This window comes from Dyella sp. 01N448 (genome assembly GCF_056399225.1).
In genome coordinates this window covers 1-56,212 of the sequence record NZ_JBFTQX010000015.1, presented here as the reverse complement: position 1 = coordinate 56,212, position 56,212 = coordinate 1, and the positions used below count along the sequence as shown (strand labels likewise).

53 protein-coding genes (1 of these 53 cut by a window edge) are annotated in these 56,212 nt (G+C 65.4%); 20 read left to right on the top strand and 33 right to left on the bottom strand.

All coding sequences use genetic code 11. The features are described from left to right. From AC1DKY_RS18525 to AC1DKY_RS18515, 3 genes are all read right to left on the bottom strand, one after another. Positions 1-1,866 carry the 5' portion of a fimbria/pilus outer membrane usher protein gene (locus tag AC1DKY_RS18525; protein WP_441605537.1) on the bottom strand. It extends 909 nt beyond the left edge of the window, so 1,866 of the gene's 2,775 nt are visible here — the first part of the coding sequence; the start codon lies at positions 1,864-1,866; the stop codon falls past the left edge of the window. Further along, positions 1,863-2,606, bottom strand: a complete 744-nt coding sequence (locus AC1DKY_RS18520; RefSeq protein WP_441605536.1) for a fimbrial biogenesis chaperone — start codon at positions 2,604-2,606, stop codon at positions 1,863-1,865. Before AC1DKY_RS18520 ends, AC1DKY_RS18525 begins: the two co-directional genes overlap by 4 nt. An 85-nt stretch (positions 2,607-2,691) precedes the next feature. Next, positions 2,692-3,225, bottom strand: a complete 534-nt coding sequence (locus AC1DKY_RS18515; RefSeq protein ID WP_441605535.1) for a fimbrial protein — start codon at positions 3,223-3,225, stop codon at positions 2,692-2,694. A 441-nt stretch (positions 3,226-3,666) separates the two neighbouring features. Between AC1DKY_RS18515 and AC1DKY_RS18510 the strand changes: the two genes are divergently transcribed. From AC1DKY_RS18510 to AC1DKY_RS18480, 7 genes are all read left to right on the top strand, one after another. Beyond that, the gene (locus tag AC1DKY_RS18510; RefSeq protein ID WP_441605534.1) at positions 3,667-4,272 is read left to right on the top strand and encodes a hypothetical protein; all 606 of its coding nucleotides are present in this window, start codon (positions 3,667-3,669) and stop codon (positions 4,270-4,272) included. 30 nt (positions 4,273-4,302) lie between these two features. Next, on the top strand, positions 4,303-4,536 hold the full coding sequence (locus tag AC1DKY_RS18505; protein WP_441605533.1) for a helix-turn-helix transcriptional regulator: 234 nt from the start codon (positions 4,303-4,305) through the stop codon (positions 4,534-4,536). 13 nt (positions 4,537-4,549) lie between these two features. After that, positions 4,550-6,127, top strand: a complete 1,578-nt coding sequence (locus AC1DKY_RS18500; protein ID WP_441605532.1) for an alpha/beta hydrolase — start codon at positions 4,550-4,552, stop codon at positions 6,125-6,127. Continuing rightward, complete coding sequence (locus AC1DKY_RS18495) at positions 6,124-6,858, top strand: ABC transporter ATP-binding protein (protein WP_441605531.1); 735 nt, start codon at positions 6,124-6,126, stop codon at positions 6,856-6,858. The genes AC1DKY_RS18500 and AC1DKY_RS18495 overlap by 4 nt, the downstream gene beginning before the upstream one ends. 2 nt (positions 6,859-6,860) lie before the next feature. Then, the gene (locus AC1DKY_RS18490; RefSeq protein ID WP_441605556.1) at positions 6,861-8,063 is read left to right on the top strand and encodes an ABC transporter permease; all 1,203 of its coding nucleotides are present in this window, start codon (positions 6,861-6,863) and stop codon (positions 8,061-8,063) included. Positions 8,064-8,181: 118 nt separating this feature from the next. Next, on the top strand, positions 8,182-9,885 hold the full coding sequence (locus AC1DKY_RS18485; protein WP_477180028.1) for a dipeptidyl-peptidase 3 family protein: 1,704 nt from the start codon (positions 8,182-8,184) through the stop codon (positions 9,883-9,885). Between the two features lie 151 nt (positions 9,886-10,036). Next, the gene (locus AC1DKY_RS18480) at positions 10,037-10,492 is read left to right on the top strand and encodes an REP-associated tyrosine transposase (protein WP_441605529.1); all 456 of its coding nucleotides are present in this window, start codon (positions 10,037-10,039) and stop codon (positions 10,490-10,492) included. A 109-nt stretch (positions 10,493-10,601) separates the two neighbouring features. Here the strand turns inward: AC1DKY_RS18480 and AC1DKY_RS18475 are convergent, their stop codons facing one another. The 4 genes from AC1DKY_RS18475 to hemH all read right to left on the bottom strand — a co-directional run bounded on the left by AC1DKY_RS18475 (position 10,602) and on the right by hemH (position 15,310). Continuing rightward, positions 10,602-12,476: an aspartyl protease family protein gene (locus tag AC1DKY_RS18475; RefSeq protein WP_441605528.1), complete on the bottom strand. Its 1,875-nt coding sequence runs from the start codon at positions 12,474-12,476 to the stop codon at positions 10,602-10,604. 73 nt (positions 12,477-12,549) lie between these two features. Then, positions 12,550-13,347, bottom strand: a complete 798-nt coding sequence (locus tag AC1DKY_RS18470) for an AraC family transcriptional regulator (RefSeq protein WP_441605527.1) — start codon at positions 13,345-13,347, stop codon at positions 12,550-12,552. Positions 13,348-13,391: 44 nt separating this feature from the next. Continuing rightward, on the bottom strand, positions 13,392-14,249 hold the full coding sequence (locus AC1DKY_RS18465; RefSeq protein ID WP_441605526.1) for an alpha/beta fold hydrolase: 858 nt from the start codon (positions 14,247-14,249) through the stop codon (positions 13,392-13,394). After that, entirely contained in the window at positions 14,246-15,310 is a 1,065-nt protein-coding gene (gene hemH / locus AC1DKY_RS18460; protein ID WP_441605525.1) for a ferrochelatase, read from the bottom strand. Before hemH ends, AC1DKY_RS18465 begins: the two co-directional genes overlap by 4 nt. A 109-nt stretch (positions 15,311-15,419) precedes the next feature. Between hemH and AC1DKY_RS18455 the strand changes: the two genes are divergently transcribed. The 6 genes from AC1DKY_RS18455 (at position 15,420) to AC1DKY_RS18430 (ending at position 18,586) form a co-directional block, all read left to right on the top strand. Further along, positions 15,420-16,109 carry a lipid-binding SYLF domain-containing protein gene (locus tag AC1DKY_RS18455; RefSeq protein WP_441605524.1) on the top strand — a complete coding sequence of 230 codons (690 nt, stop codon included), beginning with the start codon at positions 15,420-15,422 and terminating at the stop codon, positions 16,107-16,109. A gap of 66 nt (positions 16,110-16,175) precedes the next feature. After that, positions 16,176-16,412, top strand: coding sequence for a twin-arginine translocase TatA/TatE family subunit (tatA, locus tag AC1DKY_RS18450; protein ID WP_441605523.1), 237 nt, complete (start codon positions 16,176-16,178; stop codon positions 16,410-16,412). 15 nt (positions 16,413-16,427) lie between these two features. Then, complete coding sequence (tatB, locus tag AC1DKY_RS18445; RefSeq protein WP_441605522.1) at positions 16,428-16,793, top strand: Sec-independent protein translocase protein TatB; 366 nt, start codon at positions 16,428-16,430, stop codon at positions 16,791-16,793. After that, entirely contained in the window at positions 16,780-17,544 is a 765-nt protein-coding gene (gene tatC, locus AC1DKY_RS18440) for a twin-arginine translocase subunit TatC (protein ID WP_441605521.1), read from the top strand. The genes tatB and tatC overlap by 14 nt, the downstream gene beginning before the upstream one ends. Next, positions 17,541-18,023, top strand: coding sequence for a cupin domain-containing protein (locus tag AC1DKY_RS18435; protein ID WP_441605520.1), 483 nt, complete (start codon positions 17,541-17,543; stop codon positions 18,021-18,023). Before tatC ends, AC1DKY_RS18435 begins: the two co-directional genes overlap by 4 nt. 167 nt (positions 18,024-18,190) lie before the next feature. Then, the gene (locus tag AC1DKY_RS18430; RefSeq protein ID WP_441605519.1) at positions 18,191-18,586 is read left to right on the top strand and encodes a hypothetical protein; all 396 of its coding nucleotides are present in this window, start codon (positions 18,191-18,193) and stop codon (positions 18,584-18,586) included. A 671-nt stretch (positions 18,587-19,257) separates the two neighbouring features. Here the strand turns inward: AC1DKY_RS18430 and AC1DKY_RS18425 are convergent. Further along, on the bottom strand, positions 19,258-20,637 hold the full coding sequence (locus AC1DKY_RS18425) for a S41 family peptidase (RefSeq protein WP_441605518.1): 1,380 nt from the start codon (positions 20,635-20,637) through the stop codon (positions 19,258-19,260). A 159-nt stretch (positions 20,638-20,796) separates the two neighbouring features. Further along, entirely contained in the window at positions 20,797-21,996 is a 1,200-nt protein-coding gene (locus AC1DKY_RS18420; RefSeq protein WP_441605517.1) for a murein hydrolase activator EnvC family protein, read from the bottom strand. Between the two features lie 387 nt (positions 21,997-22,383). On the opposite strand from AC1DKY_RS18420, the gene gltB reads away from it, so the two are divergent. From gltB to AC1DKY_RS18400, 4 genes are all read left to right on the top strand, one after another. Then, complete coding sequence (gene gltB / locus AC1DKY_RS18415; RefSeq protein WP_441605516.1) at positions 22,384-26,829, top strand: glutamate synthase large subunit; 4,446 nt, start codon at positions 22,384-22,386, stop codon at positions 26,827-26,829. Further along, positions 26,826-28,271 (top strand): FAD-dependent oxidoreductase, encoded by a 1,446-nt coding sequence (locus AC1DKY_RS18410; protein ID WP_441605515.1) that lies wholly within the window; start codon positions 26,826-26,828, stop codon positions 28,269-28,271. Before gltB ends, AC1DKY_RS18410 begins: the two co-directional genes overlap by 4 nt. Positions 28,272-28,457: 186 nt before the next feature. Beyond that, positions 28,458-29,327, top strand: coding sequence for a methylglyoxal synthase (locus AC1DKY_RS18405; protein WP_441605514.1), 870 nt, complete (start codon positions 28,458-28,460; stop codon positions 29,325-29,327). Positions 29,328-29,386: 59 nt separating this feature from the next. Further along, positions 29,387-30,142, top strand: coding sequence for an NRDE family protein (locus AC1DKY_RS18400; RefSeq protein ID WP_441605513.1), 756 nt, complete (start codon positions 29,387-29,389; stop codon positions 30,140-30,142). Positions 30,143-30,249: 107 nt separating this feature from the next. On the opposite strand, the gene AC1DKY_RS18395 is transcribed toward AC1DKY_RS18400, so the two are convergent. From AC1DKY_RS18395 to folE, 16 genes are all read right to left on the bottom strand, one after another. Further along, on the bottom strand, positions 30,250-30,672 hold the full coding sequence (locus AC1DKY_RS18395; RefSeq protein WP_441605512.1) for a YchJ family protein: 423 nt from the start codon (positions 30,670-30,672) through the stop codon (positions 30,250-30,252). Between the two features lie 90 nt (positions 30,673-30,762). Continuing rightward, positions 30,763-31,356, bottom strand: a complete 594-nt coding sequence (locus tag AC1DKY_RS18390) for a DUF938 domain-containing protein (RefSeq protein WP_441605511.1) — start codon at positions 31,354-31,356, stop codon at positions 30,763-30,765. Next, on the bottom strand, positions 31,357-31,554 hold the full coding sequence (locus AC1DKY_RS18385; RefSeq protein ID WP_441605510.1) for a hypothetical protein: 198 nt from the start codon (positions 31,552-31,554) through the stop codon (positions 31,357-31,359). Positions 31,555-31,623: 69 nt separating this feature from the next. Then, entirely contained in the window at positions 31,624-32,202 is a 579-nt protein-coding gene (locus AC1DKY_RS18380) for an NnrU family protein (protein ID WP_441605509.1), read from the bottom strand. A 78-nt stretch (positions 32,203-32,280) separates the two neighbouring features. Then, on the bottom strand, positions 32,281-32,841 hold the full coding sequence (locus AC1DKY_RS18375; protein ID WP_441605508.1) for a HutD/Ves family protein: 561 nt from the start codon (positions 32,839-32,841) through the stop codon (positions 32,281-32,283). Further along, entirely contained in the window at positions 32,838-34,940 is a 2,103-nt protein-coding gene (dinG, locus tag AC1DKY_RS18370; protein ID WP_441605555.1) for an ATP-dependent DNA helicase DinG, read from the bottom strand. The genes AC1DKY_RS18375 and dinG overlap by 4 nt, the downstream gene beginning before the upstream one ends. Before the next feature lie 72 nt (positions 34,941-35,012). Further along, positions 35,013-35,165: a hypothetical protein gene (locus AC1DKY_RS18365; protein ID WP_441605507.1), complete on the bottom strand. Its 153-nt coding sequence runs from the start codon at positions 35,163-35,165 to the stop codon at positions 35,013-35,015. A gap of 82 nt (positions 35,166-35,247) precedes the next feature. Then, positions 35,248-36,885 carry an NAD(P)/FAD-dependent oxidoreductase gene (locus tag AC1DKY_RS18360; RefSeq protein WP_441605506.1) on the bottom strand — a complete coding sequence of 546 codons (1,638 nt, stop codon included), beginning with the start codon at positions 36,883-36,885 and terminating at the stop codon, positions 35,248-35,250. 156 nt (positions 36,886-37,041) lie between these two features. Continuing rightward, positions 37,042-37,695 (bottom strand): DsbA family oxidoreductase, encoded by a 654-nt coding sequence (locus AC1DKY_RS18355; protein WP_441605505.1) that lies wholly within the window; start codon positions 37,693-37,695, stop codon positions 37,042-37,044. Positions 37,696-37,869: 174 nt separating this feature from the next. Next, positions 37,870-38,376 (bottom strand): DUF1993 domain-containing protein, encoded by a 507-nt coding sequence (locus tag AC1DKY_RS18350; protein WP_441605504.1) that lies wholly within the window; start codon positions 38,374-38,376, stop codon positions 37,870-37,872. Next, the gene (locus AC1DKY_RS18345) at positions 38,373-39,749 is read right to left on the bottom strand and encodes a TCR/Tet family MFS transporter (RefSeq protein WP_441605503.1); all 1,377 of its coding nucleotides are present in this window, start codon (positions 39,747-39,749) and stop codon (positions 38,373-38,375) included. Before AC1DKY_RS18345 ends, AC1DKY_RS18350 begins: the two co-directional genes overlap by 4 nt. A gap of 162 nt (positions 39,750-39,911) precedes the next feature. Beyond that, complete coding sequence (locus AC1DKY_RS18340) at positions 39,912-40,253, bottom strand: EF-hand domain-containing protein (RefSeq protein ID WP_441605554.1); 342 nt, start codon at positions 40,251-40,253, stop codon at positions 39,912-39,914. Next, positions 40,253-43,045 (bottom strand): AAA family ATPase, encoded by a 2,793-nt coding sequence (locus AC1DKY_RS18335; protein WP_441605502.1) that lies wholly within the window; start codon positions 43,043-43,045, stop codon positions 40,253-40,255. The genes AC1DKY_RS18340 and AC1DKY_RS18335 overlap by 1 nt, the downstream gene beginning before the upstream one ends. Then, the gene (locus AC1DKY_RS18330) at positions 43,038-43,769 is read right to left on the bottom strand and encodes a hypothetical protein (protein ID WP_441605501.1); all 732 of its coding nucleotides are present in this window, start codon (positions 43,767-43,769) and stop codon (positions 43,038-43,040) included. Before AC1DKY_RS18330 ends, AC1DKY_RS18335 begins: the two co-directional genes overlap by 8 nt. Then, positions 43,762-45,060: a hypothetical protein gene (locus tag AC1DKY_RS18325; RefSeq protein ID WP_441605500.1), complete on the bottom strand. Its 1,299-nt coding sequence runs from the start codon at positions 45,058-45,060 to the stop codon at positions 43,762-43,764. The genes AC1DKY_RS18330 and AC1DKY_RS18325 overlap by 8 nt, the downstream gene beginning before the upstream one ends. 13 nt (positions 45,061-45,073) lie before the next feature. Then, entirely contained in the window at positions 45,074-45,676 is a 603-nt protein-coding gene (gene folE / locus AC1DKY_RS18320) for a GTP cyclohydrolase I FolE (RefSeq protein ID WP_121883715.1), read from the bottom strand. A gap of 196 nt (positions 45,677-45,872) precedes the next feature. On the opposite strand from folE, the gene AC1DKY_RS18315 reads away from it, so the two are divergent. Then, on the top strand, positions 45,873-46,733 hold the full coding sequence (locus tag AC1DKY_RS18315) for an energy transducer TonB (RefSeq protein ID WP_441605499.1): 861 nt from the start codon (positions 45,873-45,875) through the stop codon (positions 46,731-46,733). 4 nt (positions 46,734-46,737) lie between these two features. On the opposite strand, the gene AC1DKY_RS18310 is transcribed toward AC1DKY_RS18315, so the two are convergent. Next, a complete protein-coding gene (locus AC1DKY_RS18310) occupies positions 46,738-47,598 on the bottom strand; it encodes a hypothetical protein (protein ID WP_441605498.1) in 861 nt (286 codons plus the stop codon). 86 nt (positions 47,599-47,684) lie between these two features. Further along, a complete protein-coding gene (locus tag AC1DKY_RS18305) occupies positions 47,685-48,488 on the bottom strand; it encodes a hypothetical protein (protein WP_441605497.1) in 804 nt (267 codons plus the stop codon). 148 nt (positions 48,489-48,636) lie between these two features. Here AC1DKY_RS18305 and AC1DKY_RS18300 point away from each other — a divergent pair, with 148 nt between their 5' ends. After that, on the top strand, positions 48,637-49,107 hold the full coding sequence (locus AC1DKY_RS18300) for a hypothetical protein (protein WP_441605496.1): 471 nt from the start codon (positions 48,637-48,639) through the stop codon (positions 49,105-49,107). A 15-nt stretch (positions 49,108-49,122) separates the two neighbouring features. Here the strand turns inward: AC1DKY_RS18300 and AC1DKY_RS18295 are convergent, their stop codons facing one another. From AC1DKY_RS18295 to AC1DKY_RS18275, 5 genes are all read right to left on the bottom strand, one after another. Next, positions 49,123-50,559, bottom strand: a complete 1,437-nt coding sequence (locus AC1DKY_RS18295; RefSeq protein ID WP_441605495.1) for a DNA recombination protein RmuC — start codon at positions 50,557-50,559, stop codon at positions 49,123-49,125. Between the two features lie 62 nt (positions 50,560-50,621). Next, positions 50,622-51,794, bottom strand: coding sequence for a class I SAM-dependent rRNA methyltransferase (locus AC1DKY_RS18290; RefSeq protein ID WP_441605494.1), 1,173 nt, complete (start codon positions 51,792-51,794; stop codon positions 50,622-50,624). Positions 51,795-51,935: 141 nt separating this feature from the next. Continuing rightward, positions 51,936-52,370 carry a hypothetical protein gene (locus tag AC1DKY_RS18285; RefSeq protein WP_441605493.1) on the bottom strand — a complete coding sequence of 145 codons (435 nt, stop codon included), beginning with the start codon at positions 52,368-52,370 and terminating at the stop codon, positions 51,936-51,938. Between the two features lie 221 nt (positions 52,371-52,591). Further along, a complete protein-coding gene (locus AC1DKY_RS18280) occupies positions 52,592-53,539 on the bottom strand; it encodes a serine/threonine protein kinase (RefSeq protein WP_441605492.1) in 948 nt (315 codons plus the stop codon). Continuing rightward, complete coding sequence (locus AC1DKY_RS18275; RefSeq protein ID WP_441605491.1) at positions 53,536-53,973, bottom strand: hotdog fold thioesterase; 438 nt, start codon at positions 53,971-53,973, stop codon at positions 53,536-53,538. The genes AC1DKY_RS18280 and AC1DKY_RS18275 overlap by 4 nt, the downstream gene beginning before the upstream one ends. Positions 53,974-54,055: 82 nt before the next feature. Between AC1DKY_RS18275 and AC1DKY_RS18270 the strand changes: the two genes are divergently transcribed. Continuing rightward, positions 54,056-55,114: a 2Fe-2S iron-sulfur cluster-binding protein gene (locus AC1DKY_RS18270; RefSeq protein WP_441605490.1), complete on the top strand. Its 1,059-nt coding sequence runs from the start codon at positions 54,056-54,058 to the stop codon at positions 55,112-55,114. 38 nt (positions 55,115-55,152) lie between these two features. On the opposite strand, the gene AC1DKY_RS18265 is transcribed toward AC1DKY_RS18270, so the two are convergent. Next, a complete protein-coding gene (locus tag AC1DKY_RS18265) occupies positions 55,153-55,605 on the bottom strand; it encodes a rhodanese-like domain-containing protein (protein WP_441605489.1) in 453 nt (150 codons plus the stop codon). Positions 55,606-56,212 lie beyond the last annotated feature (607 nt).

Below are 56,212 nucleotides of genomic sequence, written 5' to 3'. Positions count from 1 at the left end.
CGCATCGCGGGTACGCGTGGCGGAGATCGTGTAGCTCAGGCGGCGGAACGTATTGTTGTAGCCGGCCTGGAACTGCACATCCGTGCCGTTGCGGTTCCAGTAGTCAATGGCCGAGCCGGTGACATAGATCGTGCCGCCGTGGTCGCCCAGGCGCTGGTTCAAGCTGATGTCGAAACGGCTGCGCTGGCGATCGAGCTGGCTGGTGTAGGTGCTGAAGTTGCCCTGGTTGCCCTGCAGCGCGCGGATCTGGTCCGGCGTGAGCAGGTTGGTCGTGGTGACACCGTCGATCGTGGTCTGCGTGGACGGGTCGACGTAGCGATAACCGTTGGCGATGTCGCGCATGGTCATCGCGTCGCGCAGGCCAAGGTATCCGCTGGTGGAGTAGCGGTAGGTGGCAACCGTCAGCGAGGTGTTCGTGTCCGGCAGCATCTTGCTGTAGCTCAGGCGCACGCTCTGGCCGTTCTGCGTGGACTGGCCCGGGATCTCCGTGCGTGCGTCGGTCAGGTCGAGCGCCAGTGCACCGTACTTGGTATTGAGTGCGGTGCCGATCTGCACCGCGCCGTAGCCATTCGTGCCGACCACGCCCGCGTAGCCGGTGAGCATGTTGGTGATGCCGCGCTGCAGGGTGGCCTCTACCAGCGCCGGATGTGCGTGAATCGAAGCGTCGTGCAGTTCGCCCGCGGCGACGGAGAAGCGCATCACGCCCGGACGCAGCAACTGCGGCACCGAGGCGTATGGCACGGCGAACGAACGCACACGCCCATCCGCTTCGGTCACGGTCACGGCCAGGTCGCCGCCGTAACCGGTGGCGTACAGGTCGCTGATGGTGAACGGGCCCGGTGCCACCGTGGTTTCGTACAGCACGATGCCGTTCTGGCGAACGGTTACCTTGGCATTGGTTTCGGCCACGCCGCGCACCGTCGGTGCGTAGCCACGCAGAGAATCGGGCAGCATGCGGTCGTCGGTGGTCAGCTGGACACCGCGGATACTCACCGCGTCGAACAGATCGCCACTCGTGTAGGAATCGCCGATGGTCAGCTGCGAGCGCATGGAAGGAATGTCACGGCGCACGTAGGTATCAATGTTCTGCCAGTGCGTGGTCGAGGGCGTGCCCGCGGCACCGCCCGACTGCATCACCACCGTGGAATCGTTGCGCAACTGCCAGCCAGCCAGATTCAGACCCGCATTGAGGCCCAGGAACGACGAGGTCTGCGTGACGCCGTTGCTGTGATTGCGGTAGCTGTTGAAGTTGTAGTTGAGCAGGGCGGCGTTGACGCCACGGTCCCAGTTCTCGGGGCTGACGTAGCCGCGCGCGCGGGTACCCAGCCAGGCTTGCGGGATGCTCACGTCCAGTCGCAGGTTCGGCTGATCGAAATTCATCGTGGCGGCGGGAATCAGGTCGCCGATTGCCACGCAGCTGCCCGCGTCGTTGGCCAGCTTCGCCTGCTGTTCGGCGCTGAGCTTCTGCATCGGCAGACCGAACTGCTCGAACATGGCCTTGGTCAGGCATGCGATGGCCGGCGCATCCGCCGAGGGCGAAGCGAAGCGCACGTCGGCGCGGCCCATCCAGGCGTTGTTGACGAAGATATCCGTGCGATACACGCCAGGCATCACCACGTTGCCGCGCTCGAAGCGCGAGAGGTCGTTCGTGTTGCTGCCGGCGCCGGAGAGCAGGCTGCGATCGAAGTTCGCATCGATCGCTGCCGATGCATCGGCACCGGAGGCGGCTGCGGCGGCAGCCGCATGGGAAGAAGCACTCAGGCCAAATAGCACGCCGGCGATAGCCACGCTCAGCACCACGCGGGCGCCGACGGCGAGGCCGTTGGTGCTCGTGCGGTGGCTATGGCAGGCGCGCAGATGAATCACGGCGACACCGTGCTCTTGTAGCTGTCGGCTGCGCCGTAATCATTGATGGCCGAGAACGACACGACACTACCGGCCGCCGGCTTCTGACTGTTGCCATGCAGCGGCAGGCGCAGGTCCGACAGCGGAGCGACCATGCCGATTTCGGCACCGACGTTGTTACCGCCACTGGCGACGGACAGTTCGGAGATCGTTACGTGGTAGGGCGTGGGGTTGTGCGCTTCAAGCGCAAAGCCCTTGCCGTCGGCCACGATCTTCCAGGTAAGCGCGCCCGGTGCCTTGAGCGGGTCGCCCTGCAGGCCGGTCGGACGGTAGAAAAGCTTCAGACGCGAACGCAGCGCCAGCTGCAGAAGATTCTGGCCTTCCGCTTGCGGGCCGGTGGGCTTGGGCGGCACTTCGAGCACGTTGAGCCAGAACAGCGATTCCCGGTCAGCCGGCAGCTGCTCATGGGTGAAGACAACGCGCAGGCTCTGTTCCTTCTTCGGCTCCATGCGGAACAGAGGAGGGGTGATCAGGAACGGCACATCGACTGACTCGGGCGTGGAATGCACGTCGCCGCGGTCGATCCAGGATTCCACCAGCACGGGGTGGTCGTTGTCGTTGGTCAGACGGACGGTGACTTCGCCGTCCTTCGCGGGGAACACCACGCGGGTGCCGCCGATCAACACATTGGCCTGGGCCTGGGGAGCGCTGAGACACAGGGCCATCAGGCCCGCGCCGATTGCGCAGACTAACTTCCTCATCGGGAATTACCTCAGTGGGATCAGGGCCGCTGATGTTGTCAGCGGGAGTGCGCCGGAGCCAGGTGGCTCCGGCGCGTGTTGCGACTTACTGGTAAAGCATCGTGAACTGGACGCTGGTGGCGACCGTACCGGCACCCGCAGCGGCGGTGGCGTAGTACTGGGCGTAGTAGTTCAGCGTGCCGGCGCCGCCGGTCAGCGTGGCCTGGGTCGAGTTCTGTGCGCCCGAAGCGCTGTTCAGCGCGATGGCCGAGAAATCAGCGCCATTGAGCAGCTGCACTTCAACGCCGGTGGCGGTGCCGGTGGCGTTCTTCAGGTTGCCGTCGCCCATCACGGTCGGACCCGGCTCGAAGAAGGTGGTGGCCTTCGTCAGCGAACCGCAGCCGGTCAGGGCGATGGAGAACGGGGTGCGGCCGGCAACAGCGGCTGCGGCATTCAGCGAGGTGGTCGACACGGTCGGCAGGGTCACGGCGATCGCGGCCGGGCTGTTGGCGCCGTTGATCTTGCAGGTCGAGGCGTTGATGTTGCCGCTGATGGTGATGGTGCCGTCGACGGCCGAGGCCGAGAAGGCAGCGGTGCCGAGGATGGCGGCCAGAGCGGCGGAAACCAGAATCTTCTTCATACGATGTCCTTTGATTGACGTAAGTTTTTGAGCAAGCAACGAGTCATGCGCTTTCGGACCAAATGGGACATCGCCCCCCGCAGCGCCTTTTAGGCTTCTGGCCCCCACCCCTCGGGTCGGTCTTCCAGTTCGCTTACCGCCCTCAAAGCAACCCCCGTGCCAACGACAGCGAGACGCTAAAAACCCCGCAATCTGCCGAAAGTGAGATGTAGTTGTTAAATGCAAGTGACGAATTTTGTGAGTCGAGCTGGGTCACATCCGACGCTATGGGCAGCTCAATGTGCAAATTGGGTCACATTTTCGGAGATGTCCGATGGCCAGGACCGTTAAGTTTTGCGCCGGGCCGGCCGATACAGGCCTCTGTGTAAAGCGTGCTTGACACGCCTCAGGGGCTGGACGTAGCCTGTGTCAAGTCAGCTTGACACTGGACTCAGGGCCTCTATGTCTCGCCTCACCTATCGGCAATACCAGCGGCGCACGCTGTTCGCGATCACCCTCTATACGGTGTTCATGCTGTCCGTCTGGCCGATCGTCCATACGGTCGGCAGCCTGCCCCTGAAGATCCTGCTCGCGCTGGCGCCGCTGCTTCCCATGTTCTACGTGCTGGCCCAGCTGGCCCGGCTTATCCGCGACAGCGATGAGCTGGAGCAGCGCACCCATCTGATCGCCTTGGGCGTGGCGACCGGGGTAACCGCGGCGCTGAGCTTGTTGGGTGGCTTCCTGTCGATTGCGCAGGTGCTGCCGCTGGATGGTTCGGTGCTGATCTGGGTCTTTCCACTGATGATGGCCAGCTACGGAATCACTCGCTGGTACGTGGCGCGCGCCTATGGGCATGACGCGGCCTGCACAGGCGAGAGCGGCCTCGCGCCGGCCGGTCGTCTGTTGCTGCTCGCCCTGATCACGGGCGTGGCAGCGCTTTACGCATGGCGACATGACTGGGACAGCTTCCGCATCGGGCTGTTGTGCGGCATGGCGGGCGCGTCGGCGGTGCTCGGGCTGCTGCTGGGCATGGCGCGCTGGCGCACGCGTGGGCTGCCCGATGACTAACCGGAATCGTCGTGCCCTGGTGGGCGTACCGTGAATAACCGTATCCGTGAACTGCGCGGCGAGCACGCCTGGTCGCAGGCCGACCTGGCCGATCGTCTGGATGTATCGCGCCAGACGGTGAACGCGATCGAGACAGGCAAGTACGATCCAAGTCTGCCGCTGGCCTTCAAGATTGCGCGGCTGTTTGGCCTTTCCATCGAATCGATCTTCGAACCGGAACCGCCGGTGACGCTACCGGCGATTTCGCGACATCCAATGGAGTGAGGGGAGTACACCCATGGCAAGCAAAGGACGAACCGCCTTTCGCCTAGGCATCGTGGTCATCGCACTGGCGATACTGGGCTGGAAGCAATTTCATCCGCAGGCGAGTGCAGGCGCGCAAGACACCGCCGCTTCCGCCGACACAACCCAGGCGCCCGCCAAAGCCGCTAAACCGCAGACGTGGACGCTGGGCTCGCTCACGCTCACGCCGTGCGAGCTGGGGGAGCCCAACAGCGGGCTTTCCACTGCCGCGTGGTGCGTACCGTTCGAAGTGCCCGAGAATCGCGACGATCCGAACAGCCGCAAGATCCACCTCAAGCTCGCGGTGATCCGCAGCAGTGCACAGGTCGCCAGCAAGGACATGCTGGTGATGCTGGCGGGCGGGCCGGGACAGGCGGCCACGGAATCGTGGCCGGGCGTGTCGACGGCCCTGCAGCCGCTGCTCGCGCATCGCCATGTGGCGCTGCTCGATCAGCGTGGCACCGGCGGCTCCAATCCGCTCACCTGCAAGGATGAAGGCGAGGGCACGGAAGGCGGCTCCGAAGATGTCGACGCCAGTCCTGAGCGGCAGAAGCAGGAAACCGAACGTTGCCTCAAGCAGCTCGACGGCAAGGCAGATCCTCGCTACTACACCACCACCATCGCCGCACAGGATCTGGAAGACGTGCGCAAGGCGCTGGGTTCGCCGACCTTTGATCTGGTCGGCGTGTCCTACGGCACGCGCATGGCGCAGCAGTACGCCATGCGTTATCCCCAGGCCGTGCGCAGCCTGGTGCTCGATGGCGTGGTGCCGAACGAACTGGTGCTCGGCGAAGACTTTGCCCGCAACCTCGACGATGCGCTCAAGGCGCAGTTCGCGCAGTGCACGGCCAACGAGGCCTGCCGCAAGCGTTTCAACGATCCGTACCAGACGCTGTTCCAGCTGCGCGACGCGCTGCGCGCCAATCCGCACAAGGTGAGCTTCCGCGATCCGCAAACCTATCAGAGCGTGCAGCGCACCCTCAGCGAATACTCGCTGGCCAGCGTCGTGCGCATGTTCGCCTATTCACCGCTCACGGCCGCACTGCTGCCGCTTTCCATCGATGCCGCGGCGCATGGCGACGTCGGCCCGCTGCTGGGGCAGGCCAAGCTGCTGTCGGGCGATCTTTCCGACACCATGAACGGCGGCATGCAGCTCGCGGTGATCTGCAGTGAGGATGCCGATCTGCTGACGCCGCGCGAAGAGGATGCGCACAGCATCCTGGGCACGCGCATGGTCGATACGCTGCGCAACACCTGTTCGGTGTGGCCCAAGGGTTCGCGGCCGGCCGATTTCCACGAGCCGCTGAAAACCGATACGCCGGTGCTGCTGTTCTCCGGCCAGTTCGATCCGGTCACGCCGCCGCGCTACGGCGACGAGGTGGCCAAGAACCTGCCCAACTCGCGCCACCTCGTGCTCGCCGGCCAGGGTCACAACGTGATCAACGCGGGCTGCGCGCCGCAGATCGTCAAGCACTTCATCGAAGACCTCAAGCCCAAGGTACTGGACACCACCTGTCTGGAGCGGATGCATCCCACGCCGACCTTCATCGACTTCAACGGAGCGACGCCATGATCGAGGTAAAGGATTTACACAAGGCGTTCGGCACCGTCAAAGCGGTGGATGGCGTCAGCTTCAAGGCTCGCGATGGCGAGATCACCGGCCTGCTCGGTCCCAACGGTGCAGGCAAGACCACCACGCTGCGCATGCTGTATACGCTGATGAAGCCCGATCGCGGCCAGGTGCTGGTGGACGGCATCGATGCCGCCAGCGACGCGCTTGCCGTGCGACGCCAGCTGGGCGTGCTGCCGGATGCACGCGGACTGTACAAGCGCCTCAGTGCGCGCGAAAACATCGATTATTTCGCTCGCTTGCACGGTCTGCCCGAGGACTTGATCGTCAGTCGCCGCGAGGCGCTGGTGAAGGCGTTGGAAATGAGCGACTTCGCCGATCGCCGTACCGAAGGATTCTCCCAGGGCCAGCGTGTGAAGACGGCGATCGGGCGCGCGCTGATCCACGATCCGCGCAATGTCATTCTCGATGAACCGACCAATGGCCTGGATGTGATGGCCACGCGAGCGCTGCGGCAGTTCATGCAGCAGCTGAAAAGCGAGGGGCGCTGCGTGCTGTTCTCCAGTCACATCATGCAGGAGGTGGCGGCGCTGTGCGATCGCATCGTGGTCATCGCCAACGGCCGCGTCGTGGCGGACGAATCGCCGGCTGCGCTGCGCGACCAGACAGGCGAGGCTAACCTCGAGGATGCCTTCGTGAAGATCATCGGCAGCGAAGAGGGCCTCGCCGCATGAACATGAAAACTATCACGCCGGTGGCACGCACGCGCGCCTTCCTCACCGTGTACATGAAGGAGGTGCGCGAGAACCTGCGCGACCGACGCACCATCATGAGTGCGTTCCTCACCGGTCCGCTGCTGGGGCCGATCATCATGGTGATGTTGCTCAACATCACTCTCAACCGTCAGCTGGACAAGGCCGAGAAGCCGCTGCCGGTGCCGGTGGCCGGGGCCGAGTACGCCCCCAACCTGATCAACGCCTTGAAGGCCGAAGGCATCGTACCCAAGCCGCCCATCGCCAATCCCGAACTGGCCGTGCGCAAGCAGGATGCCGATGTGGTGCTGCGCATTTCGCCCGACTATGCCACGGCGTGGCGCAAGGGCGAGGCCGTGCAGGTGGAGTTGATCTACGACTCCTCGCAACGCGATGCCAATGCTGCGGTGGATCGTTTGTCGCAAGTGGTCGAAACCTATGCACGCCAGCAGGGTGCGATGCGTCTGGTGTCGCGCGGACTTTCGCCGAGTACCGCGTGGCCGGTGGTTGCCGCCAAGCGCGACCAGGCCACGGCGCAGGCGCGTGCCGCACTGGTGTTTTCGATCCTGCCGTACTTCTTCGTGCTCACCGTGTTCATGGGCGGCATGTATCTGGCGATCGATCTCACTGCGGGCGAACGCGAGCGGCAATCGCTGGAACCGCTGTTCGCCAATCCGGTGGCGCGCTGGAAGATTCTTGCCGGCAAGCTGGCGGCCATCTGCACGTTCTCGGCGATCAGCCTGCTGATCAGCCTGTTGGCGTTCGCCGTGGTGGGCCGTTTCATTCCGACGGAAAAACTCGGCATGGAGCTGGATCTCGGCCTGCGCTTCAGCGGGCAGGTGTTGTTGCTGATGCTGCCGCTGATCGTGTTGCTGGCCGCGCTGCAGTCGATGGTGGCGGCATTCGCCAAGAGCTATCGCGAAGCGCAAACCTATGTTTCGCTGCTGATGTTCGTGCCGGTGCTGCCCAGCATCCTTCTGTCCACCATGCCCATCAAGGCACAGGAATGGATGTACGCCGTGCCGCTGCTCGGGCAGCACCTGGGCATCATGCAATTGCTGCGTGGCGATGGCGTCACGGCGGACCAGTTCGGCCTGTGCCTGGCGGGTAGCCTGGCCGCCTCCATTGTGGGGGTGCTGGCGACGGCGCATTTGTATCAGTCCGAGCGGCTGGCGATTTCGGGGTGAGGTAGGCGCTGTTTTTTAGCTCGTCATTCCGGCCTGCGCCGGAATGACGAAAATGGAGGTAGACGCGCGTAACTCGCCGCGCGCTACCATGGCGCTTTCCTTCTATCGAGAAAGCGCCATGCGTCGCCATCTGCTTGCCCTGAGTCTTATCGCCATCCTGGCCGGCTGCAGCTCGCACGATAGCAACGCGCCTGCCGGAGCTGCTTCCGCGCCCGCGCCGGCCAGCACCACGCCGACCGTGCCGCCGCCGTCCACGGATGCGGACATCGCCACCCAGGGCTTGGCCAACTACGCGTCGGTCAAGCTCACGGCGGATCTCTCCGGCTTCGACGACAAGCAGAAGCAGATGATCGCGCTGCTGATCGAGGCGGCCGATGTCACCAACGACATCTACTGGCAGCAATCGTGGGGCGACAAGGCTGCCTTGATGGCGCGCATTCCCGACGATGTCACGCGCCAGTACGCCCAGATCAACTACGGCCCATGGGATCGCTTGAACAACGACCAGCCCTTCGTCGCCGGCGTGGGTCCTCGCCCGCCGGGCGCCCAGTTCTATCCGGCTGACATGACCAAAGAGGAATTCGACAAGTCCGATCTCAAGGACAAGGCCGGCCTCTACACCGTGCTGCGTCGAAATGCCCAGAACGCACTGGCGGTGGTGCCTTATCACGAGGCCTACCAGGCCGACCTGCAGCGCGCCGCCGGACTGCTGCGCCAGGCGGCGGATCTGGCAGCCGACAAGGAATTCGCGGGCTATCTCAAGAAGCGCGCCGATGCCTTGCTCAGCGACGATTATCGCCCCAGCGATTTCGCCTGGATGTCGATGAAGAATAATCCGGTCGACATCGTGATCGGTCCCATCGAAACCTATGAGGACCAACTGTTCGGCTACAAGGCCAGCTACGAAAGCTATGTGCTGGTGAAGGACCAGGCGTGGAGCGCCAAGCTCGCGCGCTTCACCAAATACCTGCCCGAACTGCAGCGCGAGCTGCCGGTGGGCGACAAATACAAGGCCGAGAAGCCCGGCGCCGATGCCGATCTCAATGCCTACTTCGCCGTGTACTACGCGGGCGACGCCAACGTCGGCGCCAAGACCATCGCGATCAACCTGCCCAACGACGAAGAAGTGCAGCTGAAAAAGGGCACGCGTCGCCTGCAACTGGAAAACGTGATGCAGGCGAAGTTCGACAAGATCATGCTGCCGATCGCCAAGGCGTTGGTGGCAGACGATCAGCAGTCGCACCTCACCTTCGATGCCTTCTTCGAGAACACCATGTTCCATGAAGTCGCGCACGGCCTGGGCATCAAGAACACGCTCAACGGCAAGGGCATGGTGCGCACGGCCTTGAAGGACCAGGCATCGAGCTTCGAGGAAGGCAAGGCCGATATCCTCGGCCTCTATATGGTCAGCAAGCTCGCCGACAAGGGTGAGCTGGACAAGTCCAAGCTGATGGACAACTACGTCACCTTCCTCGCCGGCATCCTGCGCTCGGTGCGTTTTGGCGCCAGTGATGCGCACGCCAAGGCCAACATGGTGCGCTTCAATTTCTTCCAGCAGCAGGGTGCTTTCAGCCGTGACGCCACGACGGGGCGCTATCGCGTCGACTTCGACAAGATGACGGCTGCCATGAACGCGCTGTCCGCCAAGTTGCTCACCATCCAGGGCGATGGTGATTACGATGCCGCCAAGCAGCTGACCGATCGCATGGGCAATGTCGACGCCGCGCTGGCTGGTGATCTGAAGCGGCTGGATCAGGCGAAGATTCCGGTGGATGTAACGTTTGAGCAGGGGTTGGAGACGTTGGGGCTGCAAAAACCCTGACGAACGCGACAACCTTGTAGGAGCGCACTTGTGCGCGAACACAACCCGCCCCATCGCCAGGTCGTTGTCTATTGCATGCCAGGCACGCCCCTACGAAAGGGCAGCGAAGGCCCCGCTATCCATCCCGCGCTGACGATGCAACCGTCCGCGCATGACCTCTCCTCCGGGACATCGAGCTCTGCGCGCGGGAAGAATTTCCCACCCGGGCCACATCTACCTCCTGACAACGGTGACGGCTTATCGCCGGCCGCTGTTCAAGAACAGCGAGCTGGCTAGATCCGCCTGTCGCTGCATCCATGAGCGGGAGAATTGGGGCGATGCGTCTCTGCTGTGCTGGGTGCTGATGCCGGATCACTGGCATGGACTCGTGCAGCTCGGGCATCGCGATTCGCTGCCAATGGTCATGAATCGCTTCAAGGCAGCCGTGGCGCGGCAATTGAATTGCACGCGGACTGCGGTCGTATGGGGGCGCGGCTACCATGACCGCGCGCTTCGTCATGAGGACGATATCAGGACGGTGGCGCGGTACATCGTTGCCAATCCCTTGCGCGCGGGCCTGGTGGATAGCGTGCTTGATTACCCCTATTGGAATTGCATCTGGCTGTAGCTCGCCATTCCCTCTGTAGGAGCGCACTTGTGCGCGATCGCAGCGCTGGGATGTATCGCTCCGCCGGGTTGTCGCGCACAAGTGCGCTCCTACAAGGGAGAGGGGGCTCTTACCGCGGTGCGATATCCCTCAGCACCATCTTCAACTCCCGGCCATCCGCCAATTTCAACGCCAACGGTGTGCCATCAGGTAGATGCATGCTCAGATCGCGCAGCGCGCCAAAGCTCATGCTCGCTGCCGCTTTTCCATTCGCTGCCACGATCGCGTCGCCCTTCTTGAGTCCAGCCTGCTGCGCGGGGCTGCCCGGCGTGACGTTGATGACGTTGAAGCGATCCGGATGGTCCTGGGATTTCTCAGCGCGAAAGCCCGCCATGCCGTAGTGCCACACGGGGACAGGGTCGCGTGGCATCAGCACCATCTGCTGGTGGCGGTAGTCGAAGTGCACGTTGTAGCGCGACAGGATGTCCTGGCCGATATTCCCTGCTTCGCTCGGGTTGCCTGTGGCGCCGGCGTCGTTGCGGGTGAGCATGGCGACGACGTTGTCCATGCGCTGCGTGCCGAGGGTGAACTCCTTGGCGTGGGCGATGTGTGCGGTGAAGAGGCCGCCGACGCCGCCGGTGGGTATCGGCAGGCCCTGCTCGTAGCGTGCCGCGATGCCGTTGCGTTGAGCCCACTGGGGGAAGGTGAGCACATAGCCGGCGTTGCCGGTGTCGATGCCGAACATGCCGTTATGGCCGTCCTGATTGGCCTCCACCAGCGGCATGTCATCGGTGAAGCGCAGCGCCACGACGTCGCCTTGCTTGATCGGCGGTGCTTCGCCCAGGTCATACGGCTTGAGGTGCAGCTGATGGTGGTCGTAGTCGAACGTGATCGCAAAGCGCTCGAACATTTCCAGGCCGAGAATGCCGGCGATCGGCGCACCGTTGCCGCGCTCGTAGAAGCTGTAGGGGTAGGGCAGCACGGTATAGGTGAGATCGCGGATATGCGCGTTACCCAGACCAGTGTCATGCACCTTGGTATACGACGTACTCATCGTTCCTGATCCCGAGCCGCCGCTCACGCCCTGGCCCTGTGTCTGGAAACCCAGCTGTTTGGCCGCGTCGCTGGTGAGAATCGCATGGCCGCCGGTGTCGAGGATGAAGGGCATCGGCGCACGCCCGTCGATGCTCACATCGACGATCAGGATGCCTCCTTCGAGCTGCATGGGCGTCACCGCCTCCGTCGCACCGTTGACCATGGTGACGTCGCGGACCTTGCCATCGGGACGCTGCAGATCGGTTGTCGGAACATTGCTGAGTACGCGATAGCGTTCGACGGTATCCACGCTCTCGCCATCGGCATTGCCGGCGAGGTTGGCGCGCGAGCTGGCGATGCGGAAGGGTAGCGGCAGGCCGTCCACATCGCGGTAGTCGCTGTAGCGTTCGGTGGCGATCAGGAAGGAAGTCGCGTAGATCGCGCGATCCAGCCGATGCGTAGTGGCATCGATCCACAGCGTGACGAGACGCCCGCCGGCCGGCGTGGCTTCGATGCGCTGATAGGTGTGGCCGTTGTCCTGCGCGTCGGGCAGGTGATGGTATTGGACGGAGGAATCCGCATCGAGAAAGCCGTAGCGGCGCAGCCAGCTAGCGGTGACGTCGACGGTGCGTGCCTCATCCGAATCCAACGGATGAATCATGCCGGTGATGTCTTCGCGCCAGTGGCCTTGCGCATCGATGCCCTCGGCAGTGCCGAACACATCGTTGTGCATGCGCGTGAGGTAATGGCCGCTACGCAGGTCCACCGTGGCCTGCCAGGGGCCGGTCAGTCCGTCGCCTGCTTCGCGGCCTTCGGCCTGCAGTGCGGCGACGTGTTGCCAGCGGTCGCCACCGTGGGCCTGGCGCAGACTGGCAAGTACGGCGGCGCTGTCATCAGCGGGTGCAGCGAAAGCCTGGCTCAGCGCACCGGCGAGCAACAACACGAGCAGGGGACGGGCGCGATGCAGCATGGGGGACACTCCGTGGTCGGGTGTCGTCATGGTCCGTCGGTTGGCGCGCCCGGTCTAGGACGTGCGTGGCGTATCAGCACGTGCGTTGCGTTCTGTGCCGGTAGTCACGCGGCGTTTCACCGGTGAGGTGACGGAACACGCGAGCGAAATGACTCTGGTCGTTGAAGCCGGCCATGGCGGCCACTTCGGCGATGGAGCGCTGCGACTCGCCCAGCGCCTTGCGCGCGAGCGCGATGCGCAAGCCACGCTGGTATTCGCCGATCGAGGTGCCCTTGGCCTGCTGAAAGCCGCGCGCGAGATGAGAGCGATGGACGCCTGCCAAAGCCGCCAGTTCCTGCAATGACGGCGTGGCGAGGGGGTCATCGTGCAGGCGATCCAGGACGCGCTGCAGCCAGGCGGGGCGTCGCTGGTCGTCAGCACGACAGGCGAGCGCCACCAGCTCCAACACGGCTGACGACAAAGCGAGCGCGGCGGCATCATCGGTCGCGCGCAATTCGCGTTCGATGCGGGCGAGCAGGCGATCCGCATCGGGCAGTCGCAGTTGGCGATGTTCGCCAAGCAGACGCGATACCCCGTCGCCGGCCATATCGTCGAGAAAGATGCTGATGCAGCGCGCGCCTTCGGGCCCGAAGCGATTGGCGTGTCGATGGCCCTGCGGATGCGTCAGAAGCGCGCCCGGTCGGCATTCGAGTTCCTGCTCGCCCGCTTGCTGGGTATAGCCGCCTGTAGCGACCAGGCACAGATACGCCTCGTCGTGCTCATGCCACGGCAAGGCGCTGCCGCCGGCATACGGCGTGGCGGACACCTGCAGGTCGCCGAGTTGCCGCAGCCGTTCGGGTTGACCGTAGTTGGCGCGTTGTAGATGTTGCATGGCGCCAGTCTAGACCGCTGCCGCGCCGGGGCATGTGCCGTCGGTCAGGCGTGCTCGCCGTCCAGATGCGCGTTCGCCCAGCGGGCGACGGCTTCGGGGTGTTCCAGCTGCAGATGGTGGCCGCCATCCAGATGCGTCACCGCGATATCGGCCACGCAGGCGGCGCGTGCCTGCATGCGGGGGCCGGGCAGGTAGGGCGTGTCGGGTCGGGCGAGCAGCAGCGCGGTGGGCGCTTCGATGCCGCGCAGGATGGCGCGCACCTGTTCTTCGGTGAGTCGGATGGAGGAGGGGCGATTGACTCGTGCATCGCTGCGCCAGTACCAGCCGTGCTCGCTCTTGTGCAGGCCACGCTCGACGATGGGACGCGCCTGATCGGCGGGCAGGCCACTGGCCATGGTGCGCGCGCTGATCGCCATGTCGATGGACGGGAACGAACGCAGCGAACGGCCGGTGGCCTCGCTCGCCATCGCATCGCGGAATTGGCGCAATGTGTGGTGACCATCGTCGGCGATCGGGCCCAGCCCTTCGATCAGCAGCAGTCGGTCGATGCGCTCCGGCTTGGCCGCGGCAACCATCGAACCGATGCCCGCGCCCAGCGAGTGGCCCATCAGGTGGCAACGCGTCAGTCCCAGCGCATCGATCGCGCCAAGCACCGAGCGCACGTAGTCGACCAGGTGATATTGCATGCCGGGCGGCAGATGATCGGAATGACCATGACCCGGCAGTTCGAGCGCAATCACCTGCCAGCGTTCGGCCAGCAGCGGAGCGAGTCGCGCATAGCTCCACGCATTGTCCAGCCAGCCGTGCAGGGCCAGCAGCGGCGGCGCTTGTTCGTCGCCCCACACCTGCGCGCTCAGGCGCAGATGCGGCAGCCGTACCTCGCGCTCGACCGGGGCTTTCATGCCGGCGTGCCGACGCGTGGGGCGAAGGCGGACCAGCCGCCGGTGTGGCGTCTCACCAGCGCGGCCAGGCTGTCGATCTGCTCGGGCGTGTCATTGAGCGCTGGGATGTAACGCAGTTCGCTGCCGCCGGCCTCGACGAAAAAATCGCGGTTCTGCATGGCGATTTCTTCCAGCGTCTCCAGGCAGTCCACGGCGAAACCCGGGCAGGCGACGTCGAGCCGCTTGATGCCGCTCGCCGCCAGCTCGCGCACGGTGGCGTCGGTATAGGGGTGCAGCCAGGACTCGCGTCCCACCCGCGACTGGTAGCTCACCAGCAGCTGCGGCTCCTCCAGCGCCAGTCGCTGTCGCAACGCGTGTGCGGTGGCCTGGCACTGGTCGAAGTAGGGATCGCCCTCGCGCACATAGCGCTCGGGAATGCCGTGGAAGGAGAGCAGCAACTTGTCGCCGCGACCGTGCGCCGCCCACCATTGCTCGATGCTGCGCGCCAGCGCTTCGATATGGCCCGGGTCGTCGTGATAGTCGTTGACCAGCCGCAGCTCGGGCGGCCAGCGCAACGACTGCATGGACTCGGCCACGGCGTCGATCACCGAGCCGGTGGAGGTGGCGGAATATTGGGGATACAACGGCAGTACTAACAGGTGACGCACGCCCTCGCGTTGCAGCCGCTCGATTTGCGCGGGCACCGAGGGCTGGCCATAACGCATCGCCAACGCCACGCGCACGGGTTCCGCACATGTCTCCGAAAGCTTGTCCTGCAGTCGCGCGGCCAGTGCCTCGCTGCCCACGCGCAGCGGCGAGCCCTGCGCCGTCCAGATGCGCTGGTAGGCGTGGGCCGAACGCGCAGGGCGCACACGCAGGATCACGCCGTGCAGGATCAGCCACCAGAGCCAGCGCGGATAGTCGATCACTCGGCGGTCGCCCAGGAACTGGGCGAGATACGGGCGCACCGCCTTGGCCGTGGGCGCCTCTGGTGTGCCCAGGTTCACCAACAGCACTGCAGCCTGAACGGGAAGGTCTCGGGAAGCGCCGGCAACGCCGGTATAGTCATCGCTGCGTGGCATCGTGGCTCAGACGGAAGAAATCCGCCGCAAGTCTGCCACAAGCCAAAGAAGCCGCCGTGGACATCATCGCCGCAGGCTGCCACCCCGAATTCAAGCCAAGGAGTCGTCCATGTTCAAAGCATCGCTGCACCGTCTGTTGCTCGCGTCCCTGGTTCTGTTGCTGCCGGCCATGGCCGCGCATGCGGAAGACCCGCCGCTGGTGCGCGCCCAGAACGCCGTGCGCGTGTTGAGCGACATCATGGAGGCGCCGGACAAGTCGATCCCGACCGACCTGCTCAAGCAAGCCAAGGCCATCGCCGTGATCCCTGACCTGCTCAAGGTGGGCTTCGTGTTCGGCGGCCGTCGCGGCGAGGGCCTGATCTCGGTGAAGGGGCCGGACGGCACCTGGTCCAACCCCAGCTTCATCACCATGACAGGCGGCAGCGTGGGCTTCCAGGCCGGCGCCTCGTCGACCGACGTGATCCTGGTGTTCCGTACCCAGCGCGGCGTGGACAGCATCGTCAACGGCAAATTCACGATCGGCGCGGACGCCGCCGCCGCGGCCGGCCCGGTGGGCCGTACGGCCCAGGCCTCCACCGACAGCGACTTCAAGGCCGAGATCTACTCCTATTCCCGCTCGCGCGGCCTGTTTGCGGGCGTGGCCCTGGACGGCTCGGCCCTGCGCATCGACTACGACGCCAACGAGGCCATTTACGGCAAGGGCATCACCCCGCGCCGCATCTTCGAGGGTGGCGTGGGCAACGTGCCGACCCAGGTGGTCGATTTCAGGGATCGCCTTGAGGAGTACACTCAGCGATGATAGGGAGCGGCGGCGCGACGGCGTGACAGTTTCGTTCCGCCGCTTACCATTCGAGGCCTGATTCTAATGAGCATCACCCATCTACTCATCCTGCTGGTCGTCGTCGTGCTGATCTTCGGCACCAAGAAGCTGCGCAATATCGGCGGCGACATCGGCGGCGCCGTCCGCGATTTCAAGAAGGGTTTGGATGGCGGCGACGAAGCCCCCAAGCCGAACGATCCGAACGCGACCCTGCGCGCCGATCCGCCGCCCGCTGGCCCCAGCCAGACGCAGAACCAGCACGACACCACCGAACCCAAGTAAGGCGGCTCGAGGGTCATGATCGAAATCAGCTTCGGCAAGCTGGTCTTGCTCGCGCTCGTCGCGCTGATCGTGCTTGGCCCGGAAAAGCTGCCGCATGCCGCTCGCACCGCGGGTGTGTTCCTGCGGCGCGTGCGTACCGGCTGGGACAGCGTGCGTGCGGAAGTGGAGCGCGAGCTGCAGGTGGAAGAGATCCGCCGCCAGGCGCGCGAAGTGGCCTCCAAAGCCGAAGCCGCCCAGGCCGAGCTGGACGAGACGTTGCGCAAGATGCGTCCTGAAGGCGTGCCGTCCAAACCGTCCGAGCCACCCGTTGCCGAGCCGGTAGCGGACGTGGCCGCCGCCACCGCCACCGCGACCAAGGAAGCTCCGCATGGCGGCGCCTGAGCTCGAAGGCCCCGGGGCCGATGACCTGGAACAAGGTCTCTTTTCGCATCTGATCGAACTGCGCTCGCGCCTGATGCGCGCGATCGTGACCGTGCTGCTGGTGCTTGGCGCCCTCGTGCCATTCGCCAACCGCTTGTACACGGAGCTGGCCGCGCCGCTGGTGTCGCGCCTGCCGCAGGGCGCCCATCTGATTGCCACCGAGGTGGCCAGTCCGTTCGTCACGCCGCTGAAGCTGGCCTTCTATGCGGCGCTGTTCATCAGCATGCCGATGATCGTCTACCAGCTGTGGGCCTTCGTGAGCCCCGGCCTGTACCGCAACGAGAAGCGACTGGCGCGCCCCCTGCTGGTGGCAGCGCTGTTCCTGTTTTATCTCGGCTGCGCCTTCGCGTATTTCCTGGTGCTGCCGGCGGCGTTCCGCTTCCTCACGGCGGTGACGCCGCAGGGCGTGGAAATGATGACCGACATCACGCACTACCTCGACTTCGTGATGTTGATGTTCTTCGCGTTTGGCCTGTGCTTCGAGGTGCCGGTGGCGGTGGTGATCCTCGCCGCGATCGGCGTGGTGAACCTGGAGCAGCTGCGCAACGGTCGTCGCTATGCCGTGGTCGGCGCGTTCGCCATTGCCGCCTTCATCACGCCGCCTGACATCACCTCGATGATCATGCTGGCCATTCCGATGTGCCTGCTCTATGAGCTGGGCATGCTGGCGGTACGCTGGTTGATCAAGCCCACCGACGCGCCAGCCACATGAGCGATGCCGCTGCCCGCGCTGCTCAACTGAAAGAGGCGCTGCAGCTGCAGCCGCACGTGGAAGGCGGCCACTATCGCCGCATCCATCCGCCCAAGGCGGGTGGCGACGGCGCCGGCGCCCGGCACGCATTGAGCGCGATCCACTACTTGCTCGAGGCGGGCGAATTCAGCCACTGGCATCGGGTCGATGCCGAGGAAGCCTGGCACTTCGTCGAAGGCGAACCGCTGGAGCTGCTGATCTACCACGCGGCCAACAAGCGCCTGGAGCGTTGCTGTCTCGGGCCGTTGGCGCCAGGCGTGGACACGCTGGCCGTCGTACCGGCCGGCGCCTGGCAGGCAGCTCGACCGCTCGGCCGTTACACCCTGGTGACTTGCCTGGTGGCGCCTGCGTTCGAATATGAGGGCTTTGAGATCCTCTCCGAGGACGCCACATTGGCTGGTCATCTGGCGGGCCTGGCTCCGGAAATTCCGCTGTCCTGAGCGGCCACGTGCGGTTGCTCGTCTTCGCGACGAAGAGAGCTTCGATCTACTTCCAAGACTGATCCGATGGTCTGCCTCGGATGGTCGCTCCATAGTTGCAGTTTGGGTCCGAAGGGCTGCGGACGTGATGTCCCGTGCCCGGTTGGGTCTGCAAGGAGTGGCTAGGCGTGAGCAAGTTCGTGAAAGCATCTCTGGTGGTGTTGGCGGTACTGATGATCCTGGGTGGCGCGGCGTTCGCCTGGACCCAGCACAGGATTGGAAGCAGCCTGGAATTCGCGGCGCGCGAATTGCCGCCTATCGCCGATCGAATCGGCGATGTATCGCGGGTGGAGAACATCCATTTGAGCGAATACGCGGCTCATTGCGCCATGGATGTGTGTGAGCGCTATGTCTCGCGTGTCGTGGGTTCGAAGGGCGCCCTGCTGATGGCGGCCGACGTGGCGCCTCAGGCGGCGGATCCAGACGATGAGGTCAGCCATATTGTCCTGTGCGAGGAGGATGGGGCGTTGATCGATCGCATGGGGGATGTGGGGGAGATCGCTGGCGGGTTGTACTGTTTGTAACGTTGTCGCGATCTGCCTCGCCCGTCGCGTCAGACGGGCACCCGGGCGGCAAGCGCTACATCACGAGCCAAACAACGCCCGCCGTTGCCGCGCGCCTCTTTTGTAGGAGCGCACTTGTGCGCGACCAGCCGACGGAGCGTTACACCCATGCGCTGCGGTCGCGCACAAGTGCGCTCCTACAAGGGATCGCGCAGGCCGGTACCGATCGGCTCTTTGTGGGAGCGCACCCTGTGCGCGACAAACCTACGGAGCGGTGCACCGCAGCGTGGCTGTCGCGCACAGGGTGCGCTCCCACAGACAAGCACGCGTGGCAAAGGGAATGCGGGACGACTAAAGCCGATGCGCAGCGAGGCCCGGCTTTAAGTCCTCAGCGACTCGGGCGCGTTGCGCAGCGCTTTGAAGTACCCCCTCTGTACCCTCGAAGGTTGTCCCACAACGACTCGCCTCGAGCGTTCGGGCTTATCCCAGCACCATGCTGCGGGTGTTATGGCGCAGGGATGAAAAGCGAAGGCGTCCCCGCACCGGGATGACGATCAAAACCGATCCACCCCGCACCGCCCAAAAAGAAAAGCCGCCTCAAACAAGGCGGCTCCTCCAGAACATCCACATCGTTCGCTCCACCCAGGAACAACCCTCACAGGTCATCCCCACAAACGATCAGCTAAGACGGATCAATGCTTGCTCGGCGCAGCCGTCGCCGGCACCGGCGCCGCATAGGGCCCGCGATTCAACGCCAACCCCTTCAACACATTCAACGCCTGCGACAACGCATAGTCCTGCGTCGCCAGCTTCGCATTCTCGGCGCTGCCGTCGTTGTCGATGTCCTTGCCCAGTTTCGAATCTTCGTTGGCAAGATGATTGGGCAGGTCGGCTTCCGAGCTCACCAGCACGGCGGCGCTGTCGGCCTTGTTCACCGCGAGGTCGGCGAGGGGGATATCGGGCTTGATGCCTTCGGCCTGGATCGAGGTGCCGTTGGGGGTGTAATAGCGGGCGGTGGTGATCTTCACCGCGTGTTCGTTGTCCAGCGGCAGTACCGTCTGCACGACGCCCTTGCCGAACGTGCGGCGGCCGACAATCAGCGCGCGGCGGTTGTCCTTGAGTGCGCCAGCCACGATTTCAGCGGCCGAGGCGGTGCCGTTGTCCACCAGTACGACCATGGGCGCGCCATTGAGCAAATCGCCGGCGTGCGCCTCGAAGCTGAGATTGGAATCCTGCAGGCGACCGCGCGTGGTGACGATGGTGCCGGCGTTGAGGAAATCATCGCTCACGCCCACCGCTGCCGTGAGCAGGCCGCCCGGATTGGAGCGCAGATCCAGGATGGCGCCCTTTTGCGTGCCGTTCTTGCGGATCAGCTCGCCGAGCTTCTTTTCCAGATCCGGCGCGGTGTCATCCTGGAATTGGCTGATGCGGATATAGGCGTAGCCGGGTTGGATCTCGCGCGTCTTGACGCTGGTGACCGAGATTTTCTCGCGCACCAGCGGCATGTCGATGGGCTTGTCGCTCTTCTCGTGCAGGATGGTGAGCGTCACCTTGCTGCCTGCATCGCCGCGCAGCGCCTTGAACATGTCGTCGATGTTCTCCGGGTCCACCACCTTGCCATCGACTTTCACGATGGTATCCCCCGGCTTGATGCCGGCGCGCGAGGCGGGTGTGTCGTCGATGGGGGCGATGATGCGCAGCGTGCCGTCGACCTGCAGCACTTCGATGCCGAGGCCGCCGTATTGGCCGGTGGTGTCCTCGCTCAGTTCGTCCAGGCCTGCCTTGTCCAGGTATTCGCTGTGCGGATCGAGGCCGCTGAGCATGCCGCTGATGGCGGCCTTCATCAGGGTCTTGTTGTCCACCGGCTCCACGTAGGCCTGACGAACAATTTCATAGACGCGGCTGAAGTTGCGCACGTCGTCGAGGTCTACGCGGTCGGGGGCGGACGAGGCCTTGGCCGGTGCGACGTCGGCGGCCTTCTTGGCGGGGCTGGCCGGGGTGGGCGCGGTCTGCGCCTGCACCAGCGGCGCCGCCAGCAGCAGGACGGCCAGGCTCAAGGTGGGAAACCGCATGGATGGGGGACTCCGGTATAGCCGTGGGGGCGTGCCCGGCAGCGGGCCGCGTTGCCGCTTTGACCGCCGGATGTCGCCAAAATTCAACATGGTACGCAGGTTAGCCTGCGACGCTGCGTAGGCGGCGTCAATCGTGGAATAGATCAGAACATCCCTGGATCAACCTTTCTTGCCCAGCCAGGTGCGCGGGTCCACCGGCTGGTTGTTCTGGCGCAGCTCGAAGTAGACGCCGGTATTGACCCCGGTGGGCGCGCTGGCCGTGCCCACGGCCTCGCCGGCAGTGATCTGGTCGCCCACGCCGTGCAGGACGGTCTCGTTGTTGCCGTACATGCTCATCCAGCCGCCGCCGTGGCTGACGATGACCAGCATCCCGTAGCCGCGCAGGAAGGCGGCATAGACCACCCGACCCGCTGCCACCGCGCGCACTTCGCTGCCGCCCGGCGCCTTGATCAGCACGCCGCTGCCGTAGCTGTTGACCACGCCGGCAGCGGGCCAGGGCAGGTTGCCGCGGATATTGGCCAGGCCCTTGCCGGCGGGCGGCGCGGCCTTGCCTTCGCTGGCCTTGGCGGCGCGTTCGGCCTCGCGGGCGGCCTCATCGATCGCCTTCTGAAGCGTGGCGACCAGCGAGTTCAGCGAGGCCTCGTTCTGCTTGAGGGCGGCCAGCTTGCCGGCCTGGTCCTTGTATTGGGCATCGGTCTCGGCCACCAGCTTGGCCTGGCTGGCGCGCTGTTGCTCCAATGCCTTGGCCTGGGTCTCGCGCTCGGCGCGCGCGGCCTGCAGGGCCTGTTGCTGGGCGGTGATCTCGGTTTCCAGGTCCTGCAGCTTGGCCAGGTCGCCCATCAGCTTCTGCACGCGGGCCACGCGGTCTTCCTGGAAATACTTCGAATAGGCCAGCGCCTGGGCGATGCGGGTTACGTCGTCGTCGCCCATCAGCAGGCGCAGGTCCGAGCCGCGCCCCAGGGCATAGGTGGCGCGCAGCAAGTCGGCGATGGCGGCGCGCTGGCCTTCGAGGTTCTTCTGCAGCTCGGCGCGCTGGGCCTGCAGGTCGGCCAGCTCCTTCTGCTTGGCTGAGAGCTGGGTGTCGGTCTCGCGCACGGCCTTGGCGGCCCCGGCCACGGCATTGGCCTGCTTGGCCAGCTCGGCGGTGGCGCTGTCGCGCTTGGCGGCGGTCTCGGCCTGTTCCTTGGCCAGCGCATCCATCTTGCTGTGCAGCTCCTGCAGCTTTTTCTGAGCCTCGGCCTGCTCGGCCTTGGTCTTGCTGTCCTGCAGGGCCCACGCCGGCTGGGCCGCGATGGCGAGGGCGAGCGCGCCGGTCACGGCGCAGGCAAGGGGGCGGGCACGACGGAGTGGTATTGGCATCGGGCGATTATCACAGAGCGCGATGACGGCGTGCGAGCGGGTCTGCATCGCCCGCTGGTCCCGGTCATGTGCTCTTCATCGCAAGGCCGGTGCGATCACTGGTATGCCCGCGACGATCGATCGGGTGTATGCGCACGCTGATACAAGTGCGTGCACCGGCAACAAGCAGCGACGACGTCATCGATGGATACATGGTGTCTTCGCGGTGCGCGCGATGTCTTGCCGACAAAAAAAGCTTCCAGTTGAAACTTTCATTTGGACGTAAAGATGTCTTTGACGCGACGCACCATATGTGCTTTAGTCGAGGCCACACTTATGGATGCGTGACAGCGGCGCCCTCGGCACCGTTGGGACGACGCGTCTCCCACCATCGGCCGGGGAGGCAAGATGGCGCAGGCAGGTCCAGCGACGCTATACGACGCTGCGTTCGAGCACGACAGCTGTGGGTTTGGTCTGGTCGCACAGATCGACGGTCGCGCGAGCGCATGGGTAGTGGACACCGCATTCAATGCGTTGGCCAAACTTTCCCACCGCGGCGGCGTGAATGCCGACGGCGTGAGCGGCGACGGCTGCGGCGTGCTCTTTCATCGTCCGCTGGGCTGGTTGAAAGCGCTTGCCGATGAAGCGGGCATCGCGTTGGGCGAGCGTTTCGCTGCGGGCGTGGTGTTCCTCGATCCGAAGGGCGATGACGCCGCGGCCTCTACGCTGGAAGACTATCTGCGCGAAGAAGGGCTGCACGTTGCCGGTTGGCGCGATGTGGCGGTGAATGCCGAGGCCTGCGGTCCCCTCGCTGCCGCAGCGAAGCCGCGCGTGCGCCAGGTCTTTGTGGAACCGGCGGCATCGATGGACGAGGGCGTGTTCGAGCGTGCGCTGTTCCGCGCGCGCCGTCGTGCCGAAGCGGCGCTTGCGGCCGACGAGCATTTCTATGTGGTGACGCTGTCCGCGCAAGTTATTGGCTACAAGGCAATGGCGGCGCCTGGTCGCCTGCGCGAAGTGTTCGCCGATCTCGTGCATCCGGCGCTGAGCGCGGATGCGGTGGTGTTCCACCAGCGCTTCTCCACCAACACCACGCCGCAATGGCGGCTCGCCCAGCCGTTCCGCCTGCTGGCGCACAACGGCGAGATCAACACCATCCGCGCCAATCGCCGCTGGATGCAGTCGCGCGAATCCATCCTGCATTCGCCGCTGGTCGACCTCTCCGATATCGGCCCGCTGGTACGCCAGACGGGCTCGGATTCGGAAAGCCTCGACAACGCGCTGGAAGTGCTGATCGCCGGCGGCCTCGATCTGCTTGCCGCGATGCGTGTGCTGGTGCCGCCGGCGTTTGCCGCGCGCGAGGGCATCGATGAAGACCTCGCTGCGTTCTACGAGTATTACGCGCTGCATAGCGAGCCGTGGGATGGCCCTGCAGGTCTGGTGATGTGCGATGGGCATTACGCTGCGTGCACGCTCGATCGCAACGGCCTGCGTCCCGCGCGCTGGGCGTTGTCGGCGGACAATCACCTCATTGTCGCCTCCGAAGCAGGCCTGTGGGATGTGCCGTCCTCGCAGGTTGTGGCCAAGGGCCGCCTCGCCCCCGGTGAAATGATTGCGGTGGATCTGCAGCAGCATCGCTTGCTGCGCGACGCCGACATCGACGATATCAACCGCAAGCGCGCACCGTTCCGCGACTGGCTACGTGCGGGAGTTAGTTATCTAGAGTCGGACCTGATCGATCCTTCGCTCGCTGCAGAGCCGCTGCCGGCCGACGAACTGCGCCGTTACCAGAAGCTCTACGGCCTCTCACGCGAAGAGCGCGAAACCGTGCTCAAGGCGATGGTGGAGCTGGAGCAGGAAGCGACTGGTTCGATGGGCGATGACACGCCCATCGCCGCCATGTCGCGCCAGGTGCGTCCGCTGTTCGATCGCTTCCGCCAGGGCTTTGCCCAGGTCACCAATCCGCCGATCGACCCGTTGCGCGAAAAGTTGGTGATGTCGCTGGTGACGCAGATCGGTCCGGAGAGCAATGTATTTGACCTCACGCCGGAGAACGCGAAGCAGATTCTGATCAATTCGCCGGTGCTTTCGCAGCGCAAGCTGCGGCAGTTGCTGGGACTGCCGCAGTTCGTGGGCACGCCACGCTTCGACTTGATGTATGCGCCCGAGGAAGGCCTCGAAGCCGCGCTGCAGCGCCTCTGCCGCGAGGTGGAGAAGGCGGTGCGCGAGGGCTGCCAGCTGGTTTTCCTAAGCGACCGCTATCCGCAGCAGGACTTGTTGCCGATCCATTCGCTGCTGGCGGTGGGTGCGGTGCATGCGCATCTGATCGATCAGGCTTTGCGTTGCCAGTGCAACATCCTGGTGGAAACGGCGACGCCGCGCGATCCGCATCAGTTCGCCTGTCTGCTCGGGTTTGGCGCGACCGCGATCTATCCGTGGCTGGCTTATCAGAGCCTGTTTGAGCTGGGTCGCGAAGGGCATATCGCCAGCGACCGTTTCGAGATCGGTCGCAGCTATCGCCGCGGCATCCGCAAAGGACTGCTGAAGATCCTGTCCAAGATGGGCATCTCCACCGTGGCCGGCTATCGCGGTGCGCAGCTGTTCGAGATCGTCGGTCTCGCCCCGAGCGTGGTGGCGTTGTGCTTCCCGGGCACGCCGTCGCGCATCGGCGGCGCGGGCTTTGCCGAACTGGAACACGACCAGCAGATCCTCGCTGCCGAAGCATGGAGCGATGCCTCGCCGTTGCGTGCGGGCGGCCTGTACAAGTTCGTGTACGGCGGCGAGTACCACATGTACAACCCGGACGTGATCGGTACGCTGCAAAAGGCCGTGCGCACGGGCAGTCAGGCCGACTATCGGAACTACGCAAACTTCGTCGACCATCGTCCGCCGTCGGCACTGCGTGACCTGCTGTCGCCGCAGCCGCTAGGCAATGCCGTGCCGATCGAGGAAGTGGAATCGGCGCAAAGCATCCTGCGTCGTTTCGATTCGGCCGGCATGTCGCTGGGTGCGTTGTCGCCCGAAGCGCACGAGGCGCTGGCCATCGCGATGAACAGGCTTGGTGCGCGCAGCAATTCCGGCGAAGGCGGCGAAGATCCGGCGCGTTACGGCACCGAGAAGACGTCCAAGATCAAGCAGGTCGCCTCGGGTCGCTTCGGCGTCACGCCGCAGTATCTGGTCAATGCCGAGGTGCTGCAGATCAAGATCGCGCAGGGCGCCAAGCCCGGTGAAGGCGGCCAGCTGCCGGGCCATAAGGTGGACAGCACGATCGCGCGACTGCGTTACGCCAAGCCCGGCATTGGCCTGGTTTCGCCGCCGCCGCACCACGATATCTATTCGATCGAAGACCTAGCCGAACTGATCCACGACCTCAAGGAGGTCAATCCCGACGCGCTCGTGTCGGTCAAGCTGGTCAGTCACGCCGGCGTCGGCACGGTGGCGGCCGGCGTGGTGAAAGCCGGCGCAGATCTCATCACCATCAGCGGCCACGACGGCGGCACCGGTGCGAGCCCGCTCACCTCGATCAAGTACGCGGGCACGCCGTGGGAACTGGGACTGGCGGAAACGCAGCAGACCCTGCGCCGCAACGACTTGCGCGGCCGCGTGCGCCTGCAGACGGATGGTGGCCTCAAGACCGGTCTCGACGTGATCAAGGCGGCGATGCTGGGTGCGGAAAGCTTCGGCTTCGGCACCGGCCCGATGGTGGCGCTGGGTTGCAAGTACCTGCGCATCTGCCATCTCAACAACTGCGCCACCGGGGTGGCAACGCAACATCCGGTGCTGCGCAAGGAACACTTTATCGGCCTGCCCGAGATGGTGATGAATTACTTCGGTTTCCTCGCCGAGGACGTGCGTGCGCATCTGGCTTCGCTGGGCGCGCGCAGCCTGGATGACATCATCGGTCGCGCCGATCTGCTGGAACAGGTGGACGGCACCACGCCGGTGCAGCACAAGCTCGATCTTGCGCCGCTACTCGGCTCGGGAGCGCTGGCCGATAACGTGGACTTCGCCTGTACGCTGCCGCGCAATCCGATGCGCGATGACGCCGCACTGGCGACGCGCATCGATGAGGCGACGCGCGCGGTCGTGGCGAGCAAGGCAGGTGGCGAGTTCGCCTTCGAGATCGCCAATACCGATCGCGCCATTGGTGCGCGGCTGTCGGGCGAAGTGGCGCGCCTGCATGGCGACCACGGCATGGACGAAAGCCCGATCCTGCTGAAACTCAGCGGTGCCGCCGGGCAGAGTCTTGGCGCCTGGAACGCCGGCGGCGTGCATATCGACCTGGTGGGCGAGGCGAATGATGGCGTGGGCAAGGGCATGGCGGGCGGACGCATCGTGGTGCGTCCGCCAGCGGATTCGCCGTTTGCCAGTCACGATGCCTCCATCATCGGCAACACCTGTTTGTACGGTGCCACCGATGGCGAGTTGTTTGCGGCCGGTAGGGCCGGCGAACGATTCGCGGTGCGCAATTCCGGCGCGCTCGCCGTGGTCGAGGGCGCCGGCGATCACTGCTGCGAATACATGACGGGCGGCGTCGTCGCTGTGCTGGGCAAGGTGGGCCTGAACTTTGGCGCGGGCATGACCGGTGGTTTCGCCTATGTGCTCGATATCGAGCGCAGCTTCGTGGACTGCTACAACCACGAGCTGGTCGACATCCTGCGCATCTCGCCGGAAGGCATGGAGCATTACATGCAGCACCTACGTTCCCTGGTGTCACGTCATGTCGAGCTGACTGGCAGCGACTGGGGTCGTCGGATCCTGGCGGACTTCCGCGGCCTGCAATACAAGTTCTGGCTGGTCAAACCCAAGGCGGCAAGCCTGGCGGCATTGGCCGAAGAGCTGAGGAGCGCTGCATGAGCGCAGACTCCAAGACCTTCCAGTTCCTCAACGTGCAGCGACAGACGCCGCGCACGGTGCCGGTGTCGATCCGCGTGCTCGGCTATGGCGAGATCTCCGGCGATTTCGGCGCGTCGCAGGCGGGCACCCAGGCGGAGCGCTGCATCGATTGCGGCAATCCGTACTGCGAGCATGAGTGCCCGGTGCACAACTACATTCCGAACTGGTTGAAGCTGGTGCAGGACGGTCGCCTGATGGAAGCGGCGACCTTGATGCACGAAACCAATCCGTTGCCGGAAATCTGCGGACGCGTCTGCCCGCAGGATCGTCTGTGCGAGGGCGCGTGCACGCTGGAGCAGACCGCGTTCGGTGCGGTCACCATCGGCAGCATCGAACGCTGGGTGACCGACGAAGCGTTGCGCCAAGGCTGGAAGCCGGATCTCTCCGCCGTGCGCGAGACCGGCAAGCGCGTGGCCATCATCGGCGCCGGACCGGCCGGCCTCTCCTGTGCGGATCGACTGCGCCGCGCCGGCATCGCCGCCGATGTGTACGACCGCCAGAGCGAAATCGGCGGCCTGCTCACGTTCGGCATCCCGCCCTTCAAGCTCGACAAGAGTGTGGTGCGCACGCGTCGCCAATTGCTGGAAGGCATGGGCGTGCGCTTTCTGCTCAACCGCGAGGTGGGGCGCGATATCGAGTTCGGTCAGTTGCTGGACGAATACGACGCGGTCTTCGTCGGCACCGGTGCGTACACCTATGTCGATGCGCAACTGCCGGGCCGCGAGCTGCATGGTGTGCACGATGCACTGCCGTTCCTGATCGCCAACACGGAACGCCTGCTGCGCGATGGCGCGGTCTCGCCGGCCTTCGATTTCCGCGGCAAGCACGTCGTCGTGCTCGGTGGCGGCGATACCGGGATGGACTGCAATCGCACGGCGATCCGCCTTGGCGCCGCCAGCGTGACCTGCGTGTATCGCCGCGACGAGGCGAACATGCCCGGCTCGGCGCGCGAGGTGAACTACAGCCGCGAGGAAGGCGTGAACTTCCTGTTCCAGCGCCAGCCGCTGGAGATATTGGGCGGCGCGCGCGGCAATGTGCGCGGCGTGCGCGTAGTGGAAACGGCGTTGCTCGATGACGGCGATGGGCGCATGCGTCCGCAGAACGTGCCGGGCACGGAGTATGTGATCGACGCCGACGTGGTGATCCAGTCGTTCGGTTTCCTGCCCAGTCCGCCCGATTGGCTGCGCACGCATGGCGTGGCGCTGGACAGGACCGGCCGCGTGATCACCGGCGCGAACGGTGCGCTGCCGCTGCAAACCAGTCATCCGCAGATTTTTGCCGGGGGCGACAATGTGCGTGGCGCGGATCTGGTGGTGCGTGCCGTGTACGACGGCCGAGAAGCTGCCGGATCGATCGTCTGTCTGTTGCAGCAGGTCGATGCGCCGGCGCTCGCGCACGCCTGACCATTAACCCCTCACCCCCCACCTGTGGGAGCGCACCCTGTGCGCGACGCCCGTTGCCTCGGGGCAATGTCAGTCGCGCGCAGGGTGCGCTCCCACAGGGAAGGGTGCATCGGCACGGCATCGATGTAGCGCAGCGCAACACCCCAATGCGACACTGCGCGGCGACCTCGTCACGGAACAGCACTCATGCGCCTCGGCCTAGCCGCCAACCAGCTGCACCACGCCCACGCCAACGCCGCGCTGTTCCGCTGGCTGCATGCGTGCGAGGCGGGCATCCGCGAACTGGAATTGGGCCTGCATGCGGTGGGACGCACCTACGATGCGATTCATCGCGCCGGTTACCTGGAGCGCTATCTTCCGCTGCGGCGCTATCCCTATGGCCGCGAAGGCGGCCTGATGAAGCTGGTGGCCGAGGTCGTAGGTCTGGGCGATGAGCGCGTGCTCGATGGCGCCATCTACCTGATCGATCCGGTCGACCCGTCTTCGATTTTTCCCGAGGCGATCGCGCTCAAGCGCCAGTGCGTGATCCACGGCAAGCCCTTTATTTCCACCGTCGCCACGGCACGCGACTGGATCGAGATGGAGCGCATCCACGCGGGACTTCTGCCTGACCCCGGCGCCCAGATATTTCACGATCTCCAATCGCAGACGCTGGCGCTGATTGCACATGACGCCATGAAGCCGCAGATGCTGGCCTATGCCGCCGAACACTTCGACGTGCTGTCGCGCTTTGTGCATCGCGTGGCTACCGGCACCACCGGCCAGCGCCTCAATGAACTGGCGTGGAGCCGCGGCTGGCCGCAGGACCAGGCATGGGTGGAGCGTTACCAGAGCGGCCCACTGGGCGGCGACGCGCAGATTGCCGATCTGGTGCTCGAACGCCGCTGCCAGCGCGCGATCTTTTTTGAAGACCCGCACGTGGCACGCCAGCATGAAGCCGACATCCAGCTGCTCGAGCGTGCTGTCACCACGCGAACCGACGACGCAGTCTGCATGACCACACCCAAGGTCGCAGCGCGCTGGGCCGCCGCCGTGGAGCGGCGAGCGAGCCGCTGATCGGTGAGGGGTGCATACTGGCGCACTCGTCGCGTCGTGATCGTGGAGCAGGTATTCCCATGTGCGTGATTGCATTCGCCTGGCAGGCGCATCCGCGCTGGCGGCTTGTTCTGATCGGCAACCGCGATGAATTCCATGCGCGTCCCAGCTTGCCGCTGGCGCGCTGGGAACAGCCGTCCATCGTCGCCGGAAAGGATCTGGAAGCCGGGGGCACCTGGCTGGGCGTGGCCGACGACGGACGCTGCAGCGTGGTGACCAATGTGCGCGATCCGCGCGACCCGCAGTTGGGACGATCCCGCGGCCTGCTCGCGCTCGACTATCTCGCCGGCCGCGACGATGCCGTAGCCCACGCCGCGTCGCTGCTGCACACAGCGGCCGACTATCGGCCGTTCAATCTGCTGACGTTCGACGCCACCCACGCGTTCTATATCGGCAACCGTCCGGATTCGCGCGCGCAAGCGGTGCAACCCGGCGTGCATGGGCTGTCCAATGCCGACTTCAATACACCGTGGCCGAAGACGCGCGCCTTGATGGATCATTTGAGCGCGTGGATAGCGGCGGGGCAGGATGATGAATTCGCGCCGCTGTTTGCCGCGCTGGCCGATCCGCATGTGTATCCGGATGATCAGCTGCCTGATACCGGTGTTGGCGTGGAACGCGAGCGCTGGCTGTCGTCGGCCTTCATCCGCGGTGATCGCTATGGCACGCGTGCCAGCACCGTGGTGGCGATCGGCCACGACGGGCGCGGTCTAGTAGTGGAGCGGCGGTTTGGTCCGAATGGAAGCGACGAGGGCGAGACTGCGGTTCCGTTCTAGCCACTCTCTGTGGGAGCGCACCCTGTGCGCGACGGCCACGCCTGGGTGCATTGCTCCGTTGGATTGTCGCGCACAGGGTGCGCTCCCACACACACAGCGCGGCGTCGTTACTCGCCCGATTTCTCGGGAAACTCGCCGTCTACGTAATACCAGCGCCCTTGCTCCCGCACGAAGCGGCTGACCTCATGCATGCGTTGTGCCTTGCCGCCGCCCAGGCGAAGACGGGCGACAAATTCGACGACCGCCTGATCGCCGTCGCTCTCATGCCGCTTGATGGCCAGACCCAGCCACGTCGGCGCCGGTTGCTGCGCACTGAGCTTGAGATGGGCGGGGCGCGTACTGGGGTGCCAGGTGGCCAGCAGATAGTCTTCGCGCTTGAGCACGTAGGCACTGTAACGCGAGCGCATCAGTTGTTCGGCAGTAGTGGCCGCGGCACCCTCATGAAGCAGGCCGCAGCAGCGCGCATAGCCGTCGTTGTTGCCGCAGGGGCAGGGCGTGAGCGTGTCGATGGCTTGGACGTAAGGGCGCATGGCGTGGGGCGGGCGCGAGCAGGGGCGCCCTCTGATGCGCATCCTGACGCGATCGCGGCAAAAATGCCAATGATTGGACGGCCAATCCGTTCAGCGGGCGCGCCGCCAGATGCGCAGGCGATTATTGGCCGGCATGGCGACGTCGTCGATCAGCTCGAAGCCGGCGATCTCGGCCAGCGCATCCACCGCTTCGGCATCACGGATGCGCATATGGCTGCCGCGCTCCTGCAGCCAGTCGTCGAACGCGGCGTTGCTCTGGCTGGTGTAGTGGCCGTCGTAGTTGAACGGACCGTAGATCGCCAGCGTCGCGTCGTCCGTGGTTACCTCAGGCAGACGCGAGAACAGCAGCTCCACTTCGTCCCAGCTCATGATGTGCAAGGTGTTGGCGCTGAACACGGCGTCATAGCGACGGGGCGGCCACGGCCCATTCACATCCAGCACCAAGGGAGCGGGTGTATTGGGAAGCTGCGCCTCGTCCAGCCATAGCCGGATGCCGGGCAGGTACTCGCTGCGATCCGTGCATTGCCACAGCAGATCTGGCATGGCCGATGCAAAGTGGATCGCATGCTGTCCGGTGCCGCTGCCGATCTCCAACACCTGCCGGCAGCCGGCGAAATGCGTGCGCAATACCTCGAGGATGGGGGCGCGATTGCGCTCGCAGGAGGGCGCGTTGGGTTTATCCACTCAGGCGGGCCGCCCGCGCAGCACGCGAGCGGGCAGCATCAACATGGCGCCCAGGAAGGCGAATACGGCGCCCACGGTGATGCCCACCAGGCGAAACGGCAGCGCAATCAGCCACACGATGGGATAGAGCACGAGCGCCAGCAGCGCGAGCGGCCAGCAGAACACCAGCAGCAACAGCCAAAGCAGGAAGGCAACCATGGCCCGATCCTCATGCCGAAAACAGCGCCACTCTAGCTCAGCCCGCCTGGGCGGCGTAGATGACTAGTTTCACCCCATGGGATTCACGCCGATCAGCCATGTGTGCAGCCACCAGGCGAATACGAACCAGCCCACCACGCCGGCCACCACGGTGATGATGTCGCCCTTGGCCGTGCCGGCCGGGTAAACCACGCCCGCGGCGCGATCGCGGCGGCGCGCGCTGACGAAATCCACGATGGCCCACAGCAGAAAGGCGCCGAACAACACGACGTCATGCAACATGCCGGTCGCCAGCAGATGGCCGAACGCCCAGACCTTCACGCCCGCCAGCATCGGATGGCCGAGCTTGGCCTTGAAGTGATTGGCCGGCACGTAGGCTGCCGCGACCAGCACAAAGGCCAGCAAAGTGAAAAGCGCGTTGAGATGGCGCAGCCACAGCGGCGGCACGTAGAGCAGTACGGGCTGCTGTCGCGCCAGGCCAAAGCCCATCACGATCAGCACGAAACCGATGATCGATACGACGGAATAAAGCCCCTTCCAGCGCATCTCGCCCAGCTGCGCGCGACGTTGCGTGCGCCATGGGTCGGCAAAAATGCGCAGGGAGTGGACGCCGAGGAACAACACCAGGCCGAGGATGAGCAGTGCCATGCGGATCACCTAGACGGGCGGAGTGTTCCGATCATGGCACGCATCGAGGGCCGGCCGCATGCGCCGAAGGTTGAGCTGTCAGCCGCCCTGCTGGACGACGCAGGCGACGAGCGCCACCGAGCCCTCATGCAACTCAATGGGACTGGTATCGGGCTGCCACGCGTCGCCCGCACTCAACGGCCCGTCCAGCGTGTCCGCCGTGCCGCGGGCGAGGTAAACCAGGATGCCCTCGGGCGGCATCACGTGACTGCAGAGTCCGGCAATCACCTCGATGCGACCGCTGGCCGCCGCACGCCGCACCATCAGATTGAAATCGCGCGTGGCACCGCCGGCCATCGCCACATCCACCTGTGCTTCGCCGGCAAAAGCAAACGGCTCCAGTGGCGTGGTCAGCGCGTGTTGCTGCTTGCCATCCAGCGTCATGGTGAAGCCGTCGCCATCGAGCAGCACGATCTGGCGGTCGATACCGGGAAAGATGGAGAACGGCGCGGCGCTGTTCACCTCGGCCACGCTGATGCGCCAGATGAAATCATCGCTGCCGGCATCGGCCGGAAAGCGGGCGATTTCACGCGTGACACCCATGCCGTTCTTCCACGGCTGGGGTTTCATGTCGGCGGCACGAAGGATGCGGAAACTCATGCAACTTTCTCGATGACACGGGTAAACGGAGGCAGCGCGCGCAGCATGCGCTCGCCGTAACGCTTGAGCACCACGCGGCGGTCGAGCAGCACGATGCGGCCGCGGTCGGTTTCGGTGCGGATCAGGCGGCCGCAATATTGCGTGAGCTGCCGCGTCGCTTCCGGCACGGTGACTTCGATAAAAGGATTGCGGCCGCGCGATTCCAGCCATTCGGCGTAGGTCGCACCCACCGGATCGGTCGGCACGGCGAACGGCAGCTGCGTGATCACCACCGTTTCGCACAGCTTGCCGGGCAGGTCGAGACCTTCGCCGAACGAGGCCAGGCCAAACAGCGTGCTGCCCTTGCCGGCTTCGACGTCGACGATGTGCTCGGCGACCAATTGCGCCTTGCCCAGCGAGCCCTGCGCGCGCACCTTGCGTACGAATTCGATGGGCAGTTTCTGCAGCACGCGGTCGAGTTTGACGCGTGAGGTGAACAGCACGAGGTTGCCGGCGCTCCAGTCCAGATGCTCGGCAAGCCAGTCGCAGATTTCCTGCACGTGTTCCTCGCGAGCATCGGGCAGCGAGCGCATCGCCGGCACTTCCAGGCGTGCCTGCATGGCCAGGTCGAACGGCGAAGGCAGGCTCAGTGTCACCGCATCGTCGGGCAAGCCCACCGAGTCGGCAAAACCGCGGAAATTGCCGCCCGCGCTCAGCGTCGCCGAGGTCATCACCACGCCGCTAGCATTGCCCCACAGCACGCTGCGCAGCAGACCACCGGCGGACACCGACGAGGCATGGCAGACCAGCTGCTGGTCGCCGCTCAGCGTGACCCAGCGGGCGAGCGGCGGCGCGTTGTCGCCATCGGTCGCCGACCACGCGCGCCAGGTGCGCACCTGGCGGTCGATGCGCTCCAGCGCCATGCCCAGTTCGCGCGACAGCGCTTCATGGGTGGGGCCGGTCTCGGTCATCTCCAGCACGGCGCGGCGCACGGCGCCGACCCAGCGTTCGATCTCGCCGGTGAAGACATACAGTGCGCGCGCGTGTTCCACCCAGGCCTCGGGCAACTGACCGAGCGAGCCGCGGTACATCGGCTCCTGATCGTCGGGCGACGGCAGCCAGCTCAGGCGGATCTCGCGCTCCAGTTCCTCCAGGCCATTGCTGAGGTCCTGCAGCTTCTGGTCGCCGGCGTCGAGCGAGAGCTTGCCGATCACTTCCTTGTCGGTCAGCGAATAGGCGGCGTGGGTCTGCCGGCCCAGACGGCTCAGCTGGCGCACCGCCACGTTCATGTAGACCTCGGCCGCACCGCGATCGATCGCCTTGGCCGGCACGTGGTGGCCTTCGTCGAAGATGTAGAGCGTTTCATCGGGCTTGGGCAGGATCACGCCACCGAAACCGTCTTCTTCGCGCGGCATGGTGAGATCGGCCAGCACCAGATCCTGGTTGGCCACGATGATCTCCGCATCGCCCACCGCGCGGCGCGCGGCAAAGAACGGACACTGCATGAAATGCGCGCACTTGCGGCTGGTGCAGCCGCCGGCGCTGGTGGTGATCATCGGACGCAGCACGTCGCTGATGGGTTCGGGCGCCACGTCGATGTCGCCGTCCCACTCGTGCCGGTCGAACAAGTCCATCAGCTTGGTCAGCGCTTTCTTGTCGCGCTCCTGCGGCGGCTTGCTCCACAGCGCGAGATCGGCATCGAAACCCAGGCCCATCTGCGCGGTTTCATTGAGGCTGTTGCTCGCCATCGCCAGATTGCGCGGACACAGGTAACGTCCGCGGCCCTTGGCCAGGGCCACCTTGGCCTCGGTGCCATTGAGCTTGAGATAGAGCGGAATATCGCGCTGGACCAGCTGTTCCTGCAGCGCCACGGTGGCGGTGGCGATCAGCAGCTTCTTCTTCTGCGCCCGCGCCACTTCGACGCCGGCGATCAGATAAGCCATCGATTTGCCGGTGCCGGTGGGCGCCTCGATCACCGCGGCGCCACCTTCCTGTGCCAGCGCCTTGGCCACCTCGGCGATCATCTTTCCTTGTGACGCGCGGGCGCGAAAGCCGGGCAGGCCTTCCTTGAGGCGCGTATAGGAAGCGCGGATCGCGTCTTTGGTGGTATCGGTCAGCATCGGGCGGGTCGGGCGCGAAACGGCGCGTCGGAGGCGCATTCTCGCATGCCCGCACCGGCCCTGCCGGCCCGCTCATGGGCTGCCCGAAAAGCGCCCAAAAAAGAAGCGGATGGCCGTGGCCACCCGCTCACTCTCCACCAGGTTGGAATGCCCCAGCGCTTCCGGGCTGCTGAACGACTGGATATCCAGCTCCCGGAAGCGCGGCCCGCGTCGCCGCGAGCCCATGCACCATCCGTAGGCAGGTGGGGCGAGGGGTATTTTCGCGGGCCGGGCGATGCGGGGCTACGGGATGCGTCTGAAACAGCGCTTAGTCAGCGGTGGCGTTGATGCTCGTTGCCACCGCTTCGGCCACGCGTATCCCATCCACCGCCGCGGAAAGAATGCCGCCTGCATAACCGGCGCCTTCGCCGGCCGGGTAGAGGCCGCGTGTGTTGAGGCTCTGGTAATCCTCGCCACGACGGATGCGCACGGGTGAAGACGTGCGCGTTTCCACGCCGGTGAGCACGGCGTCATGCATGGCGTAGCCCTTGATCTGGCGATCGAACGCCGGCAGCGCTTCGCGGATCGCTTCGATGGCGTAGTCGGGCAGCAAGTCGGCAAGGTCGGTGAGGTGCACGCCGGGTTTGTAGGAAGGCTGCACGTTGCCGAATTCGGTCGATGCCTTGCCCTTGATGAAGTCGCCGACCAGCTGGCCTGGCGCGCTGTAATCGCGGCCGCCCATGTCATACGCTCGTGATTCGAGGGCGCGTTGCAGGGCAATGCCGGCCAGCGGACTGCCGCTGTCGTCGAAGGCGGCGAAATCCTTGGGCTCGATGCCGACCACCACGGCCGCGTTCGCATTGCGCTCGTTGCGCGAATACTGACTCATGCCATTGGTGACGACGCGCTCGGGTTCCGATGCCGCGGCAACCACGGTGCCGCCCGGGCACATGCAGAAGCTGTAGACCGAGCGGCCGTTCTTGCAGTGATGGACCAGCTTGTAGTCGGCGGCGCCGAGTATCGGATGACCCGCCTGCGGTCCGAAGCGTGCCTGGTCGATGATCGACTGCGGATGCTCCACGCGGAAGCCGATCGAAAACGGCTTCGCTTCCATGTACACGCCGCGATCGTGCAGCATGAAGAACGTATCGCGCGCACTGTGTCCCACCGCGAGCACCACATGGTCGCTCAGCAGCTGCTCGCCACTGGCCAGCACTACGCCGCGCAGCTGGCGCGAGCCATCGGCAGCGGTGTCCACCAGCAGATCATCCACGCGCTGAGTGAAGCGGATTTCGCCGCCGAGTGCCTGAATGGTTTCGCGCATCGCTTCCACCATCGTCACGAGGCGGAACGTGCCGATATGCGGCTTGCTGACGTATAGGATTTCTTCCGGGGCACCCGCATTCACGAATTCCGTGAGCACCTTGCGCCCATGGTGATGCGGATCGGAAATCTGGCTGTGCAGCTTGCCGTCGGAAAACGTGCCCGCGCCGCCTTCGCCGAACTGCACGTTGGATTCGGGCTCGAGCTGGCGCTTGCGCCACAGGCCCCAGGTATCCACCGTGCGTTCGCGCACGGCCTTGCCGCGATCGAGAATGATGGGCTTGTAGCCCATCTGCGCCAGCAGCAATCCGGCGAACAGGCCGCAGGGACCGAAGCCGATCACGATCGGGCGCTGCTTGAGATCGGTCGGCGCCTGCGCCACGAAGCGATAGTTCGTGTCGGGCGTGGGCTGCACATGCTTGTCGTCGGCATGGCGCTTGAGCAGGCCGGCTTCATCGGCCACTTCCACATCCAGCGTGTAGATCAGCTGGATGCTGCCTCGCTTGCGCGCGTCATAGCCGCGACGGAAGACCGAAACGCTGTGCAGGCCGTCCTTGCCCAGCCCCAGCTTGGCGCGCACGGCAGCATCGATGGCGCCCTCGGCGTGGTCGAGCGGGAGCTTGATGTCGGTGAGTCGGATCATGCGGGCACGGGGTCAGGCGGTCTGGCCGGGGATTTTCGCATGTCTGGGGGTTTGGGGTTCTGCAGCGCCCAGTCGCGCACAGGGTGCGCTCCCACAAGGGCTGCCGGTGCCCCTGTGGGAGCGCACCCTGTGCGCGACTCAATCTTGCGACAGCGGTCAGCCCTCCGCCGCCACCTGCCGCAACGTCTGCTCAAACACCTCAGGCGGCTGGCCACCCTGCACCAGGTACCGATCATTGATGATCACCGACGGCACCGCGCGCACGCCCTGCGACTGGTAGAACTGCTCCTGCGCGCGGACATCCTGCGCGTAGCGGCCCTCGTCCAGCACGCGGCGCGCTTCACCGGCGTCCAGACCCACCGATGCGGCCACGTCGACCAACACGTCGCGCGAGCTCACGTCACGGCCGTCGGTGAAGTACGCCCCCAGCAAGGCCTGCTTGAGTTCCGCCTGGCGGCCTTCGAGCGCGGCCCAATGCAGCAAGCGATGCGCATCGAAGGTATTGACGATGCGGTTGCGCTTGTCCATGTTGAAGGTGAAGCCCAGCGCAGCGCCGCGTTCGCGGATGGCTTCCTGGTTCTGCTTGATCTGCGCCGGCGAGCTGCCGTACTTGTGCGCGATGTGCTCGATGATGTCTTCGCCCTCGGGCGCCATCTTCGGGTTCAGCTCGAATGGCTGGAAATGCAATTCCACCGCCACCTCGTCGCCCAGATTCTGCAGCGCCTGCTCCAGCGATTTGAGGCCGACGGCGCACCACGGGCACACCACGTCGGAGACGAAGTCGATCTTGATGGGTTTGGCGTTGGCCATGGGCAAGTCCTCGATGCGATCCCGGCTAAATGGGATCGGACAAGGCGCCAATCAAGTGCCGCCCCGGTCCGCCAGACCCATTCCCCAGGCGTCCGGGATGTTGCGGCTGCTGGCCAAAAAAAAGGGCGGCGCAGGTTCGCAAAGCCCTGCGCCGCCCCGGTCTTGCAGCCCGGCTTACGGCTTGCCGATGAAATCCATCTTGCCCAGCTCGGCACCCGCCTCGCGAAGAATCGCGTAGGCAGTGGTGCAGTGGAAGAACACGTTCGGGATCACAAAGTGCAGCAGATAGCCTTCGCCTTCGAAGTGCTGCTCGCCCGAACGCATCTTGAGCGTGATCGCGCGCGTTTCGCTGCCGTCGATCTGGTCGGCCTTGAAGCTCTTGATGTAGTCGATAGCGCGCTCGATGCGTGCATGCAGTTCGGCGAAGGTGGTTTCGTTGTCCTCGAACTTCAGCGGATCCACGCCGGCCAGTCGCGCGCAGGCGTTCTTGGCCATGTCGGTGGCGATCTGCACCTGGCTGGTCAGCGGCAGCATGTCGGCGGTGAGGCGGGCCTGCAGCAGCAGGGAGGGCTCGAACTTGCGCGCCTGCGCGTGCGCCTCGCCCTTGCGCAGCACGTGCTGCAGATTGCTCAGGGCGCGCAGGAAAACAGGAACGGAAGCCTGGTACATCGACAAAGTCATGGGGAATGCTCCGGTGGTTCTAGGGGAGTGATGGTGGCTTGCAAAGGGATCACCGAGGACGGTTCGCCCGGGATGGTATGAGGCACGGGTTCCTCGCCCTTGGCGAGGTCCTGCGTATGCCGCGTCGCGCGCAGCGCGATCACGGTGCCGATGGCCAGCAATACGGCCGACAGCACGAAGGCCAGGCCAGGCAGGTGATACGGCGACGACGGCGAAATCGAGAACGAAAACACCTGGGCGAACAGGAACGGGCCAAAGATGCCCGCAAAACTCGCCAGGCTGCTGATGGCGCCCTGCAGGCGACCTTGTTCGGCCGCATCCACTTCGTGCGTCATCAGCGACTGGATCGGCGGCTGCGAGAGGCCCCACAGCGCCATCAGCGGAATACCCATCAGGAAGGCAAAACCGGTGTCGGCCAGGCCCATCACCAGGAACGAGCCGATGCCGCACAGCATGCCGCCCAGCATCAGCCGGCGTTCGCCGAAACGCGGGGCCAGACGTCGGGTCAGCACGGCCTGTACGAAGCCATCGCAGGCGCCGACAAGCATCAGCACATAACCCACCGCCTGCGGACCCCAGTGGTAGCGATAATCGGCGTACAGCACGAAGGTGGTCTGCAGCACGTAATGCGCCAGATACACCAGGAACATCACCACGGCCAGGCGCATCACCAGCGGATAGCGCGCGAGCAGTTTCAGCGAGCCGAGCGGGTGCGCGCTGTGCATTTCGAAGCGCGGCGTGCGGCGTTCCTTGGGCAGCGATTCGGGCAGCACGAAAAAGCCGTAGAGGAAATTGCAGGCGGCCAGGCTACCGGCCACCCAGAACGGCAGGCGCAGGTGGATATCACCGAGGAAACCGCCCAGCCCCGGCCCGATGATGAAACCCAGCCCGAACGCGCTGCCGAGGATGCCGTAGGCCGCCGCGCGTTTTTCCTTGGGCGTGATATCGGCGATATACGCATTGGCCGTGGTGAAGCTCGCGGCCGTCATGCCCAGCACCACGCGCGCCACGAACAACAGCCATAGCGTGGGGGCCATCGCGAGCACGAAGAAGTCGATGGCCAGGCCCGCATTGGAGATCAGGATCACCGGCCGGCGCCCAAAGCGATCGGACAACGCGCCCTGCACCGGCGAGAACGCGAACTGCACGATCGCAAACACCGTGCTGAACACGCCGACCCACCAGGCCGCATTCGCGATGCCGCCACCGGCGAGCTGCTCGATCAAATGCGGCAGCACCGGGATGACGATGCCGAACGCCAACATGTCCAGCACCACGGTGACGAAAATGAACGCCAGCGCGGCGCGGCGGCGCGGATGGAGCTCGGGGTCGGCGGTCTGGTCCATGGGGGCGGCTGGCGGTGAGACGCGCACGATAGCCGATTCCAGATGACGCTGTGTGTGCAGTGCAGTAGGAGGGCGCAACGCCTTCTGTTGTGGGAGCGCACCCTGTGCGCGACAGTCGCTACGAAGCCGACCGGTGAGGCCAGTCGCGCACAGGGTGCGCTCCCACAACAACAGAGGGGTGAGGGCGATTCAACCCTGCGGTGGCTGCGTCAGCTCGCGCGCGTCGAGATAGCCGTCGTGATTGCGGTCCAGCTTGTGGAACTGACGGCGCAGGTTGTCCTGGAACTGCTTGAGCGTGATGGGTTTGCCGTGGCCGCCGGGCAACTCATCGGTTTGGAGCACGCCGTCACCATTGGTATCGAGCCGGTAGAAGCCCTGGCTCAGATGCGCCACGTACTCCGCCTCGCTCACCCGCCCATCGCCATCGGTGTCGAACTCCCGCAGGTATTCGGCCGGCGTGGACTGCGCCCACGCGATCACCGGCCCCAGCAGCAGGCCTGCCAGCATTGCAGCGCGGGCAGGCCGCCGCATCATGCGGCTTCGGTCCGGCGGCGCAGCACGGCCAGCGGCTGCGCCCAGGTGGCGCCGGGGCGGCGCTTGCTGGTGACCAGGGTGAGGTCGCTGGGCTGGAACACGTTGATGTTGTGCGTGGCCGGCGTGGTGAGGATGTACTGGGCGCGCGTGGACTTGAGGAAGGCACCCACCTTGTCGATGTTGAAGATGTCCAGGTGCGCGAACGGCTCGTCGATGAAGACGAAGCCGCCGGGGCGATCCTCGTCGCGCATCAACGCCACCAGCAGCAAGAGTGACTTCATCACCTGCTGGCCGCCCGAGGCCTCGCCGTCGTCCATGCCGATCCAGCCCTTCTTGTCGAACTCGAAGCGCACGTTGAGGCCGGCCTGGGCCAGGGCGAGGTCTTCATTCACCAATTCAGGCAGGTCCGTTTCCACGCCGATGCCGGCCAGATCCGCCAGCACTTTCAGGTTGCGCGCATAACGCTTGACCGTATTGCGCAGCACGTTGAGATACGCGGCGCGCGCTTCCGTCGTGATGCGGCCGGCACGTTCCAGATGCACGCGACGGCGCTGCAGATCCTCGCGCAGGCCTTCGTGGTCGTTGGCGTATTTGTCGCGCAGCGGCAGCACGCCGTCGTCGGTTTCCCAGTGCCCTTCGTTGAGGCGACGCTCGATGCGGTCGATCTCGCGACGTACGGCAGCGGGCGACTCATAGCGTTCGCGCAGTTCCAGCATGGCGCGGCGCGAACGATGCGACGGGCGCACGTGGCTGCGCTTGTGGCGGAAAGCCTTCAGGCGATCGACCTGCTCGTGACGGTATTGCGCAAACTGGCGCGCGCTGTCGGCCAGCTGCTGCTGCGCCTGTTTGTGCTCGCGCGCTTCGTTGTCGCGCTGGCGGGAGTTCTGCTGGCGCTGCTCGCGCACGCCTTCGTAATGCGCCTCGGCAGCGGCGTAGCTGTCGGCGCAGCGCTGCACGTCGTCCTGCAGCGAAGACAGCGCTTCGTGCGCCACGGCAAATTCATCGGCGCGGTCGGCGAGCTGGTTGCTGGCGTTGGCGCCGCGCAGCAGGCTTTCGGCGTCGCTGGCCTGTTCCTGCCAGGTCTTGCGCTTGTCGCCGATGGCGCGCAGCTGTTTCTCGATCTGCTGCAGTCGCTCTTCGCCCTCGCGCAGCTGGCGTTCGCGCGCGGCACTGCCGAAGTACACATCGTCGACACCGAGGTGACGTCCGCCGCGGCGCTCGCGGAAATAACCCTGCGGCGTGATCCAGTCCTGCTCCTTGCCGAGCTTGGCGCCGTCGGCCACGTCTTCCACGCGGCGGATGCGGTCGAGCTGGCGCAGCAGCCATTCCGGCGCCGCTGCGGTGAAGTCGACCACTTCCAGCAGCGAGCCACGCGTGGCCGCGATGCTGGGCGAGCGTTCGGCCACCACGAAATGCTTGTAGCGGTGTTGCTCGCCCAGGCGCCACGCTGCTTCGCGGTCACGCGGGTGATCGAGCAGCACCACATGGCGATAGCCGGCGAGCACCGCTTCCACTGCTGCCTGCCAGCGCGGCTCGGTGATCTCGACGATCTCGCTGAGCATGCTGTGGCCGATGCTGGCCTCGTCCAGGGCGCGTCGGAACGATTGCTCGAACTCCGGCGTGTAGCGCTGGCCGCGACGCCAGGCGCCGAGTTGCGCGGTCAGTGTCGACAACTGCTCGCGCAGTCGTGCTTCGTCATTCTGCAGGCGACCAAGCTGGCTGCGTGCTTCGACAAGCTGCTTGCCTTGCTGCTCGTGATCGGCGCCGTCCTGTTCGGCGACCAGTTTGCGCAGATGCTGCTCCTGCTTGAGCAAGGTGGCGTTCTCTGTTTCGGCGCGGCGCGCTTCGTCGAGCTGCTGCTTGGCCTGCTGGCGGACCTGGTCGGCTGCGTGCTGTTCGCCTCGCAGCGATTCTTCCTTGACGTCCAGCGCTTGCAGGCCCCGCTGCAGCTCCACGTCGCGCGCGGACAGATCGCGACACTTGCGCTTGAGGCCGAGCAACTGGGGACGCGCACCACGGATGGCCGCGTGCAGTTCGGCCAGTTCGGTGCGCGGGAGCGTTTCGGCGACCAGGTCGGTGTGCTCATGTTTGAGCGCATCCCACTCCTGCCATGAGCGCACGCGGCCCTCGGCCTCCTGCAGGCTCACGCCGATCAGGGAGAGCTGATGTTCCAGGCCGTGCAGCTCGCGATCGGCTTCGGCTTGTTCGTTGCGGGCGCGCTGATAGTCATCCAGCACGGTCTTGTCGCCGAACACGTCGAACACCAGGTCCAGCAGGGCCTTCGGCGGCAGCTGGCACAGCTTGTCGGTGGCGCCTTGTTCCAGCGTGAGCACGCGGCGGATTGCCTGCGACAAGCCGGCGCCTTCCAGCCGCACGCGGTAGTCGCGCAAGCCGAGGAAGTCGTTGCGTGCTTCGATCTCGTCGACGCTGACATCGCCGCCCATCACGGCGTACTGGCGCTGCCACTCGCCGCCCTTCTTCTGGATGCGCACCGCCAGCGTCACTTCGCTGTCCATGATCGGGAAGAACGGACGCTCGCCGCGCGGTCCGGGCACATTGCCCACGCGCGCACGCAGCCAGGCGAACGGTTTGCCGTTGTGGCGCAGATAGCTCTTGTAGTCGCGGTTGCCGGCGCAGTCGATGGTGAGCAGGGTGCGCAGCGCGTCGAGCAGGGTGGTCTTGCCCGAACCGTTCGGGCCCACCACGGTGACGATATTGGTATCCAGCGGCAGGCTGAAGCGCTGCCAGTAGTCCCAGTGGATGACCTCGAGGCTGCGGAAATCAAACATCGTGGATCACTTCGCTGTCTTCACTGATTTCATTTACGTCGTCGTCGGCATCGTCGTAGAGCGGTTCATCGTCGCTGCCGATGTCGTCGCGCGGCGTGAGGCCTGCCAGCAGGTCGCTCAGCGCGCCATCGAGGATGCGTCGCGCGGTGCGTTCGTAATCGAACACCAGATCCAGCAACGGTCCTTCGGCCAGCTCGCCCTTGCGCCGCGCGATGAAGCCGTGGCGCGAAAGCAGGCCGAGGTTGAAATTCACGCGCGTCTTGCCGCCGAGCTTCTCACCGAAATCGGCGAGCAGCGTGCGCTCGGCCACGATGGGCGATAGCGCCGCATCGCGCGAAATCGGCTTGGCTTCGGCGAACATCTGCTTTTGCGAAGCATCGGCCTCGGCCTGTTGACGTTCGAGCTGGCGCTGGCGCTTGGGCAGCACGATCAGCGCCCACAGCACCACCAGCAGCGCGATGGCGTCGCGGTCGAGCTGCAAGGTGTTGGAGATCCAGCTGTCGCTGCCGCCGAACACGTGCTTCTCATTGGCGCGCGCCACGGCCACGCCGATATAGGCGGAGTAGGGGTGTTCGCGCAGTTCGAGGCCGACGGCAGCCAGGCGGCGATCGAGTTCTTCGCGGAACGCCTCGTCGAGCAACGCCTTGCGTGCCTGCGTGTCGTCGCGCGGCAGCCAGCGCTGGGATAGCAATCGCGCGACCAGCGCAGCGGTTTCGTCATGCATGTTTGTTGTCCTTGCTTGGATGCAGGCGACCCGCGCTGACCAGCGCGATCGTCGCCAGGCCCGGGTCGATCAGGCGCGGTTCGATTTCCAGTTTCAGCGGCAGGCGCGCGAGATCCGCCGTTGCGCCCTGCAGCGCGGAGGATTCCGGGTCGCCCACCAGGCCGAGCAGCGAGAGGCGGTACGCGCTCAAGGCGTAGTCGTCGCCGCGCAAGGCGTCGCTGAGTTCCAGGGGAGTGGTCAATGCCGCCAGCTGGCCATGCCACTCGAGCAACGGCGAGAGGTCTTCCTCGTCGATCGGCAGGTCGTGCGTGGTCGGGGTGCTTTCCGCGTTCGGCAGCGCGCTGCTTTCGGCGGCGGCGCGTTCGCGTTCGAGCAATTCGAATTCGGCCACGTCCAGCGCGATCTGGTCCTGCAGGAAGGGCGGCTGCACCGGCAGCTGCGCAGCCTGGTCGGCATGCTGGGCCAGCGCATCTGGGGTGAGCGAACGCAACCACGCCACCAGGTCAGACGAGGAAAGGCCAGTACGCCCCAGATGCACGCGATGCTGGTCGATCTTGTTGAGCTCGCGCTGGAAGATGCCGGCCTGTCGCAGCAGCGCACTTTGCGCACGACCCACCGCCTGGGCGAGGCGATGCGTGGCCGAGTCGAGATCTTCGTTGTCAGCGATGGCGCTGACGACTTCCGTGCCCTTCTCCACCCACGTCCATACCGAATCGAGCCGCTGTGCGGCGCGACGGATGCGATGTTCGGAGCCGGACAGCACGGCGCGGTCGAAGTCGTCCTTCAATTCGGACAGGCGCGACAGCAGGTGCGTCAGTTCATCGCCGGACACCCGGCCCACGGCCTGGCCGGCGGCGAGCTGGGCGGTGATGTAGCCCAGGCCATCGTCGTCGTCGTGCTCGAATTCCAGCAGCGTGGCGACCGCGGCCAGCGCCTTGCGGCCCAGGGGGCTCACGCGATAACGCAGCGTTTCGTTGTCCCAGGTGAGCAGCTCGTGTTCCTTCAGGCGCTGCACCACGGTTTCCAGCTTCACCGGCTCGACAAAGGCCAGCTGCTCGCGGATTTCCGCCGGCGTCCACTCCGGCGCGTGGGCGCGTGCGCCCAACGTGCGCAGCACCAGCAGGCGCAGCAGCACCTGCGCCTCGCTGCCGTGGAACAGCGCGTTGAACGCGCGCAGCAGCGAGCGTCCGCGCAGCAGGGGAAACACCGCCGGGATGTCCTCGGCGGTGATGCCTTCGCGCAATACGTCCTGTAGACGCTCGTCGGCGTCCGTGCTATCGATCAATGCCATCGGTGGCGCGTGCTCAGCGGCCCGCGCCATGGATACCGATGAACTGCAGGAATTCCGAGCGCGTGCGTGCATCGTCGCGGAAGGCGCCCAGCATCTGGCTGGTGACCATGGAGACGCCGCGCTTGTGCACGCCGCGGGTGGTCATGCATTCGTGGCTGGCGTCGATCACCACGGCCACGCCGGCCGGGTGCAGGTTTTCCTGGATGCACTGGGCGATCTGCGCGGTGAGCTTTTCCTGCACCTGGAAGCGGCGCGCATAAGCGTCCACCACGCGTGCCAGCTTGCTGATGCCCACCACGCGATTGGTCGGCAGGTAGCCTACGTGCGCGCGGCCGATGATCGGTGCCATGTGGTGCTCGCAATGGCTTTCGAATTCGATGTCGCGCAGCACGACCATTTCGTCGTAGCCGGCCACTTCCTCGAAGGTGCGGCGCAGATAGTCGCCCGGGTCAGTGGCATAACCGGAGAACCAATCCTTGTATGCCTTCACCACGCGCTTGGGCGTATCGAGCAGACCTTCGCGGCCGGGATCTTCGCCCGACCAGCGCAGCAGGACGCGGACCGCTTCTTCGGCCTGTTCGCGGGTGACTTCGGTCGGTTCTTGACGCTCGCTCATGCGGGTTCCTTCGGGTACGGCTTACAGACGTGCCAGTGTAACGCCAGCGTCAAGCACTGGCCCGCATGGGTGGCGGACGCTTAGCAGGATCAATCACTTGCGTCCCCGGCGAGGCGTAGCCCGGTCAGGTGACCACCCTTATGCTGCCGCCGCTGCGCCGCTAGACTAGCCTCTCGCATGAACTAAGGAGTGGTTTATGAAGCGCTGGTATCTGGCCTGGACGTTTGTACTGCTTGGCTGTTTCGTATCGACAGCGGCGGTGGCCGCGGCAGCCCAAAGCGTACGCAAGTCGGCGGAGGCCTCCATGTTGGTCACCGGATCGGTGGAAGTGAATCCGGATGGCACCCTGCACGGCTACACCCTGGATCAGCCGGAGAAACTTCCACCGGTGGTGGTGGATGTCATTGCTCAAGGCATCGCGCAGTGGGAGTTCAAGCTCTCCGCACCCACCAAGGACGTGGTGAAAAGCTCGATGAGCATACGCATCGTGGCCAAGCCTGTCGGTGACGGCAATTTCAAAGTGACTCTCGTGGGCGCCACGTTTGGCCAGGGGCATGCCGATGGCGATACGGTGAGCTACAAGACTCGGCCCGCGCCCACTTATCCGATGCTCGCCATCCATGCGCGAGTCACCGGCACCGTGTATTTGCTTGTGCGCGTTGGTCGTGACGGGACAGTGGAAGATGTCATTGCCGAACAGGTGAACCTCGAGCAATACGCCACGCCAGTGGAGATGGACAGGTTCCGCAAAGCGTTGGCCGACGCGTCGATCAGTGCGGTGCGTCGCTGGACTTACAACCCGCCTAGCAAGGGGGCCGCAAAGGATGATCCCTATTGGGTCGTTCGCGTACCGGTGAACTTCTATCTTCAGGGCGGCGGGGCGCCCGTCGTGAAGCGCGGCTACGGCCATTGGGACGCCTATATTCCCGGGCCGCGACAGACCCCGCCATGGATCAGCAACGCGCTTGCCAGCCAGTCGCCGGATGCCGTACCCGATGGCGCACTCTCCACCGGCAATGCTCAAGTGCAGCTGGCCACCCGGCTGGATGGCGCCTGAGGTCTCAGGTCACCGAGCGAAATAGTGTCACGCGGCCAGTATCCGGTTCGCTGGCCGCGCGCAACCACGGCTCGCTCGCGATGGCCGGCGTGCAAGGGCCGAGCGTGGCGAGTCGGATCGTTCGACGACGCGCTTCGTCATGCAGCCGGTCGAGCATCTGCCGCAAGATGTCGCCGGTGAACGGCGTATAGAGATAAAACACCGTGCCCCGCGAGACATCGGCATCGCGGGCATCCTGCGCCATGAAGCTGGCGCGATCGATCCCCAGCGCTTGTGCCGCGCGCTGGGCGCTGGCCACGTAGGCGGGCTCACGCTCGATGCCGCAAGCCCGCGCTGGCGTGCAGATCGATACCAGCAAGGGCACATGCCCCATGCCTGAGCCGAGATCGACCAGCAGGTCATCGTGACCCAGATGCGCTCGGTGGATCAGGTCCAGCACGTGGCGCACCGGCGTTGGCTGGTAGAACACCATGTCGGCTTCGAGCGCAGCGACAGAGTCAGGCTCGTCCAGCGACAAGACTTCGCCGATCAAGGCGTCGAGATGGTCGTAACCCCAGGGTTCGCGCAGGTCGTCGTGGTGCAGCCAGCCACGCAGGGCGTGCGCGCCGGCGCCTTGCGTGATGGCGTGGCGGATGCCTTCGCACAGGCGCTGTTGCACGTCGCTGAGGGCGGCCAGGCGCTCGCGCGCGCGTCGACGCACGGCGTTCATCACCGCCATGGCTGCGGGCGTGCAGGCCTGTGGTTCGTGCAGCAGCACGTCTTCCAGGCGATCCATCGCCAGCACACGCTCGCGCAGTTGTTCGGGCCGCTCCAGGGAACGGTCCTGCTCGACTTCGCGGACGATGGTGTGCAGGGCATCCAGCATGACGTGATCAATCCACTAGGGCGCACGAACCCTTGGATGGTGTCACGTTTCGGCTTGCCGCGAGTTGAACGCAGGTTGCTGCGATGTCAACGCGGATCGGGCACGAAATGTCCGGGGAACGGGTCGGGGCGAGCGGGCGGCGGACGGTCGTCGCCGGGGATCACGCCCTGGGCGATCAGGCGTTCGCGCGTGTCGTAGTACAGCGTGATCGTCTCATTCGGAGTAGAGGAGGCGCGTTCGAAATCGGTGTAGCTCACCACCGAGGTTTCGCGCTCGCCGTGGCCGGTGCCGATCGGACCGCTGTCCTGGGTCTTGGCCACTGCGCCGCGCGCTGCGGATTCGGCCACGGGCGCGGCGGGGGCAGGCGGTGATGGCTGCAGGCGTTCATCGCCCGAACTGGAGATCCTGGAGATCGGGCCGGGCATCGGCAGCGGGCGGATCATGTGTCGCGGCAGGAACACCGCCATGCCGATCACGCCCACGTTGTCGGGGCGGCCGGTGCGTGCGGCGTAGCTGTGCGAGGCATCCGCAAACACGAAATCCGCCACCTCAGTGAGGCTTTTGCGCCAGCCCGGAATGTCGGTGGACACATACGGCTGCAGCACATAACCCGTTTGCGACCAGTCGGCCGTGTCGCCGGACAGCACGTTGACGCCGTCGACCGAAAGCACGCCCAGTACGCGGCTGCCGTTCTGGCTGCGCAGATGGATCTGGTAGCGGTGACCCGGCTGCCCGGCGACGTAGTAGCGGCCATCGTGTTGATAGACCGTCAACTCCTGTTGCGAGGTGCGGTCGTACACAGCCAGGTCCACCAGCCGGCCGACCGCGGCGGCCTGCGTGCTGGCCGCCGCGGCGGCCAGGCCCAGTACCCACAAGCGCAAGCTGTTCATGCAACGACTCCGGCAGGCATCGATGGCCGATGCTTAGGTTGGAACGTCGCGCCGAGTCGAATGGGGTTAATCCCATGGTGCCGGTGCGAGGCCTCAAGGTTTTTCGCGGCCGACCGATTTCGTGGGCGACCCTCCCCCAGGACCTTCCATGAGCATCGGCATTCACCTGGACACCTCCGCCATCCCGGTGACCATCGCCGGCGCTTCGGCGTCGGCGGCATCGGCGTCCACCAGCTCGTCGTCGACTGCGGCGACATCATCGGCACAGGGCGGCAAGGCCTCGGTGGCGAAGGGCGCCGGTGTGGCTGGTGGCGCTGGGGGCGCTTCGTCGTCGTCGAGCAGCTCCGGCAGCAGCAGCGCGGCCAGCGCCACGGTGCAGGCCTTGCAGAAGGAAATCGCGCAGCTGCAAAAACAGCTGGCCCGGGAGGAGCAGGCTTTGCATGCGGCCACCTCAGGCAAGAAGGCAGCGGATCCGGCGAACATGGCGATCGCTTCCGCCTTGCAATCGGAGGTCGCGACGACCAATGGTCAGCTGGAAGCCGCCGTCAACGCCTTGTCCGCCGCCCTGCAGAGTGAGGGCGGCAGCAGCAGCGGTGCCCTGGTCAGCGCATCGGCCTGAGGGCGCAGCGCACGATCAAACCTCGGTGTCGTCGTCGCTGATCTCATCGAGCGCCGGGGCGTCGATCAGCACCTGCTGGGCGTCCTCGCCGGACAGGGTTTCCACGCCGCGCAGCTTGCGCTCGATGGCCCGCGTGCGGACGCTGGCCTGATCGATCACGTTGGTGGCTTCGTTGAGTTTCTTGCGGGTCTTTTCCAGCACCGCGCCGAACTTGCCGAATTCCGTCTTCACCGCACCGAGCAAGGTCCACACCTCGCTGCTGCGCTGGGCGATGGCCAGCGTGCGGAAGCCCATCTGCAGGCTGTTGAGCAAGGCGGTGAGCGTGGTGGGGCCGGCGATGGTGACGTGGAAATCGCGCTGTAGCGATTCGAACAGGCCCGGCCGGCGGATCACTTCGGCATACAGGCCTTCAGTGGGCAGGAACAACACCGCAAAGTCGGTGGTGTGCGGCGGCGCTACGTACTTGCTGCGGATGCGTTTGGCTTCCTCGCGCACGCGCACTTCCAGCGCACGGCCGGCCAGCGCAGCAGCATCGGCATCGGCCGCTTCCTGCGCGTCGAGCAGGCGCTGGTAATCCTCCACCGGGAATTTCGCGTCGATCGGCAGATAGAGCTGGGCGTGCTCGCCGGCGCCCGGCATGCGCACGGCAAATTCCACGCGGTCGTTGCTGCCGGGAACCGTCACCACGTTGGAGTCGTACTGATCGTTGGTGAGCAATTGCTCCAGCAGCGCACCCAACTGCACTTCGCCAAGGATGCCGCGCGTTTTCACATTGGTGAGCACGCGCTTGAGATCGCCCACGCCGATGGCGAGGTTCTGCATTTCGCCGAGACCGCGCTGCACTTGTTCGAGCCGTTCGGAGACCAGCGCAAACGACTGGCCCAGGCGCGTTTCCAGGGTGTTCTGCAACTTCTCGTCGACCGTGGCGCGCATTTGCTCGAGCCGGGCCGCGTTGTCGTCCTGGATCTCCTTGAGCTTGGTTTCCAGCGTGGCGCGTACTTCGTTGAGGCGCTTCTCGTTGTCGGCGGTGAGCGCGGCCAGGCGCTGCTGCTGTTGTTCGCCGAAACGATTGAGGGTGAGCGTGAGTTCTTCGCGGCTGCGGCGCGCGTCTTCGGTGAGGCGCTGCGCCAGCGTCTGCAGGCCGGCATCGGTGCGTTCGGTGAGCACGTCCAGGCGCTGGCCGAAATGGCCGATGCGCTCGTGCTGCTGGGTGCTCATGCCGCCCAGCTGTTCCTGCACCAGCGAGCGGAACTGTCCCAGCGACTGGGTCATCTCCCCGCGGTCGGCGCGCTGCTCCTGCGCCAGCGCTTCGCGCAGGTGGCGGTTGTCGTCCTTCAAGGCATCCAGGCGCGCAGCAAGGCCGCCATCATCGCGTCCGCGCAACAGGTTCATCACCTGCATGGCGAGCACGGCGATGACGAGGACGATCAACACGATTTCGGTTACGGACATGGCAGTTCCCAACGGCATACGGCCGCCAGTGTACGCACTGGCGTCTCAGAAGCGGGGACCGATCACATGACGCGGCAGAACACCGCCTTCAAGTAGCGGCCTTCCGGCACACTGCTGTTGAACGGATGGTCCGCGCCGGCGCCTGCCGTATGCAACACCTGGATCTCGCGGCCGGCGTTGAGCGCCACGCGGCGCAGCATTTCCAGGAAGTCCGCCTCGCTGACCAGGCCAGTGCACGAGCAGGTAAGCAGCAGGCCGCCGGGCGGGATCACATCCAGCGCCAGGCGATTCATCGCGAAGTATTTCTTCAGCGCGTCCATCACCTTGTTGCGGTCGCGCGTGAGCTTGGCCGGGTCGAGGATCACCGCGTCGTATTGCTCGCCGCGTGCGACGGCCGCGCGCAGCCAGTCGAAGATGTCGGCCTGTTCGAATACGGCGGGCACATCGTTGGCAGCGGCATTGGCGCGGGCGATTTCGAGGATGCCCGCGTCCATGTCCACGCCCGTGGCCGACTGCGCGCCGGCCGCCAGCGCGTGCACGGCGAAGCCGCCAGCGTTGCAGCACAGATCGAGCACCTTGCGGCCCTTGGCCAGGCGCGCGAAATGGTGGCGGTTCTCGCGCTGGTCGGCGAAGAAACCGGTCTTGTGGCCATAGCCGGGCGCAGCATGGAAACGCAGGCCGTGCTCATGCACTTCCACCGGCTCGGGCGCATCGGCGGAGCGGCAATCGAAGGATTCCTGCTTCTGCACATGGCTTTCCGCAAACCAGTACAGGCGTGCGCCGGGAAAGTGGCGCAGCAAGGCGGCCTGGATGGCCTCGCGGAAACGCCACATGCCGGCGGCGAAGTATTCGATCACCAGGATGTCGGCGTAGCGATCCACCACCAGGCCCGATAGCCCGTCGCCTTCGCTGTGCACCACGCGCCACGCATCGCTGATGCGGTCCAGCTGAAGCAGTTCCTGGCGCAGCGCCACGGCGCGGTCGATGCGGCCGGTGATCCAGTCGGCGTCAATGGTCTCGGTGGGATCGCTGCTCAGCAGGCGCAGCGCGATGCGCGCATGGCCGTTCCAGAAGCCGCGGCCCACGAAGCGTCCCTTGGCGTCCTCCACATCGACCACGCTGCCAGGCGGTACGCGGGTTTCCGGCTTGTGGACCTGGGCGGACCATACCCAGGGATGGCCGGGCGTGCGGTCGGTCTTGAGGCGGATGACGGGGAGGGGGGCAGGGCTATTCATCCGCCCATGATAACCGGTGAGGGCCTGGAACCCGGCGATTTGCTTGTGGGAACGCACCCTGTGCGCGACTGGCGCACCCTCAGCGACGCTCCGTGGGAGTCGCGCACAGGGTGCGCTCCCACAAAAAAGCGAGGTGGTCGCTTAGCGCAGGCGCAGCGCCAGCCAGGACAGCAGCGCCAGCAGGTTCAGCCCCAGCCGCGATACCGACGGCCCGGCCACGGCCAGCACGAAGCCTTCGCTGCCGACATGCCAGTCCAGCCACAGCTGCACCGGGATATGCAGGCTGGCGTAGACGTTCACGAAGGCGCCGCAATGGAAGCCGTAGCTGAAAATCGGCGTGGCGATCAGGGGCAGCTGCAGCACCTGGGCCCAGCTCGAGAAGGTCACGCCGCGCTCGCTGTTCTCAAGCAAAAGCACGCCAGCCACCAGCACGAACGCATAGAACGCCAGGCCGATCACCGCCACGATGGAGTCGTGCGAGCCGAACGGCAACAGCCGTCGCAGCATGCTCACCATGCCGAAAAAGCCACCCGCCACTTCAAGGATGCCGATCAGTCGGAACAGAAAATTGCGCACGTGCGAAGCCCTGGGTCGAAAGTGGCGAGCTTAGCGGATCGTGCTGGGGCTGTCGGTGGTGTGGATTGGCAATTTGTCGGGTGGTGTTCATCCCGCCGCTTGCCGCACGCATCGCCGACACCTCGCCGCGCACACATCGCGAACCCTTGTAGGAGCGCACTTGTGCGCGACCGTCCCCTCGCACAGGCATCGCTCCGCCCGGGTCGCGCACAAGTGCGCTCCTACAACAGCTCCTCGGACAACTCGTGCAGGTCGGCGATGTGCTGCTCCCACCATCGCGCTTCGGCGGCGAACGGGAAGGCGGCGGGGAAGGCCGGATCGTGCCAGCGCGCCGCAATCCAGCCGGCGTAGTGCAGCTGGCGCATGGCGCGCAGCGCCGGCACCAGGGCGAGCTCGCTGAAGTCGAAGTCGCGCATCTGCTGATAGCCATCGAGCAGCGCGCTCATAGACTTCTCGTCGTTGGCGAGCATCCACAGGTCCTGCACGGCAGGGCCCATGCGCGCGTCATCGAGATCGACGAAGTGCGGGCCGCCATCGGTCCACAGCACATTGCCGGGATGGCAGTCGCCGTGCAGCCGCAGCGAGCGCACCGGGCCGACGGCGTCATAGCGACTGGCCACGGCGTGATCCACGCGTTCGGCGGCGGCGCGATAGGCAGCGTGCAGCGACGGCGGCAACAGCGACGAGGCCAGCACGGCCTGCATCGGGTGCGCGATCAGCGTGGCGCGGTCCAGACGGCCGCGGTGTTCGAACGCTGCACGCGCGCCCACGCCATGAATGCGCGCAATCAGCCGACCCAGCCATTCCAGCTGTTCGGTCGATTCCAGCGAGGGCGCGCGGCCGCCTCGACGCGGCGTGAGTGCGTAGCGGAAGCCATCGTGATGCAGCAGCGTGCGTCCACCGAACACCAGCGGCGCCACGACCGGAATTTCGGCGTCGACCAACTCCCTGGCGAACGCGTGTTCCTCAAGGATCGCCGCGTCGCTCCAGCGATGCGGTCGATAAAACTTGGCGATGACCGGCGAGGCGTCCTCGATACCCACCTGCCACACGCGATTTTCATAGCTGTTGAGCGCCAGCAGGCGGCCGTCCGGCCACAGGCCGCACGCGGTGACGGCATCGAGTACGCGATCGGGATCGAGCGTGGCGTAGGGAGCGTCGATGCTCAACGCGGTGCCACGACGCGTGCCGGAATCACCGCCATGGTGATGCGCGAGATGCACACCAGTTCGCCGGCTTCCGTCTCGATGCGGATTTCCCACACCTGCGTGGTGCGGCCGATATGCACCATGCGCGCGGTGCCGGTGACGGTGCCGCTGCGCACGCCGCGGATATGGTTGGCGTTGATGTCCAGGCCCACCGCTACTTCCGAGGGATCGAGCGCGAGCATGGCGGCCGAGCTGCCCAGCGTCTCGGCCAGCACCACGGATGCCCCGCCATGCAGCAGGCCATACGGCTGGTGCGTGCGATGGTCCACCGGCATGGTGCCGCGCAGCCAGTCGTCGCCGATTTCGGTGATGCGGATGCCCAGCGTTTCCATCATGGTGTTGGTGCTCCAGCCATTGATGCGCTCGAGCGAGGTGTCCTGTTTCCAGATGGCCATGGCTGTTTTCTCCGCGTGAAGCTTGTGATTGGACCCTAAGGCCCTCATTGTCGACTGACGCTTACGCCGCGACAATGTGCCCGTGCCTATCGTTACGATCCAATCCACCGGCCGCCATTTCCCCGTCGCGCCCGGCGAAACCGTGCTGGAAGCCGCGCAGCGGGCCGGCATCGCCTTGCCGTATTCGTGCCGCGCCGGCGTGTGCGGCAGCTGCAAGGCCACGCTGCTGGCGGGGTATTGCGAGTATCCGCGCAATCCGCCGGTGGCACTGGCCGGCACCTCGCCGGCACAGCATGCGATTTTGCTTTGCCAGGCGGTGCCGCGCGGCGATCTGCTGATCGAAGCGCGCGAAGTCACCTCGGTGGAGGACATCGCCAAGCGGCAAGTCGACGTGGTGGTGTCGCGCAAATGGATGCTGGCGCCCGATGTGATCGGCCTGCATCTGCAACCGGTAGTGGCGGAAGCGCGGCTCAACTGGCTGCCCGGCCAATATCTGGACGTGCTGCTTGAGGATGGGCGTCGTCGCCCGTTCTCCATCGCCAACCATCCGCAAGCCGACGGCACCATCGAACTGCACGTGCGCCACGTGGCCGGCGGCGGTTTCACTTCGTGGGTGTACGACACGCTCAAGTTGGGCGACGCCATGCGCATCGAAGGCCCGCTGGGCACCTTTGTGCCGCGCGAGGATTCGGAGCGTCCGATGATCCTGATGGCTGGAGGCACGGGCTTTGCGCCGCTGAAGGCCATCGTCGAGCACTTCATGGCGCTGGGCACGCGTCGTCCGATGCGGGTGTATTGGGGTGCCAGGCAGGCGGCCGATATCTACATGCGCGAACAGGCCGAACGCTGGGCGGCGCTTGCGCACGACTTGTCGTTCCAGGCCGTGATTTCGGATGCGGAACAGGCACGGGCCAGCGGCATGCGCATGGGTTTCGTGCACGAGGCCGTGCTGCAGGATCACCCGGATCTTGCCGCTTACGACGTCTACATGAGCGGCCCGCCCGCGATGATCGATGCGGGCCGCAAGCTCTTCATCGCTGCAGGGCTGCCGGAAGACCGGCTGTACTACGACTCGTTCGACTACGCGCCCGATGTGCTGGCGCAGATCCTGGGCAGTCGCGCCGGCATTGTCGGGCTATAGCGGGCGAGAGCGTTGCGCGCTCGCCCGCCAAACAGCGATCAACCCGGATTCTTGCCCTTGGCCACCGGCAACTGCGCCTGCTGCCAGCCGATCACGCCGCCGTTGAGGGTGTAGACCTTGCTGAAACCGGCCTTGACCAGGCGCTGCGCGGCTTTGTCGCTGGCGCCGCGGCCGTCCTTGTCGATCAGCACCACCGGCACGTCCTTGGCCTTGGCGATGTCTTTGTGCTCGGGGTCGAACTGGCTCATGGCGACATGGCGCGAGCCGGGCACATGGGCCTTCTCGTAATCGGCATAGGCGGAAAGATCGATCAGCAGCGGACCTTCGCGGTTGATCAGCAGGGTGAGGCCGGCGGGCGTCAGCTCCTTGTACTTGCGCAGCAACATCATCAGCTGCGTGCCGACCAGCCCGAGCAGCAGGACCAGGAACAGCGCGGCGAGCGCGAGGTGGTTGCCGAGAAACTCGGGCAGCTTATGCAGGATATCGCTCATTATCTGGGGCTTCCGCTGGCGCGGCGGGGCCGCGCGGGGTGAACTGAGCGGGGGATTATAGGGGGTGGAGGGGGTGGTTGGTTTTCTGCTTCGGTTTCCGGGTGACTTCGGGTTCTGGACCGTCATGCGGAGGCACGCCGGCATTTGATCGTCATTGCGGCGTAGGCCGGAGGCGCTTTTCAACAGCGGAGCTGGTTATCCAGAGCCTCGGTGTTTAGCTGTCGCGATACGGTGACCTGGCTCGCCTGCCGCGGGCTTCCGACCTCCTGCCGGAGGCCGGGTCACTTTCTCTTGCTTGCCCAAGAGAAAGTAACCAAAGAGAAGGGCCCGCCGGATGACGCGCCTTCCGGGCTGCGCCCTCCAGGTGCGCGGGCGGGTTGCGGGGTTTTTCGACAGGACATCCGTGTCCTGTCGAAAAACTGGCCGCATCCATGCGGCCACCCTTCGGGCTTTCCTCCACCCGCCCGCCGCGTCATACGGGGACCCCGGGGGCAAGAGCCTGATCAAGAGCCCAACGCCCGGCGTTGCGGGGCCGGCCGGTCTTTTGTAGGAGCGCACTTGTGCGCGACCAACCGGAGCGATGCACCGCGACGCTGCGGTCGCGCAC

Bases quoted from the DNA above. Each gene is read 5' to 3' on its own strand.
- AC1DKY_RS18520 (WP_441605536.1), bottom strand. From the start codon at position 2,606: ATGAGGAAGTTAGTCTGCGCAATCGGCGCGGGCCTGATGGCCCTGTGT.
- AC1DKY_RS18515 (WP_441605535.1), bottom strand. From the start codon at position 3,225: ATGAAGAAGATTCTGGTTTCCGCCGCTCTGGCCGCCATCCTCGGCACC.
- AC1DKY_RS18510 (WP_441605534.1), top strand. From the start codon at position 3,667: ATGTCTCGCCTCACCTATCGGCAATACCAGCGGCGCACGCTGTTCGCG.
- AC1DKY_RS18500 (WP_441605532.1), top strand. From the start codon at position 4,550: ATGGCAAGCAAAGGACGAACCGCCTTTCGCCTAGGCATCGTGGTCATC.
- AC1DKY_RS18495 (WP_441605531.1), top strand. From the start codon at position 6,124: ATGATCGAGGTAAAGGATTTACACAAGGCGTTCGGCACCGTCAAAGCG.
- AC1DKY_RS18490 (WP_441605556.1), top strand. From the start codon at position 6,861: ATGAAAACTATCACGCCGGTGGCACGCACGCGCGCCTTCCTCACCGTG.
- AC1DKY_RS18485 (WP_477180028.1), top strand. From the start codon at position 8,182: ATGCGTCGCCATCTGCTTGCCCTGAGTCTTATCGCCATCCTGGCCGGC.
- AC1DKY_RS18480 (WP_441605529.1), top strand. From the start codon at position 10,037: ATGACCTCTCCTCCGGGACATCGAGCTCTGCGCGCGGGAAGAATTTCC.
- AC1DKY_RS18475 (WP_441605528.1), bottom strand. From the start codon at position 12,476: ATGCTGCATCGCGCCCGTCCCCTGCTCGTGTTGTTGCTCGCCGGTGCG.
- AC1DKY_RS18470 (WP_441605527.1), bottom strand. From the start codon at position 13,347: ATGCAACATCTACAACGCGCCAACTACGGTCAACCCGAACGGCTGCGG.
- AC1DKY_RS18465 (WP_441605526.1), bottom strand. From the start codon at position 14,249: ATGAAAGCCCCGGTCGAGCGCGAGGTACGGCTGCCGCATCTGCGCCTG.
- hemH (WP_441605525.1), bottom strand. From the start codon at position 15,310: ATGCCACGCAGCGATGACTATACCGGCGTTGCCGGCGCTTCCCGAGAC.
- AC1DKY_RS18455 (WP_441605524.1), top strand. From the start codon at position 15,420: ATGTTCAAAGCATCGCTGCACCGTCTGTTGCTCGCGTCCCTGGTTCTG.
- tatA (WP_441605523.1), top strand. From the start codon at position 16,176: ATGAGCATCACCCATCTACTCATCCTGCTGGTCGTCGTCGTGCTGATC.
- tatB (WP_441605522.1), top strand. From the start codon at position 16,428: ATGATCGAAATCAGCTTCGGCAAGCTGGTCTTGCTCGCGCTCGTCGCG.
- tatC (WP_441605521.1), top strand. From the start codon at position 16,780: ATGGCGGCGCCTGAGCTCGAAGGCCCCGGGGCCGATGACCTGGAACAA.
- AC1DKY_RS18435 (WP_441605520.1), top strand. From the start codon at position 17,541: ATGAGCGATGCCGCTGCCCGCGCTGCTCAACTGAAAGAGGCGCTGCAG.
- AC1DKY_RS18425 (WP_441605518.1), bottom strand. From the start codon at position 20,637: ATGCGGTTTCCCACCTTGAGCCTGGCCGTCCTGCTGCTGGCGGCGCCG.
- AC1DKY_RS18420 (WP_441605517.1), bottom strand. From the start codon at position 21,996: ATGCCAATACCACTCCGTCGTGCCCGCCCCCTTGCCTGCGCCGTGACC.
- gltB (WP_441605516.1), top strand. From the start codon at position 22,384: ATGGCGCAGGCAGGTCCAGCGACGCTATACGACGCTGCGTTCGAGCAC.
- AC1DKY_RS18410 (WP_441605515.1), top strand. From the start codon at position 26,826: ATGAGCGCAGACTCCAAGACCTTCCAGTTCCTCAACGTGCAGCGACAG.
- AC1DKY_RS18405 (WP_441605514.1), top strand. From the start codon at position 28,458: ATGCGCCTCGGCCTAGCCGCCAACCAGCTGCACCACGCCCACGCCAAC.
- AC1DKY_RS18400 (WP_441605513.1), top strand. From the start codon at position 29,387: ATGTGCGTGATTGCATTCGCCTGGCAGGCGCATCCGCGCTGGCGGCTT.
- AC1DKY_RS18395 (WP_441605512.1), bottom strand. From the start codon at position 30,672: ATGCGCCCTTACGTCCAAGCCATCGACACGCTCACGCCCTGCCCCTGC.
- AC1DKY_RS18385 (WP_441605510.1), bottom strand. From the start codon at position 31,554: ATGGTTGCCTTCCTGCTTTGGCTGTTGCTGCTGGTGTTCTGCTGGCCG.
- AC1DKY_RS18380 (WP_441605509.1), bottom strand. From the start codon at position 32,202: ATGGCACTGCTCATCCTCGGCCTGGTGTTGTTCCTCGGCGTCCACTCC.
- AC1DKY_RS18375 (WP_441605508.1), bottom strand. From the start codon at position 32,841: ATGAGTTTCCGCATCCTTCGTGCCGCCGACATGAAACCCCAGCCGTGG.
- dinG (WP_441605555.1), bottom strand. From the start codon at position 34,940: ATGCTGACCGATACCACCAAAGACGCGATCCGCGCTTCCTATACGCGC.
- AC1DKY_RS18365 (WP_441605507.1), bottom strand. From the start codon at position 35,165: ATGGGCTCGCGGCGACGCGGGCCGCGCTTCCGGGAGCTGGATATCCAG.
- AC1DKY_RS18360 (WP_441605506.1), bottom strand. From the start codon at position 36,885: ATGATCCGACTCACCGACATCAAGCTCCCGCTCGACCACGCCGAGGGC.
- AC1DKY_RS18355 (WP_441605505.1), bottom strand. From the start codon at position 37,695: ATGGCCAACGCCAAACCCATCAAGATCGACTTCGTCTCCGACGTGGTG.
- AC1DKY_RS18350 (WP_441605504.1), bottom strand. From the start codon at position 38,376: ATGACTTTGTCGATGTACCAGGCTTCCGTTCCTGTTTTCCTGCGCGCC.
- AC1DKY_RS18340 (WP_441605554.1), bottom strand. From the start codon at position 40,253: ATGCGGCGGCCTGCCCGCGCTGCAATGCTGGCAGGCCTGCTGCTGGGG.
- AC1DKY_RS18335 (WP_441605502.1), bottom strand. From the start codon at position 43,045: ATGTTTGATTTCCGCAGCCTCGAGGTCATCCACTGGGACTACTGGCAG.
- AC1DKY_RS18330 (WP_441605501.1), bottom strand. From the start codon at position 43,769: ATGCATGACGAAACCGCTGCGCTGGTCGCGCGATTGCTATCCCAGCGC.
- AC1DKY_RS18325 (WP_441605500.1), bottom strand. From the start codon at position 45,060: ATGGCATTGATCGATAGCACGGACGCCGACGAGCGTCTACAGGACGTA.
- folE (WP_121883715.1), bottom strand. From the start codon at position 45,676: ATGAGCGAGCGTCAAGAACCGACCGAAGTCACCCGCGAACAGGCCGAA.
- AC1DKY_RS18315 (WP_441605499.1), top strand. From the start codon at position 45,873: ATGAAGCGCTGGTATCTGGCCTGGACGTTTGTACTGCTTGGCTGTTTC.
- AC1DKY_RS18310 (WP_441605498.1), bottom strand. From the start codon at position 47,598: ATGCTGGATGCCCTGCACACCATCGTCCGCGAAGTCGAGCAGGACCGT.
- AC1DKY_RS18305 (WP_441605497.1), bottom strand. From the start codon at position 48,488: ATGAACAGCTTGCGCTTGTGGGTACTGGGCCTGGCCGCCGCGGCGGCC.
- AC1DKY_RS18300 (WP_441605496.1), top strand. From the start codon at position 48,637: ATGAGCATCGGCATTCACCTGGACACCTCCGCCATCCCGGTGACCATC.
- AC1DKY_RS18295 (WP_441605495.1), bottom strand. From the start codon at position 50,559: ATGTCCGTAACCGAAATCGTGTTGATCGTCCTCGTCATCGCCGTGCTC.
- AC1DKY_RS18290 (WP_441605494.1), bottom strand. From the start codon at position 51,794: ATGAATAGCCCTGCCCCCCTCCCCGTCATCCGCCTCAAGACCGACCGC.
- AC1DKY_RS18275 (WP_441605491.1), bottom strand. From the start codon at position 53,973: ATGGCCATCTGGAAACAGGACACCTCGCTCGAGCGCATCAATGGCTGG.
- AC1DKY_RS18265 (WP_441605489.1), bottom strand. From the start codon at position 55,605: ATGAGCGATATCCTGCATAAGCTGCCCGAGTTTCTCGGCAACCACCTC.